This is a genomic window from Mesorhizobium sp. M1428 (genome assembly GCF_040317515.1).
Classification (GTDB): Bacteria; Pseudomonadota; Alphaproteobacteria; order Rhizobiales; family Rhizobiaceae; genus Mesorhizobium.
This window is the reverse complement of the sequence record NZ_JAMYKT010000009.1, coordinates 170,233-226,758: the sequence shown is the minus strand read 5'-3', so window position 1 is coordinate 226,758 and position 56,526 is coordinate 170,233. Positions and strand designations below refer to the sequence as shown.

Genomic DNA, 56,526 nt, shown 5'->3' with positions numbered 1-56,526 from the left:
TGAGCACGCCGAGCGTTCCGCCGAAAACTTGGCGCCAGCAAGGTAAGGGTAAACGCAGGGTTGTCGGGGTGTGGAAAGGGCCGCCCGATAAACCGGCCCGATCAGCCGGCGCTGGTGCGGGCCAGGCCGTCCTTGGCCGGCTGGTAGGTCGGATTGAGGTGCACGGCCTCGCGGTAGGATTTCGCGGCCCTGACCTTGTCGCCGCGCCGCTCGTAGATCAGCGCCTGGTTGGACCACGCCTCGGCGTTCTTGCCGTCGAGCTTGATGGCCATATTGAAGTCGGCGAAGGCATTGTCCTCGTCGTTCATGGCAAGGTAGGAGAGGCCGCGTCCGTTGTAAGGCTCGGAGGCGTCCGGCGCCAGCGAAATGGCAGTCGAGAAGTCCTCGATAGCAAAGGCGTGCTGGCCCTGACTCTGGTAGATCAGGCCGCGATTGTGATAGGCGCGCGCGTCGGTCGTGTCGAGCTGAATGGCCTTCTGGAAATCGTTGAAGGCTTCCTGGACCCGGCCCGCCCTGCGGTAGAGATTGCCGCGGCCGATATAGGCGGCGTCATAATTGGAATTGATCTGGATCGAGCGGTTGTAGTCGGCCAGCGCGCTTGCCTGGTCACCGAGGAAGCGCTGGATGAGCGCCCGGTTCGAATAGGCCTGGTAGAAATTCGGATTGAGCTGGATGGCGGTGTCGAAGTCCTTCAGCGCCGCCTGGTACTGGCCGCCGCGGCCATAGGCCGAGCCGCGCACATTGTAGGCTTCCGGATCCTGAGGGTTGCGCTGGATCACCGCCGACAGCGAGGAGATGTTCTCGCTCGAGGCTTGCGCCTTGTCGATGTTGTTGAACTCGCCGGTCGGAACGCTCTGGCAGCCGGCAAGCGCCATCCCGGAAAGCAGGGCTGCCGTCAGGGCGAGGCCGCGCCACGCGGTTCTGCGCTCTACGGTGATTGCGTCCATATCTGCCCTGTCCTTACTGCGCCGTCTGGTCCGTTCCCCCTCCGAACCGGCATCTCTCCCAACCGGTCCTCTCGGACCGGGTCGAACTCACAACAAAAAGGTGGCGGCGATTCCGCATCGCGCCACCTTGGATATCCTTGGAAAAGGACGAAAAATTGACGTCAGAACCGCGGCGGACGCGGAGCACCGGCACCGGCAGCACCGGCCGCGACCGGACGTGGCGTCATCGGCAGCAGGCCTTCGCGCTGGGCGCGCTTGCGGGCCAGCTTGCGGGCGCGCCGCACGGCTTCCGCCTTTTCACGGGCGCGCTTCTCGGACGGCTTCTCGTAATGTCCGCGCATCTTCATTTCGCGGAAGATGCCTTCGCGCTGCATCTTTTTCTTGAGCGCGCGAAGCGCCTGATCAACATTGTTGTCGCGGACGAGTACCTGCACGTGCAATCCTGTCTTTCGGTTTGAAATCAACAGGCAAGCGGCCATAGCCACAAGCCTCCGCGGCGCGTTACACCACGAATTGGGGCGGCTGATAGCAGAATCAAGGGGCGCTGTCCACAGCCGATTGAGAGGCGGTGCCGATCCCGAAACGAAAAACCCGCCTCGGCGGCGGGTCTTCGGTGTGAATCAGCACCATACAGAAATTAGTAGCATAGCTGCCGGCACAAAGCAAGAACAAAATTCGCCTTGGGCCAGATAGGCGCCGCTACACCGTAGCCAGGTGGAGCTGCTCGAAACCCTCGAAGAACTCGCCGTAGTCGCAGGTTATCTCCTCGCCGGCGGCGATGTCGCGGGTCGCGGTGGCCCCGCCATATTGCGAAAAGTCGGTGTTCGGCTCGTCGGCGTGGTTCATGAAGCGGCCATTGTCGACCTCATAGACCATGAAGCCCGGCCGATCCGGACTGGGATAGGCATATCTGTCGAGCAATTCCTTGAGGTGCGGCGGCGCCGTCTCGTATCTTTCCACCGGGATCAGCCGGTCAAAGTCCGGATCGAGACGCCAGATCTGCGCGCCTTTGCGGACCGGCTCGGCGGCGAACACGCCGACGCCTTCGATTGCGCTTGCAGCGATATAGGTTCTGATCAGCAGCATGTTTCCAATCCGTCTTTGAGGAGAAGACGAAATCGTCAAATCGCCGGAAAAAGCAAGACCGGTTTTTCTGACGTTGGCTTGCGCGCCGATGCGCCAACCGCGAAACGCTTCACGTCCGGGTGATCGAGACGCCGCCATCGGCGAACAGTGCCGTGCCGGTGGTGAAGCTCGATGCATCGGAAGCCAGGTAAAGCGCCGAGCGGGCGATCTCCTCAGGCTCGGCGACGCGCTTCAAGGCATGCAGGTTTTCGACGAAGGCTCGCGATTCAGGTGTCTTGAACGTTGCCGAGGGCGTGTCGGTGCCGCCCGGCAGCAGCGCGTTGACTCGAATGCCCTTGGCGCCAAATTCGGCCGCCAGCACCTGCGTCAATCCGATCAGTCCGGCCTTGCTCGCCGCGTAGCTGGTCATGCCGGGCATGCCGACCGTGTAGCCGACGAAGGTGGAGGTGAAGATAAGCGAGCCGCCGCCGCGATCGATCATCGCCGGCACTTGGTATTTCGCGCCGAGAAAGGCGCTGGTCAGATTGGTATCGAGCGTCTCGCGCCAGCCCTCCAGCGACAGCTCCGAAACCGGCCCCATCCTACCGACCGAGCCGGCATTGTTGAAGGCGATGTCGAGCCCGCCGAATTTCCCGACCGCCAGGTCGACGAGGGCTTTGGCGTAGGCTTCGTCGCGTACGTCACCGGGAAGAGCGATGGCGGTGCCGTCGGCGTCTTCGATTTCGGCAACCAGTGCATCGAGCTCCGCCTGGCGGCGGGCTGCGACGACCACCTTGGCGCCTTCCTCCGCAAACACCTTGGCCGTGGCGCGGCCGATGCCGGAGCTGGCGCCGGTGACGATGGCAACTTTGTTTGCAAGTGCGGGCATTTTTTTGCATCCTTTTTTCGCGCCGGCCCTTGCCGGCAATCGGGATGCTTGGTCGCAAATCGGGACGGTGCGAACCACCCGATACCTGCGAGGTGCTTCGGATGTGGTTTGATCGCCCATCACGTCGCATGCCTCTTTTTCACCACGGCGCAAAACGGCAAGCGCCGTCGCAAACAGTGCAAGGCTGGCAGTGCGGTTTCGCTAGTGATACAGCTCGCGCGCCGGGGTTGGCTGATCTGCCCGGCCGCCATTTGCGAGGCCTGCAACGTTGAAGAAATACTCGGTATTCGCCATCGCCCGCGAGGCCATGCGCGGTCATAGAGGCTGGGAGGAACAGTGGTCCTCGCCGGAGCCGAAAAAGGAGTATGACGTCGTCATCGTCGGCGCCGGCGGCCACGGCCTGGCCACCGCCTATTATCTCGCCACGGTGCACGGCATCAGCAATGTCGCGGTTTTGGAAAAAGGCTGGCTCGGCGGCGGCAATACCGGCCGCAACACCACCATCATCCGCTCGAACTATCTCTACGACGAGAGCGCCGGCATCTACGACCATGCGCTGAAGCTGTGGGACGGGCTCAGCCAGGAGCTCAACTACAACGTCATGTATTCGCCGCGCGGCGTCATGATGCTCGCCCACAACATCCACGACATCCAGGTGCTGAAGCGGCACGTCCACGCCAACCGGCTGAACGGCATCGACAATGAATGGCTGACGCCGGAGCAGGCCAAGGAATTCTGCCCGCCGCTCAACATTTCGCGCGATGCTCGCTACCCGGTGATGGGTGCTGCCCTGCAGCGCCGCGGCGGCACGGCGCGCCACGATGCCGTCGCCTGGGGCTATGCGCGCGGCGCTTCGGCGCGTGGCGTCCACATCATCCAGAATTGCGAGGTCACGGGTGTCAAGCGGGCGCCGAACGGCGCGGTCACCGGCGTCGAGACGACGCGCGGCTTCATCGGCGCCAAGAAGGTCGGCGTGGTCGCCGCCGGGCACTCCTCGGTGATCATGAACATGGCCGGCGTGCGCATGCCGCTGGAAAGCTATCCGTTGCAGGCACTGGTGTCGGAGCCGGTCAAGCCAGTGGTGCCCTGCGTGGTGATGTCGAACACCGTGCATGCCTATATCTCGCAGTCCGACAAGGGCGAGCTGGTCATCGGCGCCGGCACCGACCAGTATGTCTCCTATTCGCAGACCGGTGGGTTGCACATATTGCAGCATACGCTCGACGCCATATGCGAGATGTTCCCGATCTTCACGCGCATGAAGATGCTGCGTTCGTGGGGCGGCATCGTCGACGTGACGCCGGACCGTTCGCCAATCCTGGCCAAGACGCCGGTGCCCGGCCTCTATGTCAATTGCGGCTGGGGTACGGGCGGCTTCAAGGCGACGCCGGGTTCGGGCCATGTCTTTGCCCATACGATCGCCAGGGACGATCCGCACCCGATCAACGCACCTTTCACCATAGAGCGCTTCCGCACCGGCCGGCTGATCGATGAGGCGGCGGCGGCAGCGGTGGCGCACTGAGCACCGCAATGACGCGCAAGACTCACACCTTGCTTTTCGGATTGGCCCTCGTTGGGGTCACGGTGCTGTTCGCGCTGTTGGTGCTTCGGGAGATTTTGGTTCGAATTGGATACGAGGCAAATGCGGTCGATCCTGTGATGGGGGCAATGTTTGCAGTGATCGGACTACGTACCTTTGGCTGCGTGGTTGCGTTTAGCCTACCGAAATTCTTCGCGGACATGTTTCTGAACGACACCTATCCAAGGCCTAGGTTCTTTGGGCCGCGAAAGCAGGTGGGCGTCGATCGAGCCAGAGAGAAATTGCGGTCAGTAGGGCTACTCCTCGAAGACGGTCCTGACGAAAAAAATGTTGTGACAAAACGTGGCAAGGATGACGCCTTTCCGCATGGTGAGTCAATTAAAACCAAGAAAGTCGATTGATGCTTCTCATCCGCTGCCCCTATTGCGAGGAAGAGCGTCCGGAGCTCGAATTCCGCAACGCCGGCGAGGCGCATATTGCGCGTTCCCCGAACATCGCCGGCGAGAGTGACGACGACTTCGAAAAGTTCTTTTTCATCCGCTCCAATCCCAAGGGGATCATCTATGAGCGCTGGCGGCACATGCATGGCTGTGCGCGGTTCTTCAATGCCGTGCGCGACACCGTCAGCGACAGGTTCCTGATGACCTACAAGGCCGGTGAGCCGAAGCCCACGAAGCTGCCGGGAGCCGCCAAATGAGCGCCACGTTCCGCATTGCCGGCGCCGGGCGGCTCAAACAGGCAAAGATAGCCGGCTTCAGCTTCGACGGCCGCCCCTATACCGGCATCGAGGGCGACACGCTGGCCTCGGCGCTGCTTGCCAATGGCGTCCATCTCGTCGGCCGCTCGTTCAAGTACCACCGGCCGCGCGGCTTCCTGTCGGCCGGCGCCGAAGAGCCGAATGCGCTGGTCGAGATCAAGCGCGACGCGGCACGCAGGACGCCGAACGTCCGCGCCACCGTACAGGAGCTCTATGACGGGCTGACCGCACAGTCGCAGAACCGCTGGCCGTCGCTGGCCTTCGACATCGGTGCGGTCAGCAGCATTGCCTCGCCGATGCTTTCGGCCGGCTTCTACTACAAGACCTTCATGTGGCCGAAGGCGGCGTGGAAAAACCTCTACGAGCCCAAGATCCGGGCCGCCGCCGGTCTCGGCGTCGCCCCCGACCAGCCGGACCCCGACCACTATTCGGCGCGCTTCGCCCATTGCGAGGTGCTGGTGCTTGGCGGCGGTGCCGCGGGCATCGCCGCGGCATTGGCTGCGGCCGAGACCGGCGCGCGCGTCATCCTTGCCGACGAGCAGGTGAAATTCGGCGGCAGCCTGTGCTTCGAGAGCGGCGCGAAGATTGAAGGCCAGGACGGCTTTTCCTGGGCGCAATCCGCCGTCGCCAAGTTGAGCGCGATGGACAATGTCCGCGTGCTGCCGCGCACCACGGCCTTCGGCTATTACGCGCAGAATTTCGTCGGGCTGGTCGAGCGCGTCAGCGACCATCTGCAGAGCCCCGACCGCGACCTGCCGCGCGAGCGGCTGTGGCAGGTTCGCGCCAAACGCTTGGTGCTGGCGACCGGCGCCATCGAGCGCCACATGGTGTTTGCCGACAACGACCGCCCCGGCATCATGCTGGCGTCGGCGGCGCGCACCTATCTCAACCATTACGGCGTCGCCGTCGGCAGGAATGTTGGCGTCTATACGGCAAACGATTCCGCCTATGCGGCGGCGATCGACCTGAAGAAGGCCGGCATCAACGTGGCGGCGATCGTCGATCTGCGCGACAACCCGGCCGGGCCGGTGATCGACGAGGCGAGGGCGCTCGGCATAGAGGTCAATTTCGGCCGCGCCGTGATCCGCGCCGGCGGCAAGCTGCGGGTGTCGTCGATGACCGTGCAGCCGAAGAATGGCGGCGGCGAACGCACCATGCCGGTTGACGCGATCTTGATGTCGGCCGGCTGGACACCGTCGGTGCATCTGTTCTCGCAATCGCGCGGCAAGGTCGCCTTCAATGACGAGACCAAGCGCTTCGTGCCCGGAATTTATGCGCAGGACTGCGTCTCGGTCGGCGCCTGCAACGGCACCGACGGGCTGTCGGCGACGATCGACGAGGCCTATGCTGCGGGCACCAAGGCGGCCAAGGACGCCGGCAGCAAGCCGGCCAGGGGCACCAAGCCGAAGGTCGATGCCGGCGAGAGCTGGTCGCGCGGCATGCTGGGTGCGGCGCCCGGCGCCGGGGCGGATACGACGGTAAAGGCGTTCGTCGATTTCCAGAACGACGTCACCGCCAAGGACATTCGCCAGGCGGTGCATGAAGGCATGCGCTCGATCGAGCACGTCAAGCGCTTCACCACCAACGGCATGGCGACCGATCAGGGCAAGACCTCCAACATGCACGGCCTGGCGATTGCCGCCGAGACGCTGGGCAAGCCGATCCCGCAGGTCGGGCTGACGACGTTCCGCGCGCCGTATACGCCGGTGACGTTCGGCTCGATCGTCGGGCACGCGCGGGGTCCCCTGTTCGACCCGACCCGCAAGACGGCGATCCATCCCTGGGCAGAGCGTCAAGGCGCGATGTTCGAGGATGTCGGCCAGTGGAAGCGCGCCTGGTATTTCCCGAAGCCAGGCGAGGACATACATGCGGCCGTCGACCGCGAATGCGTCACGGTGCGCAAGACGGCCGGCCTGTTTGACGCCTCGACGCTGGGCAAGATCGAGGTGGTCGGGCCGGATGCGGCCAAATTCATGGAACTGCTCTACACCAATCCATGGGAGAAGCTCGAGCCCGGCCGCTGCCGCTACGGCATCATGCTGCGCGAGGACGGCTTCATCTATGACGACGGTGTCGTCGGCAGGCTTGCACCCGACCGTTTCCATGTGACGACGACGACCGGCGGCGCGCCGCGCGTCATGAACCATATGGAAGACTATCTCCAGACCGAGTTCCCGCATCTCAACGTTTGGCTGACCTCGATCACCGAGCAGTGGGCGGTCATCGCCGTGCAGGGGCCCAAGTCTCGCGACATCATCGCGCCGCTGGTCGAGGGCATCGACATGTCGGATGAGGCGCTGCCGCATATGTCGGTGCGCGAAGGCCAGATCTGCGGCGTCCCGACCAGGCTGTTTCGCATGTCGTTCAGCGGCGAGCGCGGCTTCGAGGTCAACGTGCCGGCCGATTACGGCGAGGCGGTCTGGGAAGCGCTATGGGCCGAGGGCCAGAAACACGGCGCCTGTGCCTACGGCACCGAGTCGATGCATGTGCTGCGCGCCGAAAAGGGCTACATCATCGTCGGCCAGGATACCGACGGCACGGTAACGCCGAACGACGCCGGGCTCGACTGGGCGGTCGGCAAGAAGAAGACCGACTTCGTCGGCATTCGCGGCATGGCGCGGCCGGACTTGGTCGCCAAGGGCCGCAAGCAGCTTGTCGGCCTGAAGACCAGGGATCCCAAGGTGGTGCTGGAGGAGGGCGCGCAGATCGTCGCTGACCCGAAGCAGGCAATCCCGATGAAGATGGTCGGCCATGTCACCTCAAGCTATTGGTCGCAAAATTGCGGCCGCTCGATCGCGCTGGGGCTGGTCGCCGGCGGCCGCGATCGCATGGGCGAGACGCTCTATGTGCCGATGCCGAACGGGGTGATCGAGGTGGAGGTCACCGGTATGGTGTTCTTCGACGAGAAGGGAGAGCGCCTCAATGGCTAAGGCCGCTTTGAAAACCGCCGCCGCCGGGCCGTCGGTCGAACGCCGTCCGGCTCTGGCCAGCCAGTCGCTTTCCGCCACCGGCGTCACACTTGCCGTACTACCGCCGGCCGAGCGCATATCGCTGCGCGCGCCGGACGCCTCGATCGCGGCACTTTCGAAAGCGCTCGGCGTCGTCCTGCCGCAAAGGCCGAAAACCTCGGCGGCAAAGGCCGGACGCACGGCCTTGTGGCTGGGGCCGGACGAATGGCTGGTCATCGACGAGAGCGGAAAAGATCCGCTCGCCGATTGCGCCAGCATTCCCGCGCTGCATTCGGCGGTCGGCATCTCGCACCGCAACGTCGCCATATCCGTTACCGGTCCGGCTGCCGCGGCGACGGTCAATGCCGGCTGCCCGCAGGATTTGTCGCTCGACGCCTTTCCGGTCGGGGCGGCGTCGCGTACCATTCTCGGCAAGGTCGAAATCGTGCTGCTGCGCACCGCGGCCGACACGTTCCGCGTCGAATGCTGGCGTTCCTTTTCCGATTATGTCTTTACGTTTCTGTCGGAGGCAGCGCGCGACGCGGCAGCATAGGCATGTTCGCCGCGCCCGACCGTTCTGCGACAGCGAGCCGAGGGAGAATGCAAATGCCGTCGAACTCCGCGCCGAAGTCGCCGGCCAAGACGCCGGCTGTGCGCTCTTTCGAAAACGAGCAGCGCACTGAGACGGATATTGAAGAGGAACTCGAGGAAGGCCTCGAGGATACATTCCCGGCCAGCGATCCGGTGTCGATCACCGGAACGGCCATTCCCGGCGCACCGGCAAGACCTGGCAAGCCCAAAAGCGTGGCAGGACAGAAGCGCAAGAGATAATTTCTATCGGCCCGGCGGGGCCGGTTCGGTTGGCGAGGGCAACCCTTCAGGTTTGCGCGGTTTTGCGTTCCAGCGTCGATGATTGGCGAAAGCCCGAACGAGGGCGATCTCCCCCGCAAGGGGGGAGATTGGCAGTTTCGCCGATGGCTCGAAGTCCTCAGAAGCTGCTTGGCACGATCCACGGGTCGATGCCGATGCCGAGCCTCGGGCCTTTGCTGCCGGCCTTGTGGGTCGCGGCATCCGCCTTTTCAAGCGATCCGGTCGGCGCGCAATCGAGCTTCACATCGGTCTTGGTGTCGACGCAGGCCCCTTCTTGCTTGGCTGGCTGACTGCTGCCGGCAAATGCGGCGCCAGAGAGCGCCAGCAGGGCGGCGAGCGTGAGGATTGCCTTCTTCATGGTCAGTCTCCGGTTCCAGTTATTCGACTTGTACATGTACGGTATTGCGTACAGATACGGCTATGACTTACGGAGGTTCAAGCAAAATCGTACATGTACAGAGAAGTTGAGCGCAGGAATTGCCGAACGCTCGGTGCCGGAGCGCGGATCGTTCGGAGAAGATCCTACAGATCGGGAGAAGGGCCGCTCTTCAGCAATTGACCGGCGGCGTGAGCGGCGCGATCTGGTGCGCGGCGATGGCTTCAAGCATGATGTCGCCGATCCGTGTGATGAACGTCGTCTGGTCGCCGAACGGGTAGAACGGGAAGGTGATCAACAACGAGATGGCGCCGTGGCCAACTGCCCACAGCATGGTGGCGATGGCGCGTGGATCGCCTCTGAGCCTGCCCGCGGCAACGCAGGCTTCGACCCTCTCGATCAGCACTTTCATCGCCGGGTTGCCGCTCTCCATTTCGGCGAAGGTCTTGCCGGCTGGCGGCCTGACTTTTTCGGTCATGAAGACGGTGCGGTACTCGTTGGGATTTTCCAGCCCGAAGGCGGCGTATTCGACCAGCACGGCCTTGAGCGCCTCGATCGGGTCGTCGGCCGTATGATTTGCGATGCGCCTGGCCAAGGTCTCGAACGCGTCCTCGGCTAAGGCGAACAGGATGTCCTGCTTGTCGGCGAAATAGGAATAGACCGACATCGGCGCATAGCCGACGCGCTTGGCGAGCTTACGGATGGTGAGGCCGTCATAGCCTTCTTCCTGGACAAGCTTGTGCGCGGCATCGACAAGTTCGGAACGCAGTTCGGCCTTTTGTTTTTCGCGGCGCTCCTGGACGCTTAGCTGCAACTTTCTACTGCCTTATGACTGATGGCTGGATGCAGCATATATACGCTGTACGGCGTCGGGCAAGGGTGGCACGAAGCAGAAGCTTGACTGTCACAAAACGATATAGCCCGGCAACATTGCGCTGCAGGTCAGTCGTCACATGAAGTACGTCGCGGCCGAAGCCAAATAGATTTGGCACAGATAGATTTGGGCTTCTCTGCCTGACGAACAGTCAAACCGCTTCCGGCTGGCGTTCGATCAGCGTCAGCGTCAGCCAGCGCGCAGTCAGCGCCGGTTTTTTCGAGCCCTCGATCTCGATCGTCACGTCGTGGGCAGTCTGCACCCAGCCCGACGGCCTGACCTTGACGTCGGCCAGCACGAAGCGGGTGCGGATGCGCGAGCCGGTCTTCACCGGCGCCAGGAAGCGCAGCGAATCGAAGCCGTGATTGACGCCCATCTTGCTGTTTTCGAGCGGCGGCATGGTTTCGAAGGTCATCGCCGACAACAGCGAAAGCGACAGGAAGCCGTGCGCGATGGTGCCACCGAACGGCGTCTCGCGGCTGGCGCGTTCCGGATCGCAATGGATGAACTGATGGTCGTCGGTGGCATCGGCGAACTGGTCGATCATGCGCTGGGTGACGACACGCCATGGCGACACGCCGACTTCCTTGCCGACGTTGGCCAGAAGCACATCGAGACTGATAGGTTCCACGCTGATGTCCTCCATCTTCACCCCCGGGCATTTCACTCGCCGGACGGCGTGCGTCTCATTCTTTGAACAATGTCAGCCCGTGTTGCACCGACTGCCCGCCATCGATCGGCAGGATGGCGCCGGTGACATAGCTGCCGGCACGGCTGCACAAATAGAGCGTTGCGCCGGCAATGTCATCCGGTGCGCCGATGCGGCCGATCGGAACGTGGTTGCCGACATGTCTTGCCTGGTCCTCGGTGCCAGTGGCGAAGGCCGTCATCCGGCTCTGGAAAGGGCCAGGCGCAAAGGCGTTGACGGTGATGCGGCGGGCGGCGAACTCGATCGCCAGGATGCGCGTCAGGTGGTGAACCGCAGCTTTCGAGGCCGAGTAGGAGTAGGCGTCTTCGGCCAAAGGCTGCGTGCCCATCACCGATCCGAGGTTGATCACCCGGGCCGGGTCGGCATCGCTGGCGGCGGCCTCGAGCAGAGGCAGCAATTCGCGCGTCAGGTGGAAGACCGCGGTGACGTTGACGCCGAACACCTTGGCCCAGGCATGGTAGGGAAAACTTTCCAGCGGCGCGCCCCAGGAGATGCCGGCATTGTTGACCAGGATATGCAGCCGCTCGGTCCTCACCCTGACCTCGGCAACGAGCGCCGCGATGCCGGCCTCGCTGGAGACGTCGGCGGCGAAACCCTCAGCCCGGCCGGAGGCGCCAAGCCCGTTCAGTTCGCCGGCAACCCTGACGCAATCCTCGCCCTTGCGCGAGGCAATCATCACCGAGGCGCCGGCCCTGACCAGCGCGGTCGCCGCCATGCGGCCGATGCCAGTCGCGGCGCCGGTGACCAGCGCCGTCTTGCCGGCGACTGAGAACAGCTCGTCCAGATAGCTCATCGAATTCCTCCGCGCAGTTCACCGCGCTTTTGACTGGTGGTTCAAAGAAGCGGCTTCACGTAGACAAGGCTAGCCGAACTACGATCATCCTTGCCACGGCTAAAGTACCCGGACTGGGGCGATGGCACGGTTTGCGGCTGAATTGGTTAGGCGCCAGCGGCAAGGCGGTCATTCGGCCGTGACATGGGTCGGATGAATGATGCGGCCATCCCCGTTAGCGAGCACCTTGGTAAGCTGTTCATTTCGCGTGTGAACCAGTCGTCATTACTCCTCCGCCCAAGCCGCCGGCGGGTCTTGAGGAGTTGGGAGGTGGCCGAGCAGTGGGGCGAGACTGACGTTCGTATTCGTGGACGTGGACTATGCTTTCAAGGCGAAAGTTATGGGTAAGAAACAACGCACGGTCCTGCTGGCAGCGGTCTTTGCGTCTGTCTTTGGCATTTTTTTGCTGATCCTGATCCTGCAGATGGTCAGTTTTTTGGTTGACTAGGCACGGCCAGCAGCGTCCCTTTCCGAAGTGCTGCGCTACCGCAGGCTTTCCAGTTCGCGGATGCGTTTGGCGCCGTCGGCCTCGAGCTGCCTTGTGACGGCGCCGATCAGCGTTTCGGCAACGACGAAAAGTGCGGCGGATGAGTCCCAGGCCGAAGGCACGGCGGTGCGCCCGGCAATGACGTGGCGGGCGAAGCGGGCGATCGGCGACAGCCACTGGTCGGTAAACAGCACGATCTGCACGCCGCGCTGGTTGGCGGTCTCGGCGAAACGGATCAGGCTGTCCTGGTAGCGCCTGATGTCGAAGATCACCAGCACGTCGCGCTTGCCCATGTCGATCAGACGGTCACGCCAGACGCTTTCCTGGCCGGCGAGATGGAACACGTTGGGCTGGATGATAGCAAGGTGGGCGGCCATGTAGCGCGCCAGCGGGTCGGTGAAGCGGCCGCCGATCAGGAATGTCTTGCCGCGCCGGTCGGCCAGCTTAGCGACGATATCGGCAAGCTGCTTGTCCGAAAGGTGCCGGAAGGTCTCGCGCATATTGTCGAGCGTCGCCTCCAGCATCGGCGAAACGGCGCTGCTGCCCTGCGAGGAGGGATTGAGCGTGCGCGAGGCCGGCGACTGCAATTGCGCCGCCAACTCGTCTTGCAGCGTCGACTGGAATTCCGGATAGTTCTGGAAGCCGAGCCGGGCGACGAAACGCAGGATCGTCGGCGACGATACGCCGGCCGTGGCCGAGAATTCGGCGACCGTCTTCAGCCCGATCAGCGGATAGCTGGCGATCAGCGTTTGCGCTGCGCGTCGCTCGCCGGCCGGCATGGTGCCGATGCGGTCGGAGATCAGTTCGGCAATGCTCGAAACCATGTTTTTCCCCACCCTGGCCGGGCCGTTACCGCGTTATCGAAATCGCGTTTGACAAAGCCGACCAAACTGTATGAAATCATCCGCAGGGACGCAATGAGGGAAAATACGTAACATACGATACAGCGCTCCCCGGGGACAGCAGACAATGGAGACAGCACGGCCCGCCAGCCTTGCATCGCCTGAGACCGTAAGGGTGACGAACCCCGGCGGATCAAGCCCTTTCGTGCTGACCTGCGACCACGCCTCAAATTTCCTGCCGCCTGAATTCGGAACGCTCGGACTTGCCGCCGAGGAGCTTTCCCGCCACATCGCTTGGGATCCCGGCGCCTTGCCGGTAGCGCGCCGCATGGCCGAGGTGCTCGATGCGACGCTGGTCGAGACCTGCATCTCGCGGCTCGTCATCGACTGCAACCGGCCGCTCGACGCGCCGGACCTGATAGTGACGGTCAGCGCCAGCGAAAAAACCGTGATCCCGGCAAACCAGGGGCTTTCCGCCGACGAGCGGCAGGCGCGCATTGCGCTGGCTTGGCGGCCGTTCCACGACCGGATCGCGACGATCATCGACGAGCGTCTGGCGGCCGGGCGGGAGACGCGGCTGGTATCCGTCCATTCCTTCACGCCGGTGTACAAGGGCAAGAGCCGGCCCTGGCACATCGGCATCATCCATGACGAGGACCGCCGGCTGGCGGCGCCGCTGATCGCGGCGCTCCAGCAGCTTGCGGGCATCGCCGTCGGCGTCAATGAACCCTATTCGCCGGCCGACCGCGTCTATTTCACACTGGAACGCCATGCCCGCTCGCGCGGGCTGCCCTGCGCAATGATTGAAATCCGCAACGACGAGATCGCCGGCGCAGCCGGGCAGCGGAAATGGGCGGATCTGCTCACGGGTATTTTTCTCAATCTGGAGCCCGAGGCGGCCAAGGGTCCCAGACCAAGCGCAGTCGGAAAGTCAGTTCAATCGGCCAGCTAAGAAACCAACAGGGGACTAAAAAATGGCAGCACCGGGCTACACTGAAGTTGACAAGGCAGAGGACGTAAAGGTCCTCCACAACATGGGCTACGCCCAGGAACTGGAGCGGCGCCTCAGTCGCTTTTCGAATTTCGCGGTTTCCTTCTCGATCATCTGCATCCTGTCCGGCGGCATCAACTCGCTGGCGCAGGCAACCTCCGGCTCCGGCGGCATCGGTATCGGCATTGGCTGGCTGGTCGGCTGTTTCGTTTCGCTGACCTTCGCTGTAGCGATGTCGCAGATCAGCTCGGCCTACCCGACCGCCGGCGGCCTCTATCATTGGGGCTCGATCCTCGGCAATCGCGGCACCGGCTGGGTGACGGCCTGGCTCAACCTGCTCGGCCTGATCACCGTGCTCGGCGCCATCAATGTCGGCACCTGGACGTTTTTCCTTGGCGCCTTCGGACCGGCGCTCGGCATCGAGGGTACGCTGACCAACCAGATGATCTTCCTGGTCGTCATCACCGGCGCCCAGGCACTGATCAACCATCTCGGCATCAAGCTGACCGCCAAGCTGACCGACTTCTCGGGCTACCTCATCTTCTTCGGCTCGATCCTCATCGCGGTCGTCTGCCTGATCTCGGCCGAAACCTGGGATTTCAGCCGGCTGTTCACCTTCCACAATTATTCCGGCGATGCCGGCGCCGGTGTCTGGCCGTCGGTATCCAATGCCTGGGTGTTCGCACTTGGCCTGCTGCTGCCGATCTACACGATCACCGGCTACGACGCGTCGGCGCATACTTCCGAGGAAACCATCAAGGCGGCGAGCTCCGTGCCCCGCGCCATGGTCATGTCGGTGATCTGGTCGGCCGTCTTCGGCTATCTCTTCCTCGCAGCCTTCGTGCTGATGATCCCGAATATGGACGATGCGGCCAAGCAGGGCTGGAACGTGTTCTTCTGGGCCTTCGACCAGCGCGTCAGCCCCGGCATCAAGGAGTTCGTCTACCTCGTCGTCTTCCTGGCACAGCTGCTTTGCGGCCTCGCCACCGTCACCTCCGCCTCGCGTATGATCTTCGCCTTCTCGCGTGACGGCGGCCTGCCGGGTTCCTCGGCGCTGGCCAAGGTCAGCCCGACCTACCGCACGCCGGTGGCGGCGATCTGGACGGCGTCGATCCTGTCCGTCCTGTTCGTCTGGGGCTCGACGCTGGTTTCAGTCGCAGGCACCTCGGCCTACACCATCGTCGTGTCGTGCACCGTCATCTTCCTGTTCCTCTCCTTCACCGTGCCGATCGTGCTCGGCATGCTGGCCTGGGGAACGCCGAAATGGGACAAGATGGGACCGTGGAACATGGGGCGCGCCATCTTCATGCTGTTCGGCGTGCTTTCGATCCTGTCGATGCTCCTGATCTTCGTCATCGGCATCCAGCCGCCGAACGACTGGGCGCTCTACATCACCGTCGGTTTCTTCATCCTGACGGCGATCGTTTGGTTTGCCTTCGAGCGCAACCGCTTCCAGGGCCCGCCGCTCGGCGACATCATCGCGGCGCGCCAGGCAGCGATCAAGGCTGCGGAACAGGCCGTCGGCGAGACCGGCCACTGAGGCAAGTCCTCCAACTATGGCCGGCGCTTTGCCGGCCATAGCTTCCCACATCTTCAAAGTGGCTTTTTACAAGCCCGAAACGACAAGCGCTGGAGTACCAAAGGAATGGCCGGAAATTTCTCGTTCGACCAGTTGAAGCAAGCGGTCTCCAGCGGCGAGGTCGACACGGTGCTGGCCTGCATCGTCGACATGCAGGGGCGGCTCGCGGGAAAGCGGTTCCTGGCCCGCTATTTCGTCGATTCCGCGCATGACGAGACGCATGGCTGCAACTATCTCTTGGCCGCCGACATCGATATGGAACCGGTGCCGGGCTACAAGGCGGCGAGCTGGTCGAAGGGTTATGGCGATTTCGTCATGAAGCCGGACCTTGCGACGCTGCGGCGCGTTCCGTGGCTGGAGAAGACGGCGCTGGTGATTTGCGACGTGCTCGACCACCATACCCATGACGACCTGGCGCATTCGCCGCGCGCCATGCTGAAGAAGCAGGTCAAGCGGCTGCAGGATCGCGGCTATATCGGCTATTTCGCTTCCGAGCTCGAATTCTATCTGTTCAGCGAAACCTACGATTCCGCCCGCAAGAAGCACTGGCAGGGCCTCGAGACGGCATCGCCCTACATCGGCGACTACCAGATCGGCATCACCACCAAGGAAGAAGGCGTCATGCGCCGGCTGCGCAACGAGATGGAGGCGGCCGGCATCCCGATCGAGAATTCGAAGGGCGAGTGGGGTCCCGGCCAGGAGGAGATCAATGTCCGCTATGCCGAGGCGCTCGACATGGCCGACCGCCACGTCATCCTGAAGAACGGCGCCAAGGAAATCGCCGAGTCCGAAGGCAAGGCGATCTCGTTCATGGCCAAGTACAATTACGGGCTCGCCGGCAATTCCAGCCACATCCATAATTCGCTGTGGAGCGCCGACGGCAAGACGCCATTATTCTACGACAAAAATGCCGAGTGGACGCTGTCGACACTCGGCCAGCAATGGGCGGCCGGCCAGCTCAAATATGCCAAGGAATTCACCTGGTTCCTGGCGCCCTACGTCAACTCCTACAAGCGCTTCCAGGCCGGCACCTTTGCGCCGACCAAGATCATGTGGAGCGAGGACAACCGTACCGCCGGTTTCCGTCTTTGCGGCGAGGGCACCAAGGGCATCCGTATGGAATGCCGCATCGGCGGCGCCGATTTGAACCCCTATCTGGCTTTCGCCGCGCTGATCGCGGCCGGGCTTGCCGGCATCGATGAAAAGCTTGAACTGCAGAAGCCCTTCGTCGGTGATGCCTACCAGGCCTCGCAGCTGCCTGAAATTCCAAAGACATTGCGCGACGCCACCGCGACGCTGGCGGAATCGAAAATGCTGAGGCAGGCGCTCGGTGACGATGTGCTGGAACATTACGTCCACACGGCACACTGGGAACAGTTCGAGTACGACCGCCGGATTACGGACTGGGAACTGCACAGGGGGTTCGAGCGGTATTGACGGCGTTGCACTTTACGCAATATTGTTGCGGTTATCGCACCGCAACACCCTGGAGGCAGCGTTGCCCAAAGGTAGAGCCCATGTCGACAAGGCGTGGTTCATGAGTCGAATGAACGAGCGCAAGCTCACGGTACGCAGCATGGCCGGCCGCATGAACATACACTACAGCGCCTTGTCGCGGACACTGAACGGCGAGCGGCGCATGCAGGTCGACGAGATACGCAAGATAGCTGAAATTCTCGACCGGCAGGAAAGCGAGATATTGGTGCACCTCGGAAGTTCCAGTGATGCGACGAGGCCACCGGAGCCTGATCGCCGGTCTGGTTTCAAGGAGGGGCAAGTGGATTCCGTGGACGACATGAACGGCAACAAGGAAGAGTACATCGTGCCGCCTCGGGGTGCCGATCCGTTGTTTGGATGCATGGCCGGGACGCTCACTCTGCTTCCGGATGTCGACTATACCGCGCCCGCCGATCCGGATTGGGGCAATGTCTATGACGAGTGAGGGGGTTCTGCTCGACACATGCTTCATGCTGTGGCTGTCAACGGAGCAGCCGGTCACGAGGACTGCGGTCGAGAAGGTGACCAGCGCACGCAAAAATGGCAGCGTGATCGCCGTTTCCGTGATGTCCGCCTGGGAAATCGGCGTGCTTGTAGCCAAGGGCCGGTTGCCATTCATCAAGTCGCCGCTCGCATGGTTCGAACGGTTCGTGCAGACCGGGGCAGCGAGCGTCGAGGGGATCGACAGTGAGCTTTTGGTCGAGTCTTCGTTCCTGCCCGGCGTCGTTCACAATGATCCGACGGATCGGATCATCATAGCCACGGCGCGTTCGAAAAACCTCGAGATCATCACCCGCGATCGCGCAATCCTTGCCTATGGCGCGGCCGGCTATGTCAAAACAATTCCTTGTTGATTTGGAGACCTCTTTGGAAACCGTGAAAATAAAATCCCCCGTCGACGGTTCGATCTATGCCGAACGGCCTCTGGCGACGGATCAGGCGATCGGTGCCGCGGTCGAACGTGCCAAGGCGGCGCAGGAGAAGTGGGCGCAGACGCCAGTCGTCGAGCGCGGCAAGTACATGCTTGCCATGCTGGAAGCGCTGGTCGCCATGACCGACGAGATCGTGCCGGAGATCGCCTGGCAGATGGGCAGGCCGGTGCGCTATGGCGGCGAGTTCGGCGGCGTCAGGGAACGCGTCAGCTACATGGTCGAGATCGCCGAGGCGGCACTGAAGCCGGTCATGGCTTCCAACCCGAAGGACGGCTTTCGTCGTTATGTGAAGAAGGTGCCACTCGGCGTGGTCATGGTGATCGCACCGTGGAACTATCCCTATCTCACTGCCGTCAACACCATCGTGCCGGCGCTGATGGCGGGCAGCGCCGTCATCCTCAAGCACGCGGCGCAGACATTGTTGGTCGGCGAACGGTTTCAGCAGGCGTTCGATGAGGTCGGCCTGCCCAAGGGGCTGTTCCAGAACCTCGTCATGAACCACGCGCAGACCGAAAGGCTGCTCGGCTCCGGCAAGATCGACCATGTCAACTTCACCGGCTCGGTCGCCGGCGGCCGCGCCATCGAAAAGGCGGCGGCGGGCACCTTCATGACGCTTGGCCTCGAACTCGGCGGCAAGGATCCCGCCTATGTGCTGCCCGACGCCAAGATGGACCATGCCGTTGCCAATCTGGTCGACGGCGCCTTCTTCAATTCCGGCCAGTGCTGCTGCGGCATCGAGCGCGTCTATGTCCACGAGAAGGTCTACGACGAATTCGTCGAAGGCTTCATTGCCGAGACCAGGAACTACGTCGTCGGCAATCCACTCGACCAGGCGACCACCATGGGGCCGATGGCGCAGGCGCGCTTCGCCGACCTGATCCGCGAGCAGAAGGCCGAGGCGCTGCGCAAAGGCGCCAGGGCGCATATCAATATGAAGGTGGCCAACGACAGGCAAGGTTCGCCCTATCTGGCGCCGGAAGTGCTGACCCAGGTCGACCACCAGATGAGCGTCATGCGCGAGGAAAGCTTTGGCCCGATCGTCGGCATCATGAAGGTGCGCAACGACGAGGAAGCGATCGCGCTGATGAACGACAGCCCCTATGGGCTGACGGCCTCGATCTGGACGCGCGACACCGACCATGCGGCGGCGATCGGCGATCGCGTCGAGACCGGCACCGTGTTCATGAACCGCTGCGACTATCTCGACCCGGCGCTGGTCTGGACCGGCGTCAAGGACACCGGCAAGGGCGCGGCACTGTCGGCCACCGGCTACGACAATCTGACCAGGCCGAAATCATACCATCTGCGCGAAGCCATCTGATTTTCTGAAAGACAACAAATGACAAAACTCGTTTCCAAATGGAATTACCCGACGACCGTCCGCTTCGGCGCGGGGCGCATCAAGGAATTGCCGGAGGTGCTGGCGGCGACCGGCATCAAGCGGCCGCTGTTCGTCACCGATCCGGGACTGGCCAAGCTGCCGGTGGTGGCCTCGACGCTGAAGATCCTCGACGACGCCAAGGTGCCGTATGGCGTGTTTTCCGAGGTCAAGCCGAACCCGGTGGATTCCAACCTGACCGCCGGCATTGCCGTGTTCAAGAAGGGCAAGCATGACGGCGTCATCGCCTTTGGCGGCGGCTCGGCGCTCGACCTCGGCAAGCTGATCGCCTTCCAGGCCGGGCAGACACGTCCGGTCTGGGATTTCGAGGATGTCGGCGACTGGTGGACGCGCGCCGATGCCGATGCGATCGCGCCGATCATCGCCGTGCCGACCACGGCCGGCACCGGTTCGGAAGTCGGCCGCGCCGGTGTCATCACCAATGAAGCGACCCACACCAAGAAGGTCATCTTCCATCCGAAGCTTTTGCCGGCAATCGTCATTGCCGATCCGGAGCTGTCGGTCGGCATGCCCGGCTTCATCACAGCCGGCACCGGCATGGATGCGCTTGCCCATTGCCTCGAAGCCTATTGCGCGCCGGGCTATCACCCGATGGCCGACGGCATCGCGGTGGAAGGCATAAGGCTGGTCTTCGAAAACCTGCCGAAAGCCTATGCCAACGGCAAGGATCTGGTCGCCCGCGCCAACATGATGAGCGCCGCTGCCATGGGAGCGGCCGCCTTCCAGAAAGGGCTTGGCGCCATTCATTCGCTGTCGCATCCGATCGGCGCGCTCTACGACACCCACCACGGCATGACCAACGCCGTGTTCATGCCCTACGTGCTGGCCTTCAACCGCGAGGCGATCGAGCCACGTATAGCCCGGCTCGCCGCCTATTGCGGAATCAAGGGCGGCTTCGACGGCTTTGCCAAGGCGATCGTCAAGCTGCGCAAGGAGCTCAAGGTTCCGCACGCACTACCCGGCCTGATCAAGGGGCTCGACATGGACAAGAAGCGCAAGGGCCTGATCGCCGACATGGCGGTGGTCGACCCGACCGCCGGCGGCAACCCGGTCAAGCTGACCAAGAAGGCGGCGCTGACGCTGCTCGAAAACGCCATCGCCGGCGCCGTCTGAGGCATCGGAAATCGACTTGGGAAAAGAGGCGAAGAAAGGGGGAAGGATGAAAGGCAAGGCCGAAACTAGTTAGCCGGAAAAATAACGGCGCAGCGATTGCTACAGCCGGTTAAAAAGAGTTTACTTTTTCGTACTGCGGGGCGCCGGTTTCACAAAGCTTTCATCTGGCTGTCACACGAAAACGATACCGCATCGCAGGCGTCCAACGGCGTCAGTTCAACGGAGAGAACACATGTTCAAATTCACGGGAAAACTGCTTTCCCTTTCGGCCGTCGCCCTGATGGCGACCTCTGCCATCTCGTCGGCCCAGTCCATGGATGAACTGGTCGCCGCAGCCAAGGCAGAAGGCCAGCTCACCACCATCGCGCTGCCGCATGACTGGTGCGGCTACGGCGCGGTCATCGACGGCTTCAAGGCGAAATATCCGGAAATCACCATCAACGAACTCAACCCCGATGCCGGCTCAGGCGACGAGGTCGAGGCGATCAAGGCCAACAAGGACAACAAGGGCCCGCAGGCGCCCGACGTCATCGACGTCGGCCTGAGCTTCGGTCCGACCGCAAAGAAGGATGGCCTGATCCAGGCTTATAAAGTATCAACCTGGGACTCGATCCCGGACAGCGCCAAGGATGCCGAAGGCTTTTGGACCGGCGACTATTACGGCGTGCTTTCGTTCCTGGTGAACAAGGACCTGGTCAAGGAAGCGCCGGCCGACTGGGCCGACTTGCTGAAGCCGGAGTTCGCCAATACCGTGGCGCTCGCCGGTGACCCGCGCGCTTCGAACCAGGCCATCCAGGCCGTCTATGCCGCCGGCCTTTCCGGCGGTGCGGCTGCCGGCGAAGCTGCCGGCACGGCTGGTCTCGACTTCTTCAAGAAGCTCAACGCCGCCGGCAATTTCGTGCCGGTCATTGGCAAGCCCGCGACGCTTGCCCAAGGCCAGACGCCAATCCTGGTGACCTGGGATTACAACGCGCTTGCCGGCCGCGACACGCTGAAAGGCAATCCGCCGGTCGACGTCGTCGTGCCGAAGACCGGCGTCGTCGCCGGCGTCTATGTCCAGGCGATCAGCGCCTACGCGCCGCACCCGAATGCTGCCAAGCTATGGCTGGAATATCTCTATTCCGACGAAGGCCAGATCGGCTGGCTGAAGGGTTATTGCCACCCGATCCGCTTCAACGACCTTGCCAAGAACGGCAAGCTCCCGGCTGACGTGATGGCCAAGCTGCCGCCGGCCGAGTCCTATGCAGCCGCGGTGTTCCCGACGCTCGACGAGCAGGGCAAGGCCAAGGAAGCCATCACAAAGAACTGGGACGCCGTCGTCGGCGCCAACGTCAAGTAAGACTTGAGATCAGCCGGGCGGCTTAGATCGCCGCCCGGCATACCTCCAGGACGGTAGCCGGCGCATGACCGATATCTCGTTGTCCGATCACGCTGTTGCCGGGAAGACCGCGCCTCCCGCCGACGCCCGCAGCATGAGGCTGCCGACGCAATGGCTTGGCGTTGCGCCTTTCTTCATCTTCGCCATCATGTTCCTGATCCTGCCGACGCTCTATCTGATGCTGGGCGCATTCCGGAACGATGCCGGCGAATTCACTTTCGAAAACATAGCGGCCTTGGCGCAGCCGTCGATCGTTGCCGCCTACTGGATCTCAATCAAGGTCAGCCTCGCCTCGTCGCTGATCGGTGCGTTCGCCGGGCTTGCCATTGCCGTTGCCATCGTGCGCGGCGGGCTGCCGGAGTGGATACGCTCGGCGACACTGACCTTCTCCGGCGTGGCCTCCAATTTTGCCGGCGTGCCGCTGGCCTTCGCCTTTCTCGCGACGCTCGGCCGGCTCGGGCTCGCCACGGTGCTGCTCAACGTCTTGGTCGGCTTCAACATTTATGCCCATGGTTTCAACATCCTGTCGTTCTGGGGCCTGACGCTGACCTATGTCTATTTCCAGATCCCGCTGATGGTGGTGATCATCGTGCCGGCGATCGACGGGCTGAAGAAGGAATGGGGCGAAGCGGCGGCAACGCTTGGCGCGACCCAGGCGCAGTTCTGGCGCATGGTCGTCATTCCGGTGATCTGGCCAAGCTTCCTCGGCACCGTCATCCTCTTATTCGCCAACGCCTTCGGTGCCATCGCCACCGCTTACGCTCTGACCGGCTCCTCGCTTAACATCGTCCCTATCCTGCTCTACGCGCAGATCCGCGGTGACGTGCTGCACAATGCCCATCTCGGCTACGCCATCGCCTTCGGCATGATCGTCATCACCGGGTTGGCCAATGTCTTCTACATCTGGTTCCGGACGCGCTCTGAGAGGTGGCTCAAATGAAGTCCGGCAGATTCTGGGCCTGGGTCGTCTTCGCGCTGGGCGCGGCCTATTTCTTCATTCCGCTGATCGCGACCGTGGAATTCTCCATGCGCATGCGGCGCGGCGCCTATTCCTTCGATGCCTATCAGGTCGTGCTCGGCGATCCCCGCTTCCAGGCGACCTTCATCTATTCGGTGGTCGCCGCCATCTTCACCATCGTCCTTGGCGTGCTGGTGGTGGTGCCGGCGGCGTACTGGATTCGTCTGCGGCTGCCGCAGCTAAGGCCCGTCGTCGAGTTCATCACGCTGCTGCCGCTGGTCATCCCGGCAATCGTTATCGTCTTCGGCTACATCAGAATGTACGGGTCTAACTCACCGCTGCCGTTCCTGGCCAGCGAGACAGGAGCCAATGCCTTGCTGGTCATCGGTTATGCGACACTGGCGCTGCCCTATATGTATCGCGCCGTCGACACCGGGCTTCGCACGATCGATGTGCGGACACTAACCGAGGCGGCGCAGATCCTCGGCGCCGGCTGGGGCACGATCATCACCCGGGTCATCCTGCCCAACGTGCTGATCGCGGTGCTGTCGGGCGCCTTCCTGACCTTCGCCATCGTCATCGGTGAATTTACCATGGCCAGCCTGCTGAACCGGCCTGCCTTCGGACCCTATCTGCAGAACGTTGGCGCCAACCGCGCCTACGAGCCGGCGGCGCTTGCCATCATCGCCTTCGCCATCACCTGGGGCTGCATGTCGCTGATCCAGATCCTGTCGCGCTTCGCGCCGCGATCGGCGAACCGTCCGAACTGACCCGAAGGAAAAAGCCATGACCGAGCCATTCCTCTCAATCCAGCATGTGCGAAAATCCTTCGGCGCCGCCACGGTGGTGCAGGATTTCAACCTCGACGTCGAGCCGGGCGAATTCGTCTCCTTCCTCGGCCCGTCGGGCTGCGGCAAGACGACGGTGCTGCGCATGGTCGCCGGTTTCGAGGAGCCGTCCGCCGGCAAGATCGTCGTGGCCGGCAAGGACATCACCCGGCTCAAGCCCAATCAGCGCAATGTCGGCATGGTGTTCCAGGCCTATGCGTTGTTTCCGAACCTCACGGTGGCGCAGAATATCGGCTTCGGGCTGAAGGTCGCCGGTATGCCGAAGGCCGATGCCGACAGGCGCGTTGCCGAAATGCTCGACATCATCAAGCTGCCGCAGATGGGCGACCGCTATCCCTACCAGCTCTCCGGAGGCCAGCAGCAGCGCATCGCGCTGGCGCGGGCGATTGCGCCCAAGCCGAAGCTGCTGCTGCTCGACGAGCCGCTGTCGGCGCTCGACGCCAAGGTGCGCGTATCACTGCGCGAGGAAATCCGCTCGATCCAGAAGAAGCTCGGCATTACCACCATCTTCGTCACCCACGACCAGGAAGAGGCGCTGTCGATCTCCGACCGCATTGCTGTCATGCATGGCGGCAAGGCCGAGCAAGTCGGCACGCCGTTCGAGATCTACAACCGGCCGGCATCCAAATTCGTCGCCAATTTCGTCGGCACGCTGAACGTGCTCGAAGGCACAGTCACCGACGCGGCATCAGGCAAGGTGCGCGTCAATTCGCAAGAGGTCTCGCTCAAGGGCAAGCTCAACGGCTCGAAATCCGGCGACACGTTGTCGCTGGCGCTGCGGCCCGAGGCGATCTCGCTCGGCCGACACCCCGGCCGCGATTCCAGCCTTTCGGGTGAAATCGCGGAGGTGCATTTCCTCGGCTCGGTCATCCGGGTGCGCGTCGGCATCGGCGGCAGCACGGTCTCGCTCGACACGTTCAACAGTCCGGCCACGCCGCCGCCAGCCGTCGGCGAAAAGGCCGAGATTTCGTTCTCGTCGGGCGACATGCTCGTGCTGCATTAGGGAATAGTGAATAGTGAATAGTAAGAGGGCACTTTACGCGCCGAAATTACCCTGCAAGCAAGCATTCACCATTCACCATTCACCATTCACCATTCACCAGCAGCCAAGGCCGTGGCCGTTTTTGCAGTGCCAATCGCCCGGCTTCACCGCTACGATAGGGCATGGCGCTTTTTGAACTCACCCTTGTCCTGCTTCTCATCGCGGTCGCCCTGACCGCGCTGTCGCGGCGTCTGCAGATTCCCTATCCGTCATTGCTGGCGCTGGCCGGCGCCGGCATCGCCTTCCTGCCGTTTGCACCGACCATCGAGATTGACCCGGAGCTGGCGCTCGCTCTGTTCATCGCGCCGGTTCTGCTCGATGCGGCCTATGACACGTCGCTGCGCGATCTCAACCGCTACAAGGTTTCGCTCATCCTGCTGGCGCTTGGCGCCGTCATCTTTACCACGGTGACGGTCGCGCTGGTCGGCTGGACGATGGCAGGCCTGCCCATCGCCGCCGCCATAGCAATTGGCGCGATCGTGGCGCCGCCCGATGCCGTGGCAGCGGCGGCCGTGCTCGGACAGTTCAAGGTGCCGCACCGCATCACCGCCATCCTGGAAGGCGAGAGCCTGCTCAACGACGCCACCGCGCTGTTGATCTACAGGATGTCGGTTTCCGCAGCCGCCGGCTCCATCCTGTTGAGCAGTGCCGTACCAATGATCCTGCTGTCGACGGTCGGCAGCCTTGCCGCAGGCTATGTGCTCGGCCGGTTGTCTCTCGCGATACTCGGCCGCATCGACGACCCGGCGAGCGGCACAGTGGTCCAATTCGCCTCAACCTTCGGCGTCTGGATCCTGGCCGACAGGATAGGGCTTTCCGCCATCATCACGATCGTCGTCTATGCCATGACGATCGCACGTACGTCGCCGCGCCGCATGCCGGCAAGGAATCGTGTCAGCTCCTACTCGGTCTGGGAGACGGCAGTGTTCGTGCTCAATGTTCTGGCCTTCGTTCTGATGGGCCTGCAAGCGCGATCGATCGTGGGCCGACTTGCCGAGCAAGGCCAAAGCGAGGCATTCGTCTTTGCCCTGGCTGTACTGGCCGTCGTCATCGTATCGCGGCTCGTCTGGGTGCTGGGCTGCGGCGCGATCCTCAGAGGGCTGGCACGTCTGGGCGACGAAGACAGGCGGAAGGACGCACCGACATTCCGCGGCGGCGTGCTCATCGGCTGGTGCGGCATGCGCGGCCTGGTGACGCTTGCGGCGGCCTTTGCCTTGCCGGCCGACTTTCCGGGCCGCGATCCGATCGTGCTCGCTGCTTTCACGGTCGTGCTCGGCACATTGGTGCTGCAAGGCGTCAGCCTGAAACCGTTGCTGCTTCTGCTCAATCTCGACCTCGACCGGACGGTCGACCGGGAAGTGGCGCAGGCGCGCGTCGTCATCATGCAGGCGGCGCTGGACGTGCTCAGCGGCAAGACATCGAGCGCGGCAGGGGCGGTGCGAGAGCAATATGCCGCCCAGCGCGCCATCGCCGAAAACCCGGAGGATGCCCAGGCGGCGACCGAGTATGACAGATTACGTCTTTATGCCATCAAGAGCCAGCGCGATGCGCTGGAGCGCTTGCGCAGCGACGGAACGATCGGCGACGAGGCCTACCACCGCCTCGAGGAAGAGATCGACTGGTCGGAACTGGCAGCATCCCCGCCCGGTCGGTTCCAGCCGCTAACCACTTAGCATCTGGCCCAAGCTGCCTCTGTCCGGCTGCACATTGCAACCAATCCAGCGAACGGCTACTGCCAGCAAGAAATTGAGCCGGATAAGCAATGAAGCTGGTCAGCTATAACATCCAGTACGGCTTCGGCAGCGACGGCCGCTACGATCTGGCGCGTTGCGCCAAGATCGTGGCCGGCGCCGACATCATCGCCTTGCAGGAAGTGGAACGGCACTGGCGGCGCAGCAACGAGGACGACCAGCCGGAACTTCTTTCGCAATTGCTGCCCGACTATCATTGGGTCTATGGCCCGGCCTTCGACATGGATGCCAGCCAACGGCGTGACGGCCGCATCATCAACCGGCGGCGGCAATTCGGCACCATGGTTCTGTCGAAGCTGCCGATCGTCTGGTCACGGCTTCATACGCTGCCGCTCAGGCGCGCGCTTCGTCCGCTCAACACCCGCAACGCCGCACTCGAATGCATGATCCGCACCCCCGCCGGCCCGGTGCGGTTCTTTTCGCTGCATCTGGCGCATGTGGCCGCCGAGGAGCGGCTGGAGCAGATCGACTATTTGCTCGCCGAGCATCGCCGCGCGCCGTCCGAGGGCGGGCCATGGAGCGGCGACGACGACGAGCCGGCGCGCAACTGGAGCAATGGCGAACAGGAGCCGGAAAACCCCTTGCCGGCGATCTGGATGGGCGACTTCAACATGGAGCCGGGCAGCGCAGAATACCGCCGCATCGTCGGCAGCACGCCCTATCATCGCGGTGCCGCCTATCTCGACGGTTTTGTCGACGCAGCCGCCGTCGCCAGCGAACCGACGTCGGACTTTCATACCCATGTGAAGACCATCGACGGCAGGATCGCAAAGCGCCGGCTTGACCATTGCTTCGTCGGCGGCATGTTTGCCGGGCGCGTGCGCTCGATCAGCGCCGATATCGGCCAAATCGCCTCCGACCATTTTCCCCTCTGGGTCGATATCGACCTGGAGACGCCGATCGTCATCGGGACGGGCGGCGGATGAATCGCCAATGAGCCTGTTTGTCTTTTTCGCGGTGCTCGCCGCCGCTTCCATGCATGCGATCTGGAACGCGCTGGTCAAGGTCCATCTCGACCGTTTCCTGTCGATCACGCTGATGACGCTCGGCATGGGTGCCGCGGCGCTGGTGACGTTGCCCTTTGTCGAGGTGCCGAAGCCGGAAGTATGGCCGTACATCCTCGCCTCGGTTGTCTTCCACATGGGCTACAGGACGTTCCTGATCGGCGCCTACAAGGCCGGCGATTTCGCCCAGACCTATCCGCTGGCGCGCGGCACTGCGCCATTGCTGGCCGCTTTGGGGGGCGTTGTGGTGGTTGCCGAGATGCCGGCGCCGCTCGCCATTCTCGGCATCCTCTTGTTGTCGGCGGGCACGCTGGTGCTGTCGTTTCGCGGCGGCGCGCATCTGGAGAAATTGAACCTGCGCGCCGTTGGTTTCGCGCTGGGCACATCGATCTTCATCGCCAGCTATACGCTGTCGGACGGCAGCGGCGCGCGGCTGGCCGCCACCGCGTCGAGTTATGCGGCCTGGCTGTTCGTCTGCGATGCGCTGTGGGCGCTGGTGCTGTGCGTCGTCTTTCGCGGCCCACAGGCGCTGCCGGTGCTGGCGCGCGACTGGAAGGCAGGAATCTATACCGGCGTGCTCAGCGGCGGCGCCTACTGGATCGTGATGTGGGCGATGACCAAGGCGCCGATCGCCTCGGTGGCGTCGCTGCGCGAAACATCGATCCTGTTCGCCATGATGATCTCGGTGTTCGCGCTCGGCGAGAAGATGACGGCATGGCGAGGTGCCGCGGTGCTTAGCATCGTCGCCGGCGTCGTTGCACTGAGAATGGGATAGTCAGGCGATCTCCAGGTCAAAAACCATCAGCCCGTCGGTGCCGCCTTCGAGCGCCGCGACCAGTCTTGCGCCGGCCCGCTGATGCGCTTCATGCTCGAGATAGCCGTCGCGTGCCGCGGCATCGCGAAAGTCGATGGTGAAGCCGTGCGTGAAGCCGCGGGCGAAGGGTTCCGGGCTGGTATTGGCGCTGAATTCGACCTTGCCCATGCCGTCGATCACCGTCCGCAACGCTTCGAGATCGGCGTGGATTGCCGCGCGCTCGGCGTCGGCAACATCGTTGCGGAATCTGACGAAAACACAGTGTCTGATCATTCCTTGTCCCTCATGCCGCTCGGTTGGTGGAAAACACTGCCGGCGGCAGCGGCTCGCGGCCAAGGATCAGATCGGCGCCTTTTTCGCCGACCATGATCGTCGGCGCATTGGTGTTGGAGGAGGGGATGCGCGGCATTACCGAGGCGTCGCAGACGCGCAGACCCTCGATACCGCGCAGCCTGAGATCGGGCGTCACCACGCTCATCGCATCGTGGCCCATGCGGCAAGTGCCGACCGGGTGGTGGTCGGTCTTGGAACTGCGGCAGGCGTAGTCGAACAACTCGTCGCCGCTCTGCAGGTCAGGTCCCGGCAGTACCTCGCGCAGCACATAGGGCCGCAGCGCTTTCTGCCGCATGATCTCGCGCGCCAGCCTCAGCCCCTTGATCGACATGTCGCGGTCATAGGGATCGGACCAATAGTTCGGATCGATCAGCGGGTGGTCGGCCGGGTCGGCACTGTTCAGCCGCACCGTGCCGCGCGAGCGCGGGCGCAGGAAGGCCGAGTTCAATGTCACGCCCGGATTGTTCAGCTTCTCGACGCCGGCCTCGATGCCGGAGCCGAGGCCGAGATGCAGCTGGATATCGGGAGAGGCGGCGGTCGGATCGGCGTACCAGAAGCCGCCGGTCTCGAACAGGCTGGAGGCAACCGGGCCTTTCTTCAGGAGCAGATATTGCAGGCCGGCCCACGCCGTCCAATGCAGCTTGGCATAGTTGTCGTAGGTGTGGTCGCCGGTGCATTCGGCGATGACGAACAGATCGAGATGATCCTGCAGGTTGGAGCCGACGCCAGGCAAATCATGCACCGGTGTCACGCCGATCGCCTTCAAATGGTCGGCCGGGCCGATGCCCGACTGCATCAAAAGCTTCGGCGAGCCGATGGCGCCGGACGAGACGATGACCTCGCGTTCGGCGCGCAGGATCGTTGGCTGGCCGCCCGGCCTGTCGACGATCTCGACGCCGACGGCGCGGCCCTTGTCGACGACGATGCGCGTCACCAGAACGCTGGTCCTGATAGTGAGATTCTTGCGCTCGCGGATCGGCCGGAGATAGGCGACCGAGGCGGAGGAGCGCTTCGCGTCCTTCTGCGTCAGCTGATAGTAACCGACGCCCTCCTGGGCCGCCCCGTTGAAGTCGGGATTGAAGGGAATGCCCATCTCTTGTCCCGCGCGAAAATAGGCCTCGCAGATCGGCAGCGGCGCGATCGGGTTCGACACGCCGAGCGGGCCCTGGTCGCCGTGAAAATCGTTGGCGTAGCGCTGGTTGTTCTCGGCGCGTTTGAAATAGGGCAGCACGTCGCGATAGCCCCAGCCGGCAAGGCCTTCCTCTTTCTCCCAGGCGTCGTAGTCGCGGGCGTTGCCGCGCGTGTAGATCTGGGCGTTGATCGAAGAGCCGCCACCGATCACCTTGGCCTGCGTGTATCGGAAGACGCGGTCGTTCATGTGCTTTTGCGGCACCGTCGACCAGCCCCAGGCGGCGATGCCCTTGGTCATCTTGGCAAAACCGGCCGGCATGTGGATCAGCGGATGCCAGTCCTTGCCGCCGGCTTCGAGCAGCAGTACCTGATGCGACGGATCTTCGCTCAGCCGGTTGGCGAGTACGCAGCCGGCCGGGCCGGCGCCGACGATTATGTAGTCGGTCATGGGATGTAGTCGATCATGGCGTCACCTGTTCATAGCCTCGGCACCGACAGCGCGCCGTCGACATTGATGACCGAGCCGGTCGAAAAGCCGAGCTTGCCGCCGGCGAGTGCTGCCACGGCGGCACCGATATCTTCGCTCTCGCCCCAGCGCATTGCCGGCACCAGCCCGCCGTCGATCAGCCCGTCATATTTGGCGGTGACACCGGCTGTCATGTCGGTGCGGATGATGCCCGGGCGCACCTCGAACACGGCTATGTTTTCGCTGGCAAGCCGCAGCGCCAGGTTCTTCACCCACATCGAAAGCCCGGCCTTGGAGATGCAGTAATCGGCACGTTCCGGCGAGGCCATGGCGGCGCTGACCGAGGTGATGGTGATGATCGATCTCGCACCATCGCTCGGCAGGCCGAGCATCGCTTTGGCAACGGCCTGGCTGAGGAATACGGTGCCGCGCAGATTGATGCCGAGCACCCGGTCGAAATTTTCCGGCTTGAGCTCGAGCAGGTCGCCGCGCAGGACGGCGCCGATGCCGGCATTGTTGACCAGGCAGTCGATGCGGCCGAAGGCATTCAATGCAGCATCGATAAGTGCCGCATGGCCGTCGAGGTCGGCGATGTCGCCGCTGACATAGGCGAATTTCGCGCCGCGCCCGGTGATGTCGGCGGCGAGCCCGTCGGCGGCTTCGTCGGTAAGGTCTGCGACGAGGATGTCGAAGCCGGAATCTGCGAGCGCTTCGGCGCAGGCAAGGCCGATGCCGCGCGCGCCGCCGGTGACGATCGCTGCCGGGCGGCTCATGTTGCAAGCTCCGTCTTGCGGATATGATCGGCGACGCGCAGCGCCTGTGCGGCGATCGACAGCGCCGGATTGACGGCGGCCGAATTCGGCAGGAAGCCGGCATCGACGACGAACAAATTACTGTGGTCGAAGGAGCGGCAGAACGGATCGAGCGGCGAGGTCGCTGGATCGTTGCCCATCTTCACCGTGCCGCATTGGTGCGAGGGCGTGCGCTTGTCGAACGGCCGCGACAGAATGATCGGATAGCCGCAGGCGCGGAAATTCTCGCGCATCACCTTGGTCAGTCCGTCGAGCGACTGCATGTTGGAGCGCCGCCACTGCATGACGATGTCCTTGCCGTCGACCATGATGCGGCTCTCGGGATCGGGCAGGTCCTCGCACATCAGGTACCAGTCGACGGCGTGGCCGGCCATGAAATCGAGCGCGAATTTGGGCGCGCGCCTGACATTGGCCTTGAGGATGTTGCCGTCGATCTTGCCGAGGAGCTGGACATTGCCGAGCGGCTTGCCACCCTTACCGTCGGACAGATAATAGTCGTTCAGCATCAGCGTCTTCTGGTAGACGGATTTGTTCGGGCGGCGCGGATCGATCGCCAGCATGGCGCTCGAATTGTGGTTCATGAAGTTGCGGCCGACCTGGTCGGAGCGGTTGGCCAGGCCTTTGCCACCGCCTTTGCCCTTAGGGGTGGGCGAGCGCAGCAGGATGGCGGCGGAATTGACCGCGCCGGCCGAAATGATGACCAGCTTCGGCGCGACTTTCTTCAGCGTACCATTCTGGCGATAGTAAACGGCGGCGATCGTCCGGGTATCCGGCGATGCCTCGAGATGTTCGACATGGGCGCCGGTCTCGAGCTTGAAGTTCTGGTCGGCAAGGGCGGCGGCCAGCGGTCCCGTTTGCGCGTCGACCTTACCGGCCCCGGTGTTGGGAAACGCATCCCACGGCGTGCTGCCGTCTTTCAGCCAGGCTTCGATGTCGACGCCGAGCGGCAGCGATGCCGGGTGCAGGCCCAGGCTCCTGAGCTCGGCGCGCGCACGCGCGATCGGCGGCTCGTCGGGGACCGGCCCGAAAGGGTAGGGCATCGAGTGGAACGGCTCGGTCGGGTCTTCGCCCAGTGCACCGCGCACGCGGAAAAGCTGCTCGGCCCGGGAATACCAGGGCTCGAATTCCTCATAGGAAAACGGCCAGGCCGGTGAGACGCCGCCATAGTGCTCCATCTCCGAAAAGTCTTGCCTGCGGTAGCGGATCAGCACCGCGCCGTAGAATTTCGAATTGCCGCCGACATAGTAGTAATTGCCCGGGTTGAAAGGCGCTCCCCCTGCCTCGAGCCACATCTCCTTCGGCCGGTAGTGGCCATCGACGAAGATCGCGCGGGTGTCGCGTGTGTGCGGCGTTGCCGGCAGTGGTTCGCCGCGCTCCAGCATCAGGATCGAGGCGCCGCTGCCGGCTAGGCCGGAGGCGATCGTGGCGCCGCCAATGCCGGAGCCGATGATGACGATGTCGGGATTTGTCATGGCCGTCAGCCGATGCGTTTCTCGGTCGCCGGATCGAAGAACACCGCCTTGGTCAGATTGAAGGCGAGCGGCGTGACCGTGCCGGGCTGGATTTTGGCATCGGCGCGCAGCCGCGCCACCACCGCCTTGCCGCCGAGATTGGTGACCGCGAACGTATCCGAGCCGGCCGGCTCGATGACCTCGATGTGACAGTCGGCGCGGGCGATGTTCGAGGCGTTGCGTTCGGCCCCTTCGGGATCGGTCAGTGCTTCCGGGCGGACGCCGAAGATGATCGGTTTTCCCTGGAATGCCGAAAGACCGGCCGGTGCATTGCCCAGCGGCAGCGAGATCGGCTGGCGCGCCTCGCGCTCCATGACGACGGAGATGCCGCTGCCGTTGCTGCCGATCGTCGCCGGGATCAGGTTCATCGCCGGCGAGCCCATGAAGTCGGCAACAAACAGGTTGACCGGATTGTTATAGATTTCGGCCGGCGTACCGAACTGCTGCACCTCGCCGTCGCGCATCACCGCGATCTTGGTGGCCAGCGTCATCGCCTCGATCTGGTCGTGGGTGACGTAGACGATGGTGGTGCCGGTGGTGGCGTGCAGGCGCTTGATCTCGATGCGCATGTCGACGCGCAGCTTGGCATCGAGATTGGACAAAGGCTCGTCGAACAGGAACAGCTTCGGATCGCGCACCAGCGCCCGGCCCATGGCGACGCGCTGGCGCTGGCCGCCGGAAAGCTGGCTTGGCTTGCGCTTCAGCAAATGGCCGATCTGCAGGACTTTCGCCACCTTGTCGATGGCCTTCTGGCGCTCGCCGGCCGGCACGCCGCGCATCTCCATGCCGAAGGCGATATTGCCGGCCACCGTCATATTCGGATAGAGCGCGTAGCTCTGGAAGACCATGGCGATGTCGCGCTTGGAGGGGTGGAGATCGTTGATCGTGCGTCCGTCGACGCGGATTTCGCCTTCGGTGATGGTTTCCAGGCCGGCAATGGTGTTGAGCAGCGTGGACTTGCCGCAACCGGAAGGCCCGACCAGCACGAGGAAGCCGCCCTTTTCCAGGTCGAGGTCGATGCCTTTCAGGATCTCGACCGCTCCGAAACGCTTCTTCAGCCCGTCAATTTCCAGAAAAGCCATGCGATTATCCTTTGACGGCGCCGGCCATCAGGCCGCGCACGAAATAGCGGCCGGCGAGCACATAGACGAGGAGCGTCGGCAGCGCGGCGATCATCGCCGCCGCCATGTTGACGTTGTATTCGACGACGCCGGTCGAGGTGTTGACGACGTTGTTCAGCGCCACCGTCATCGGCATCACATCGCCTGAGCCGGCATAGGCGGAGGCAAACAGGAAGTCGTTCCAGATGTTGGTAAACTGGTAGATCACCGTCACCACGATGATCGGTAGCGAATTGGGCATCATGATGCGCCGGAAGATCTGGAAGAAGCTGGCGCCGTCGATCTGGGCCGCCTTTACCAACTCGTTCGGAAACGCTTCGTAATAATTGCGAAAGAACAGGGTGGTGAAGCCGATGCCGTAGACGACGTGAACGAACACCAGGTTCACCGTCGGATTGCCGAAGCCGAAGGTGAGGCCGGTCGCGTTCTGCAGCTTGACGCCGAACCGGCCGAGGCTGCCGAGGATCGTTGCCATGGGCAGGAGGACGGACTGGAACGGGATGAAGCAGGCAAAAAGCATCAGCCCGAACACAAGAGTCGCCCCGCGGAAGCGCCACTTCGTCAGCACATAGCCGTTGAGTGCACCGAGCAGGGTCGAGATGATGACGGCCGGAACCACCATCTTGATCGAGTTCCAGAAATAGCCCTTCATGCCGACGCAGGTGAGACCCGAGCAAACTTCGCTCCACGCCCTTATCCAGGGTGCGAAGGTCGGTGCCTGCGGCAGCGCCAGCATGTTGCCGTTCTGGATTTCGTCCATGGTCTTGAACGAGGTCACCAGCATGACGAACAGCGGCATCAGGTAGAACAGCGCGAACAGCGCCAGCAGCCCGTAAATGACGATACGGTTGACCGTCCTGGCGCTGATACCGCCAGTGTTCTGGCGAGCAGGAGTGGCTATGGCGCTCATCGCGGCTTCTCCCGAAGCTCGGAATAGAGATAGGGAACGATGATCGCGGTGATGGTCATCAGCATGATCACGGCGCTGGCCGAGCCGACGGCCATTTCGTTGCGCTTGAAGGTGTACTCATACATGAAATTGGACGGCAGCCAGGCTGAACCGCCCGGCCCGCCGCTGGTCAGCGCGACGACCAGATCGTAGGATTTGATGGCGAGGTGCGCGAGCACGATCAAGGCCGACAGGAAGATCGGCCGCAGCAGCGGGATGACGATGCGACGGTAGAGCTGGAAGGTGGTGGCGCCGTCGATCTGCGCCGCCTTCAGGATCTCGCCGTCAATGCCGCGCAGGCCGGCCAGGAACATCGCCATGATGAAGCCCGATGCCTGCCAGACGCCGGCGATGACCACCGTGTAGATGACGAAATCCTTGTTCTTGATCCAGTCGAAATGGAAGCTCGTCCAGCCCCATTGGTGCAGCGTCTGCTCGAGGCCGAGGCCGGGGTCGAGAAACCATTTCCAGGCAACGCCGGTGACGATGAAGGACAGCGCCATCGGGTAGAGATAGATCGGCCGCAGCACACCTTCGCCGCGGATCTTCTGGTCGAGCAGGATCGCCAGCAACAGGCCGAGCGCCAGGCAGATGGAAATGTAGAGGAAGCCGAAAATCCCCATATTGGTGATCGATGTGTACCAGGAGGACGGCGGATCGCTTTCGAAGGTCCAGCGCCATAGCCGCTGATAGGCGCGTGGCCCGGTGATGGCGTAGGAGGGAAAGGTCTTGGAGTTGGTGAAGGACAGATAGATCGTCCACAGGATGAAGCCGTAGACGAAGACGACGGTGGCGGCGAAGCTTGGCGCCAGCACGAGCTTCGGCAGCGCGTCCTGAAGGCGTGAGCGCACCGTGGCGCCCGGACGGGCATCGTGCTCCGGCGTCAGCGTGATACTGGTTTCAGCAACTGTGCTCATCTGTCCATTCCGTATCGCGGGTCCGGAATTCTGCTGTCGCGGCCTCTGCGGCACGAAAGCGTGCCGGTCGGCGCAACCGCAAACCCCACCGCAGAGGACTCTCCCCGGCTTGCGCCGGGGAGATCATTCACATCGACGGGCGCTTACTTGGCGTCTTCGATCGCGCTGACCAGTTGGGTCACGGCCTCGTCCGAGGTCTTGATCTGGCCGTGGACGAATTTCGAGACGACATCCTTGTAGGCGTTGGCAACCGCCGGAGGCGCGCCATAGCCCTGCGCCAGCGAACCGAACAGCGTGCCGCCTTCATTGGCGGCCTTCAGGTCGGCCATGCCCTTCTTGCCGCAAGCGTCGAAATCGGTGTCCGGCACGTCGGTGCGGGCCGGAACAGAGCCCTTGACGACGTTGAAGGCCGACTGGAAGCTCTTCGACAGCGTGGCGGTGGCCAGGGCGATCTGGGCGGCCTTGCGGTCCTCCGGAACGTTGAACATGCCGAACATGTCGGAGTTGTAGACGACGCTGCCGTCGGTGCCCGGGAAGCGGTAGCACAGGAAGTCGGTGCCCGGGACCTTCTTGGCGGCGTTGAATTCGCCCTTGGCCCAGTCACCCATCACCTGCACCAGCGCATCGCCCTTGATGACCATGGCGGTGGCGAGGTTCCAGTCCCGGCCCGAGAAGTTCGGGTCGACATAGGTGACGAGCTTGGCGAGGTTGTCGAACGACTTCTTCATCGTATCGGACTTCAGCGACTCCTCGTCGAGGTCGTTGAAGGCCTTCTTGTAGAACTCGGGCCCGCCGGTCGACAGCACGACCGAGTCGAACATGGTGGCTTCCTGCCAGTTCTGGCCGCCCAGCGCCAGCGGGATGACGCCCGCCGCCTTGGCCTTGTCGAGCAGCGCGATGAAGTCGTCGAAGGTCTTGGGCTCGGTGCCGCCGATCTTGTCCATCACCGCCTTGTTGATCCACAGCCAGTTGACCGAGTGGACGTTGACAGGGGCCGCGACCCACTTGCCGTCATAGACTGCAAATTTCTGCAAGGCCGTTGGAACGGACTTGTCCCAGCCTTCCTTCTTCGCCGTCTCGGTCAGGTCGCCCATGACGCCGGCGGCGGCATAGTCGAGCACGGTGTAGCCGAGCATCTGCGAGGCGGTCGGGTAGTTGCCCGCTGCCACCATCGCCTTCAGCGCGGTCATGGCGGCGTCGCCGCCGCCGCCGGCCACCGGCACGTCCTTCCAGGCAAAGCCTTCCTTGGCCAGATCCTGCTTGAGCACGTTCAGCGCGGCAGCTTCGCCGCCCGACGTCCACCAATGCAGCATCTGGACTTCCTTGACGTCCTCGGCATGGGCCGCGAACGCAACGCCCGATGCGAGAGCCGTCCCGATTAGCAGTTTGCGCAACATGTACTTCCTCCCTTGTTGAACTTACACGACCGGCGGATGCCCACCGGGTTCTTCCCAACTCAGCCGACCCACCATCCGGTGCGCTGGCCGCGATGAAACTGGATTGTCTTTTCTTCTGTATAATCCTCGACGGCGCGCTTGCCGAGTTCGCGTCCGAGACCGGACTGCTTGTAGCCGCCGAAAGGCAGTTCGGGGTAACCCTCCATGAACGTGTTCACCCAAACGGTTCCCGAACGAACATTCCGCGCCACCGACATGCAGGTATCAATACTGGCGCTCCACACGCCCGCCGACAGACCATAGGGCGTGTTGTTGGCGATGTGCAACGCCCTTTCAATCGATCCAAAAGTCAGCACCGAGAGCACCGGACCGAACACTTCCTCGCGCGCAATGGCCATGTCTTCGGTGACGTCGCCAACGATGGTCGGATCAAGATACTGGCCGCCGCTCGAAGCAAGCTGCTTGCCGCCGCAATAGATCCGGCTGCCGTCGTTTTCCGCGGCCGTCACGTAGCCGGTGACCTTGGCCACATGGTCGGCGGAGATCATCGCGCCGACCTTGGTGCGGTCGTCGAGCGGGTCGCCAACAATCACCTTGGCGGTGAGTGCTTTGACGGCGCCGAGGAACTCGTCGGCGATCGCCTCATGAACGATCAGCCGGCTGCCGGCATTGCAGCACTCGCCGGCATTGAAGAAGCCACCGAATACCGCCGCGTCGGCGGCCGCCTCAAGGTCGGCATCGGGAAAGACGATCTGGCCGTTCTTGCCGCCGAGCTCCATCGAGACTTTCTTCAGCGAGTTGGCGGCAGACGCCATGGTCATCCTGCCGACGCGGGTGGAGCCGGTGAACGACACCATCTCGACCAGCGGATGGCTGACCATCGGTGCGCCGACATCAGCGCCCAACCCGGCAAGGATGTTGACGACGCCGTCCGGCAGGCCGGCCTGCATCAGGATCTCGCCGAGTACGAAAGTCGAGGCCGAGGTCATCTCGCTCGGCTTGACCACCGCCGTGCAGCCGGCGGCGAGCGCGAAGGGCAGTTTCTGGCTGACGATAAGGAACGGAAAATTCCATGGCGTGATGATCGAGACGACGCCGATCGGTTCGCGCAGCACGACACCGAGCATGGCGTCGCCGAGATTGGCGTAGCTTTCGCCGTGAAGCGTGCGGGCGAGTGCGGCGGCATAGCGCCAGATATCGACGGCGCCGCCGATCTCGCCGCGCGCCTGGGCAATCGGCTTGCCGGATTCCAGTGCGTCGAGCCGGGCAATCTCGTCCAGCCGCGCCTCGATCAGGTCAGCCGCCTTGAGCAGGATCGTGGCGCGTTCGGCTGCCTTCATGCGCGGCCACGGGCCGGTCTCGAAGGCCTTGTGCGCGGCCTGTACTGCCGCCTCTACATCCGCCGCGCCGGCCTGTGCATAGCGCGAGACGGTGAAGCCGTGGCCGGGGCTGCTGCGCTCCAGTGTGCGGCCGTCCTGGGCATCGACGAACTTGCCGGCGATCAGCAGCCGATAGCTTTTCGGCGCTGCGGCTGCCTCGGCGGGCATGGCGATGTTGAGAGGCGCGTTCATGTGAGTTTCAGGTTCCTAAGATCTTGAGAACGCCGGTTTCTGCTTGGCTTTGAAAGCCTTGATGCCGGCCCTGAGATCGCTTGTCAGCGCGATGAAGCCGCTGGCCAGCGCTTCGGTCGCGGCAGCACTCTCTTCGCCCTCGGCGATGGCAATCATCAGCTTGGCGGCTTCGGTCGCGAGCGGCCCGCGCTCGGCGATCTTGCCGGCCCAGGCCTTGGCTTCGGCGAACGCCTTGCCGGTCTCGACCACCCGGTCGACAATCCCCAGAGCAAGAGCCTCGGCCGCCAGAAACACCTCGCCGCCGAGCGCCATCCGCCGCACCGCCTGCGCACCGAAGCGGCGCACGGCGCGCTGTGTGCCGGACCAGCCGGGAACGACACCGATCGAGGTCTCGGGGAAACCCAGCTTCACCTGTGTTTCCGCCACGCGAAAGTCGCAAGCCGCCGCCAGTTCCAGCCCACCGCCCAGCGCATGGCCGGCAAGAATGGCGATCGTCGGCTGCGGCAGCCGCGCCAGCCGATCAAAGACGCGGTGGCCGTAGCGAACCCATTGCACCTGGAAATCGGCGGCGCTCATTTCCGCCCACGCCTCGACGTCGCCGCCGGCGCAAAAGCCCTTGCCTTCGCCACAGACCAGCACGACGCGGACGCTGTCCGCCGCCTCGGCTTCGTCGAGTGCTGCTTCCAGCGCCCGCAGCATTGGGACGTCGAGGGCGTTGAATTTCTCCGGCCGGCGCAGCGTGACAAGGCCGATGGCGCCGTCGGTGTCAAAGGTGACGAGGGGCTCAGCCATGGGCGCCTCCAAGCGAGGCGCCACCGTTGAGCGACAGGCCGATCGGCCGGTCCCGGTAGAGCGCATCCGGCGTCACTTTGAGATCGTTGGCTACGGCGAGCGGGATCTCGGCCTGCGCCAGCACATCGCGCTCGAGGTCGATGCCCGGCGCCAGCTCGGTCACCATCAGCCCTGCTGGCGTCAGCTTCATCACGCAGCGCTCGGTGACATAAGTGATGTCCTGTCCCTGCGCGACGGCACGCTTGCCCGAGAAGGAGATATGCTCGACCTCGCCGACGACTTTCTTGACCTTGCCCTCCTGGTCGATGCGGATGCCGCCATCAGCAAGCGACAGCTTGGCGCCGGCATTGAAGAAACCGGAAAAGACGATCTTCTTCGCCCGCGCGGTGATGTCGACGAAGCCGCCGGCGCCGGCTGTGACGTGGGGCCGCGCTGAGAGCCTGGACACATTGACAGAGCCGTGGCGGTCGATCTGCAGGAAGGACAGCAGCGAGGCGTCGAAGCCGCCAGCCTGGAAATAGATGAACTGGTGCGGCGAGGGCATGAAGGCGTCGGCGTTCGACGAGCAGCCGAACTTGAAGTCGAGCAGCGGCACGCCGCCGACCGCGCCCTGTTCGATGACCCAGGTGACCTTGCCGTGCTGACCTTCCTCGAGCAGGATGCGCGGCACATTGGCCGAGATGCCGAAGCCGATATTGACCGCCATGCCGTCGGCAAGCTCCATGGCGACGCGGCGCGCAATGACCTTCTGGACGTTCATCTCGGCGTTGCGGAAACTCGACAGCGGCCGGAAGATCTCGCCGGAGATGGCCGGATCGTAAGGCGTCAGCGTCGTCTGCAACTGGTCGGGCGCCACGACGATATGGTCGACCAGCACGCCGGGCACGCGCACGTCGTGCGGCTTCAGCGTGCCGTTCTCGACGACGCGCTTGACCTGCGCGATGACGATGCCGCCATTGTTGCGGGCGGCCAGCGCCTGTTCGAGGCCGCCGAGATAGGCACCCTCATGCTCATAGGTAAGGTTGCCGCGCTCGTCCGCGGTGGTGGCGCGGATGATCGCGACCTGCGGCACGATCGAGCGGAAATAGAGCCATTCCTCGCCGTCGAACTGCTGCACCGAAACGATCGGCTCGCTGGCGGCCGCGTTCATGGCGCAACCCTGATGGCGCGGGTCGGCAAAGGTATCGAGCCCGACCTTGGTCAGCACGCCGGGACGCTTGGCGGCGGCCTCGCGATGCATGTCGAACAGGATGCCGGACGGCACGTTGTAGGCGGCGACCGAATTGTCGCCGATCATCTTCCAGATCTGCGGTGGCTCGGAAGATGACGGGCCGGAGGGATACGAACCGCACAAAGTGCGCTTCAACAGGCCGGGCTTGGCTAAGTGATCGATGCCCTTGATGCCGTACATGTCACCAGCGGCGATCGGGTGCAGCGTCGTTATGTCCCTGGGATGGCCTTCGGCATCGAAGCGCTCGCCGATGGCGGCCAGCACCGCGTCCGGACAGCCGAGGCCGCTCGACGATGACACGGAAACGACCATGCCATCCCTGATCAGGCCGGCAGCCTCAGCCGCTGAAACGAGCTTGCTCACGCGGCGCTCCCGAGCTTCGGGTCGATGGTAACGGCGTTGCCGGACCTGGCCGATTGCAATGCCGCCTCGGCTGCGGTCAGTGACCAGACGCCGTCCTCGCCGGTGGCGGAAGGCTGGCCGTCGCCACGGATCGCCGCGTGGAATTGGCGCAGCGAACGGGCATAGAGGTCCTCGCGGTCGAAGCTCAATTCCTCCTCGCCCTTTGCCGTTCGAAGCAACACCGAGCCAAGCGGCTTCTGCGTCATCACATCCTTGCCGATCAGCGAGCCTTCGCTGCCATGCACCTCGAAGCCGGTGCCGGCGAATTTTGTCGTGAAGCCCTCATGCGACTGGGCAATCACCCCCGATCCGAAGCGCCAGAGACACATGGCGCCGTCTTCCAGCTCGCCGGCCGCCATGCCGGCCGATTGCGTGAAGGCCGAGATCTCGACCGGATCGTCGCCGAGGACGAAGCGCAGCGTATCGGCATCGTGGACGGTGATGTCGAGCACCACGCCGCCGCCGGCGTCCGGCCTGGTGATGCGCCAGCCCTGCAGGTTTTCCGGCAGATAGACGGAGTGGAAGACGCGCGCAGCGATCGGCCTGCCGATGCGGCCGGCAGCGATCGCTTCGCGCATCGCGCGGTGCGAGCCCGCATTGCGCAGATGGTGATTGGTGCCGAGCACGACGCCGGCGGCCCTGGCCGCGGCGACCATCTCGCGGGCGTCGGCGCTGGTCAGCGCCAGCGGCTTTTCGCACAGCACATGCTTTCCCGCCTCGATGGCGGCGAGTGCCTGTTCGAGATGCAATTCGTTGGTGGTCGAGATGTAGACGGCGTCGATATCGGAGCCGAGCAATTCATCAAGCGTCGCGACCGCCGCCGGAATGCGGTTTTCGCAGGCATAGGCGGTGGCGCGCTCCGGGCTGGAGCTCATCACCGCGGCGATCTCGCCGTCCTTCTGCGCGCGGATGGCGCCGATCATGAACTGTCTTGCGATCGTGCTGGCGCCGATCAGCCCCCAACTGACGGTCATGCCGCGTCCCCCATTCCTGCGCAGCCATGCTCCTTGCGATCGGGGCCGCAGCTTTCCCTGACCACCAGGTTGACGGCACCGATATGATCCTCGGCGCGCGTGGTGCGCGACTGGATCATCTTCAGCACGACGTGGGCGGCGCGCTCGCCGAGTCCGGCGGTGTTCACCGCGACACTGGTGAGCGCCGGCATGTAGTGCTCGGCCTCGGCCACGTCGTCGAAGCCGACGACGGCAAAGTCCGCGCCTGGCTCCAGGCCGCGCTTGCGCAGCGCCAGCAAGACGCCGAAGGCGACCGCATCGTTGAAGCAAAGAGCCGCGGTCGGCGGCGCGGCCATGGCAAGCGCGGTTTCCAGGCAGGCAATGCCGCCCTTGCGGCTGGTTTCGCCCTCGAAGACCAGCCTGTCGGCTGGCGCGATGCCGAGCGCTTCACAGGCCTCGCGAAAGCCGCCCAGCCGCTCGTGATAGACGACAAGATCGGATGAGCCGCCGAAGAAGGCCACCCGGCGATGGCCCTTGCCGATCAGATGGGCGGTGGCGAGATAGGCGCCGCGATGATTGTCGGGCGTGATCACCGGGATGCGGCTTTCGGGAAGCCGGCGCATGACGAAGACGACCGGAACGCCTGCGGTCTCAAGGCGACGGAACGCGCCGGGCGTGGTGCCGCGCGCTGGCGACACGACGAGCCCGGCGACACCCTGCTCCATCAGCGATTTCAAAACCTCTTCCTGGCGCACCGGGTTTTCAGCGGTATTGGCGATGAAAGGCACGACGCCGGCCGACTGGAAGACGCGCTCCATGCCGACCGCCAGTTCGGCGAAAAACGGATTGGTGAGATCGTTGATGACCATGCCGATGACGTTGGAATGGGCCTTGCGCAGATTGGCAGCGCCGCGGTTGTAGACATAGCCGACATCCTCGATCGCCTTGCGCACCTTGAGCGCGGTTTCGGGCCGGATCAGCCCGCTGCCTTGCAGCACCAGCGATACAGTCGATTTGGACACGCCCGCCTCACGGGCGATGTCGAGTATCGTTGCCTTGGCCCGGCTGGCCATCCAGATCTGTCCTCCCGATGGTTTCTTATGCGATTTATTGGAACGATCTAATCCCTGCGGCGCATTTGAGTCAATCGGGTTTTTGCGAACCCGGGAAAAATGCGGCTCAGCGGGCGCAATCCTTCGGCAAGTGAGGCTGTCACCTGCTGCGATGCAGCAAATTGAGCTGCACGAAGGCAGGGTGGCAAAGTATCTTGATTTATTGGAACGTTCCATTTATTAGGCGTTGGGAAGGGAGAGAGCCATGGACATCACCTTGCCCGGGGAAGGCGGCGGCCGTGTCCGCTACCGGCTTGTCGGCCAGCCGGTGCAGCCCGTGGCCGGCGCGCGGTTTTCGCGTATCGCCTACGCCGCCGCCCATGTCGTTGCCGATCCCCTCGCCATGACCGATCCGTGGTCGAGGCCGGCGGTCGACTGGGACAGGACAATGGCGTTTCGCCGTCACCTTTGGCGGCTCGGCTTCCGTGTCGCCGAGGCGATGGACACCTCTCAGCGCGGCATGGGTTTCGATTGGGCAAACGCCAGGGAATTGATCCGCCGCTCCATTATCGAGGCGCGGAGCGTCGAGGGCGCCGATCTTGCATCGGGCGCCGGCACCGACCATCTGGCGCCGGGGGCCGCCAGCACGCTCGACGATGTAATCGCGGCCTATGAAGAGCAACTCGGCTTCATCGAAGGGCTTGGCGGCAAGGCGATCATGATGGCCAGCCGGGCGCTGGCGGCGATCGCCAAAGGCCCCGACGATTATGTCAGCGTCTACGACCGCATCCTGTCCCAGGCCTCCGGCAAGGTCATCCTGCACTGGCTGGGCGACATGTTCGACCCGGCGCTGAAAGGCTACTGGGGCAGCAGTGATTTCGAAACCGCCCTCGAGACGGTGGTCGCGATCATCGAACGCCATGCCGGCAAGGTCGAGGGCATAAAGATATCGTTGCTCGATGCCGGCAAGGAGATTGCCCTCAGGGACCGCCTGCCCGAGGGCGTGGTGATGTTCACCGGCGACGACTTCAACTACCCCGAGCTGATCGCCGGCGACGGCGACAGACATTCGCATGCGCTGCTCGGCATTTTCGATGCCATCGCGCCGGTCGCCAATGCGGCGCTGGCAAAGCTGGCCGACGACGACCGCGCCGGCTATGACACGCTGATGGCCCCGACAGTGCCGCTGTCGCGCAAGATCTTCGAGGCGCCGACCGAATACTACAAGGCCGGCATCGTCTTCATGGCATGGCTGAACGGCCATCAGGAGCATTTTTCGATGATCGGCGGCATGCAATCGGCGCGCGGCATCCGTCACTATGCCGATGTCTTTCGCCTTGCCGACCAGGCAGGATTGCTGGCCGAGCCGGAGCTTGCCATTGCCAGAATGACAAGCCTCTGCGCGGTAGCGGGCGTCTGATCGCAAACGCTGCGGCGTCCGATCCAAGCCCAGGTTCGGTAGCTTTGCGATTTGCCTTGTCTGGGCAAATCTGTATGCGGTATGCGTCCAACAGAGAAGCCGATCCGGCGCTCGGCCGGCCAACCGGCAAAGCTGCCGTTCCGCATTGGGGTAAGCTGATGACCTTCGACCTTCAGGGCAAGCGCGTTTTCGTGGCCGGACATCGCGGCATGGTCGGCTCGGCAATCCTGCGCAGATTGGCCGACGAGGATTGCGAGGTCCTGACCGCCTCGCGCGCCGAGCTCGATCTTCTCGACCAAGCCGGCGTGCGCCGCTGGATGGCCGACCGCAAGCCGGATGCAGTGGTGATGGCGGCGGCCAAGGTCGGCGGTATCCTGGCCAACAACAGGCTTCCCGTCGATTTTCTGCAGGACAACCTCGTCATGCAGAACAATGTCATCGACAGCGCCTTCCGCAATGAGGTGCAGAAGCTGCTGTTTCTCGGTTCATCCTGCATCTATCCCAAATTCGCGGCGCAGCCGATCTCCGAAGACGCCTTGCTGACCGGGCCGCTCGAACCCACCAACGAATGGTATGCGATCGCCAAGATCGCCGGACTGAAACTGTGCCAAGCCTATCGGCGCCAGTACGGCGTCGACTACATCTCGGCGATGCCGACCAATCTCTACGGTCCGGGCGACAATTTCGACCTCAATTCAAGCCATGTCGTGCCCGCCCTGATGCGCAAGGCGCACGAGGCCAGGCGCGCCGGCCGCAAGAGCCTGGAGGTGTGGGGATCGGGCACGCCGATGCGCGAATTCCTGCATGTCGACGACGCCGCCGACGCGCTGGTCTGGCTGCTGAAGAATTATTCGGGCGACAGCCACATCAATGTCGGCTCTGGGGAAGACATCACGATTGCCGACCTTGCCCGCACCATCGTGTCGGTCGCCGGCGCCGATGCGACGATCACATTCGATGCGACGAAGCCGGACGGCACGCCGCGCAAGCTGATGGACGTATCGCGCCTGTTCGCCACCGGCTGGCGCCCACGCTATTCGCTGCGCAGCGGCTTGGAACAGACCTATGCCTGGTTTCTGGAGCACGTCGAGACCGGCGATCTGCGCCTCGGCGCGGCCTGAGGCTGGTATTGGCCGGGAACGTCAGTCGACGAAAAAATACCGACGGCCAATTGAGGATTATCTGGATGGTGGGCGTGACAGGGATTGAACCTGTGACCCCTGCAATGTCAATGCAGTGCTCTCCCGCTGAGCTACACGCCCATCCGAAGCCGCGCATACACCATTTTTGGTTCGGCACGTCAATAGCGGGAAAAGGGAAAGAATGGCTGGCTTGTCTCTTTGTTTTGACGCAATTCCGGACGGAAAACCGCCTCACACTTTTCCTGGAATTGCTCTAGTCGATCAAGACGCGACAAAAAGCGCGTCAGGCGGCCTGCAGCATCTTTTCGACTTCGTTGACGAGGTCGCGCAGGTGGAACGGCTTCGATAGCACCTTGGCATCTTTCGGCGCCTTGGAATCAGGGTTCAGCGCGACGGCGGCGAAGCCGGTGATGAACATCACCTTGAGGTCGGGATCGATCTCGGTGGCGCGGCGGGCGAGCTCGATGCCATCCATCTCGGGCATGACGATGTCGGTCAAAAGCAGCGAAAAAGGTTCCTCGCGCAGCCGCTCATAGGCACTGGCGCCATTGTCGAAATCGCTGACCTGATAACCGGCGCGCTCCAGCGCCTTGACGAGGAACCGGCGCATGTCGTCGTCGTCTTCCGCCAGCAGAATGCGTGCCATCTTGTCCCGTCCGAATCACCCAACCGACAATGCCGTGCGGCAAGCCCGTTAACCATGCTGTATATGAGGAGGTGACGGTAAACATCAAGTGAACGTTGGCGGCACAATCCTGATTTGGCTGGCACTTCGGCGGCTGGACATGCGGGCGGCGAGGTGGCACTTTCCTATCATGATGCATTGGTATTTCCGGGTTCCTTCAAATTGAAAACGGCAGCCGAGGATTTTTCGGTCGTTCCACCCTTCGAAATCCGATCGGGCGCAGAACAGCGCGTTCCCTTCCTCTTCAACTCGCCGCATAGCGGCCGCTACTATCCGGACCGGTTCATGGCGATGGCCAAGCTGGACCGCAACGCCATCCGCCGCTCCGAGGACTGCTATGTCGAGGAATTGTTCGGCGGTGCCGTCGCGCTCGGGGCGCCGATGCTGGCGGCAAACTTCCCGCGCGCCTATCTCGACGTCAACCGGGAGCCGTGGGAACTCGACCCGCGCATGTTCGCCGAACCGGTGCCGTCATTCTGCAACATCCGCTCGGCGCGGGTGGCCGGCGGGCTAGGCACCGTGCCCAAGCTGGTCGGCGAGGGGCTCGACATCTATTCCGGCCGCTTGCCGCTGGCGGAAGCCGTGGCGCGCATCGAAGCGGTCTACAAGCCCTATCACGAGACGCTGAAACGGCTTTTGACCAGAACCCATGCGCGCTTCGGCTACGCCGTGCTGATTGATTGCCACTCGATGCCGGCAAGCATAAGGGTCGGCGACAGCGGATTGCGTCCGGATTTCATCGTCGGCGATCGGTTCGGCATTTCCGCCGCGGCGGCGTTGACCGAGACGGCGATCGGCCTGCTCACCGGCATGGGCTACAGCGTCGCCCACAACAAGCCCTATGCCGGAGGCTTCATTACCGAGCACTATGGCCGCCCGGTGCGCCATCTGCATGCGTTGCAGATCGAGGTCAATCGCGGGCTCTACATGAATGAGCGGACGTTCCAGAAATCGGCCGGTTTCGATGCGCTGGCCGACGATCTGGCGCGGTTTTCGGCCGAGCTGATGGCAATGCCGGATCATCATTTCGTCGATCTGCCGTTGGCTGCCGAATAGCGCCGGAATCGCGGCATTCGCCGCTCATGCGGCAGCGTAAAAAAAGACCGCATCGTTTGCACGACACGGTCGAAGTCTAGGGAGGAAACGCCCAAGGAGGGCATGGACAGGAACCCCTGTCCGAGAACAAACGTATTGTGCGCTGCACAAATGTCAAGGCGCGTTCCGGCTTTTTTAATTCACTGTGAAGTGGAAATTGCATTTCCGTGATGACTGCGTTGCATTTGAGCAACAGTTGGCATCGTGTGAAAGGCTCTGAACGCCCTTGTTTCGGCATAAAAACCCTTGTTTCGGCATAAAACCGTAGGCAAACGGGCATCTCAGACATGCTGGAGCGGGAGAATCAGTTGGACGTCAGCATCGAGTTCATACGGCGCATCGCGCGGGCCGCTGCAGCCGAGACCTTGCCGCGCTTCCGCAATCAGGGCGCGGTCGCCAACAAGGAGCACGGCAGCTTCGACCCGGTCACCGAAGCCGACCGTGAGGCCGAGCGCGCCATCCGGGCGCTCATCAACGCGCAATACCCCGATCACGGAATTCTCGGCGAGGAACATGGCAGTGAAAACATCTCCAGCCGGCATGTCTGGGTGATCGATCCGATCGATGGCACACGCGCCTTTATTTCCGGCCTGCCGGTATGGGGCACGCTGGTCGGACTGACGGTCGACGGCGATGCCGTCGCCGGCATGATGTCGCAGCCCTTCACCGGCGAACTGTTCTACGCCAATGCCTCCGGCTCGCATTATGAAGGTCCGGGTGGCCCGCGAAAACTCACGACGCGCAAGACGACGAATCTCGCCGAGGCGACGCTGTTCACCACCACGCCGGCGCTGTTCAAGGGCGACGCGCGTCTGCGCTATGACCTGTTCGAGAAACAGGTCCAGCTCGCCCGCTACGGCACCGACTGCTACGCCTTCGCCATGGTGGCGGCGGGCAGCGTCGATATCGTCGCCGATCCCGGGTTGAAGCCCTACGACATCGTCGCACTGATCCCGATCATCGAGAAGGCGGGCGGCGTTGTCACCACCTTCGAAGGCGGGCCGGCGGAAAACGGCGGCGACATCCTGGCGGCGGCGACACCGGAGCTGCACGCAGCAGCAATGGCGGCGCTGCGCGGCTGAGATTGGGCATTGCTGCCCAGGCGAGATCGTTGCCATACCTCCTGACAGGATGATGTCAGGCGGCATGCGCTATGAAACGCTGTCAGCCGGGGAGGACCATAGATGCCGACGCAGCCAGCAGCCAGCCATTCCGATGCTCCGGCGGAGGGGCGGAGCGATTTCGATTTCTTCTTCGGGCGCTGGACCGTCGGCCATCGAAGATTGCAGAAGCGGCTGCAGGGCGACAGCAACTGGGATGTGTTTGGCGGCACGTGCGACGTGCGGCCGATCCTTGGCGGCCTCGGCAATGTCGACGACAATTGGATTGAATTGCCCGACGGGCCCTATCGCGCCGCCACCCTGCGGACCTTCGACCCGGCGGCGAGGCAATGGTCGATCTGGTGGATCGACGGCCGCAATCCGTCGACCATCGATGTTCCGATGCGCGGCACTTTCGTGTCGGGCGTCGGCACGTTCCTGTGCGAAGACGTGTTCGACGGCCGGCCGATCCAGGTCCGCTTCCTGTGGTCGCGGATCACGGACAGGTCGGCACGCTGGGAGCAGGCCTTTTCGCCGGACGGCGGCAAGACATGGGAGACCAACTGGATCATGGATTTCGCCCGCATGAGCTGAAGCCGGACAAGGTATGTGGCTCAGACGTCACCGGTTCCGGGGATGAAGGCGTCAAATGCGGCAAGCAGCTGCTCGCGATAGAGGTCGGCTTCCTGGAGGATCTCATGGCGGGCGCCGTCGATCATCAGCAACGAGCCGACACGCAGACGTCTGGCATAGGTTTCGACTGCCCTGGTTGAGACGACCTGATCGGCGCCGGCGGCGATCATCAGCAAGGGAACCTGGATCTTGGCCATGAAATCCGGGTCGCTGATGATCAAGGACGCCTCCGCGGCCGCCTTCAGCCAGCGGATCGTCGGCCCGCCGAGCGCAAGCTGCGGATAGGTTTCGTAGATCAGCGTGTTGCGCCGATAGCGCGCCGGGTCGCTGGTCAGCTTGTTTATGGCGAAAGGCACTGTTTCCTTCGGCCGCGGACCCCATGCGGCATAGAGCCGGCCAAGGCCGAGCAGACAGAACAGCGAACAGATGCGGCGAACGGTTTTTATCGAAACCGGCAGGTCGGGCACGGTGAAGAACGGCGCGATCAGCACCATGCGGCGCACGCGGTTCGCCATTGAGGGCGCAGCGAGCAGCGCAATCACCGCCCCGGCCGAATGGGCCAATATGTAGTAGGGTCCCCGGCAATCGGGCAGGACGATCTCCTCGAAGAACTGCTCCAGATCGCCGGTATAGTCGAAGAAGCTCCTGACGTAGCCGCGCTGGCGGTCGCCGATCAGCCGGTCGGAAGCGCCCTGGCCGCGCCAGTCGAGGGTTGCCACGCCGAAGCCCCGGTCGGCAAGGTTGCGAATGGTCTCGAAATACTTCTCGATGCACTCGTTGCGGCCGGTCAGGACGACCACGGTGCCCTTCATCGGACGGCTAACCGCGGCAAACAGCCCATAGCGGATCTTGCTGCCGTCGCGCGTGGTGAAGAAGCCGCCGGCTGCGTTTTCCGGCAGGGGATTGCCTGGAGTTTCATGGAAGAGGGGGGTCTGGTGGAAGAGATCGGTCATACGGTGTTTGGTTTGGGGTCGATGCTGGCATGGGCGCAAGTCAGGCATAAACGCCCATGCGCCAAAAGCAAAGGAATTCGGGACGCCGGGGAATTCGGGACGCCGGGGAGGTCGACCCAAGGCAGCAAACAAGTAAGGCCGGAAGCAGCCTTGGGCATGCTCCCGGCCTCTGTCGACCCGGGAGGAAGGGACGTTACACCCGGTTCGGCCTCGTCGCGTCGCTTAATTCCGGCGACCTGTTCCTGATCTCGAGAACAGTTTTACTGCCGTCTGGCTGAACGCTCGCCGAAGCCGCGGTTCATCTGCCGTTCATCGGCATCGGAACGTGGTCCGGGACCGATGCGGTTCGGATGTGCGAAAATCTTGAAATGCCTTCGCCGGCTTCCCAAATTTATCGTGCGGCCGCCAATGTCGGGGCCGCTGGCCCATCCGGAACGCCTTCACGGGTTTCGCACCGGCCATACGCAAACCTTGTTGCTCAACAGGAGAACACACCATGCGTCACGTTGATTTTTCCCCGCTCTACCGTTCGACCGTCGGTTTTGACCGGCTGTTCACGATGCTCGATTCGCTTGCGCAGCCGGAAGGCCAGACCTATCCGCCCTACAACATCGAGCGTACGGGCGAGGATGCCTACCGCATCTCGATGGCTGTGGCCGGCTTCTCGGAAGATGAGATTTCGATCGAAGCCCACCGCAATGTGCTGACCGTCAAGGGTGAGCGCAAGGAGGAAGGCAATGGCGAAGGTTCCGAACTGCTCTATCGCGGTATCGCCAGCCGAGCCTTCGAGCGCCGCTTCCAGCTTGCCGATCACGTCGAGGTCATCGGCGCCGCGCTGAAGAACGGCCTGCTCTTCGTCGACCTCAAGCGCAACATCCCCGAAGAGCTGAAGCCGCGCAAGATCGCGATCACCTCGGCTCCGGCCAAGGCCAAGCAGATCGAGGCCAAGACCGCCGCCTAAGTCAGGCAGCTAACTCCCCCCGGGACGCCACCTCCTCGGGGAAAAGGGGCGGTGCAGCAATGCACTGCCCTTTTTTGCTGGCGGGTAAGGCTTGCTATCCGGCGAGCAGGTAGCCGAAACGGTCGACCTCGTCGGCCGTGGTCGCGAAGCTGGTGACGAAGCGATAGAGCGCTTCGTCCTCGCCGATATGGCCGTCGTAGCCGAGCGGTCTGTGCCAGTCGTAGAAAGCCGCGCCTGCCGCCTGCACTCTTTCGGCCTCGGCCTTTTTCATGACCGCGAAGACCTCGTTCGCCTGCGGCAGCCAGGCCAGCCGCGCTGAAGGGGAATCCTCGATCGCCGCGGCAAGCCGTGCCGCCATGGCATTGGCCTGCCGTGCCGCGTCGAGCCATAGCCCACCTCTGAAATAAGCATCGAATTGCGCGGCGATGAAGCGCGATTTCGAGAAGAGCTGGGCGGCGCGCTTGCGCAAAAAGGCCAATTCCTTGGCTCGGTCGAGGTCGAACAGCACGATCGCCTCGGCGCACCAGCAGCCATTCTTGGTGCCGCCGAAGGAGAGGATGTCGACGCCGTGCTTCCAGGTCATCTCCGCCGGCGTTGTTTCCAGAGCGACGAGCGCATTGGCAAAGCGAGCCCCGTCCATGTGTAGCGGCAGCCCGTGTTGCTTTGCGATCGCCGAAATCCTGGCGATTTCGTTGAGTGTGTAGACGGTGCCGACCTCGGTCGACTGGGTGATCGAAACGGCCATCGGCCGCCCGGAATGGACGTTTTCGGGTGCGAAACGGTCCACCGCCCGTTCCAGATTGCCGGCATCGATCTTGCCGAGTGCGCCGTCGACTGTATAAAGCCGCGAACCGCCGGTGAAATATTCCGGCGCACCGCATTCGTCCTCGATGACATGCGATTCGCGATGGCAGAAGGAAATGCCGCCTGGCTTGTTGTAAGCGGTCAGCGACAGCGAATTGGCAGCGGTACCGGTGGCCACGAAAAACACCGCGACCTCACGTTCGAAGATTTCATTGAAGCGCTGGTTAACTGCCGTGTCGAGGGCACCGTCGCCATAGGCCGTGGAGAAGCCGTCGGCATGGGCCGACAGGCCGGCAGCGATACGGGGATGGGCGCCTGCCCAATTGTCGGAAGCGAAAATCATGCGTCTGCCTATGCTGGGGAAATCAGTGCGAGCTTGGCCGCTTTCGCATGCCCGCTGCAAGGGGCAGATACCGAAAATCCGCTAAAGCCAGCGAAAGGCATGAGCGTACATACAGCGACTGAAGCTTACGCTGTCGCGGCGTTCCGCGCAATTTTCTGTCGCCAAAGCCTCAAGAATTTTGTGAATCGGTCTTGTATGCGCCGCAGATTTCTGTCATAAAAATTTAGGACAGTAGTGCTGTCTTATTTTGTCGCACAAAACTGGCCGCATTGGCATATGATTGGCCTCTGCGGCCGTTGCTGCGAGCGACAGCTAGACAGCCTGGCTCCAGCCTGTACGAATACCATATGCGAACGATGCGGAAAGCCGCACGGTCGGCAAGAATTTCGCAAGACGTGCCGCAAGAGTGAAAGGGGAGCCACGCGCTTCCCGACGGAAACCAGCGCCCGAAGGGGACGGAACGGAGGACAGGACGATGACGGATATGACGCCATCTGCGACGAAGGCCGCGCAGACGAAAGCGGCAGCCGTCAAAAATCCGTCCCTGACCAATATTGGGCGAACCAGCACCGGCTATGCCGCGCACGGCCTCTACGATCCGCGCAACGAGCATGATGCCTGCGGCGTCGGCTTCATCGTCAACATGAAGGGCGTAAAGTCGCACCAGATCGTCGAGGACGGCCTTGCCGTTCTCGAAAACCTGACGCATCGCGGCGCCGTCGGCGCCGATCCGCTGATGGGCGACGGCGCCGGCGTGCTGGTGCAACTGCCGGACCGCTTCTTCCGCGAGGAGATGGCCAAGCAAGGGGTCGAACTGCCGAAGCCTGGCCACTATGCCGTCGGCCACGTGTTCATGCCGCGCGACCCGGAGCTGCAGGCGCATATCGAAGGCATCATCGCCGAGGTGGCGCAACTCGAGGGCCAGCCGCTGCTCGGCTTTCGCGACGTGCCGGTCGATAATTCGTCGCTCTCAAAGGCGCCTGACATCGCCGCTTCCGAGCCAGTGCACCGGCAGGTGTTCCTGGGCCGCGGCGCCGAGATCGAGAATGACGACGATTACGAGCGGCGGCTCTACATCCTGCGCAAGGTCATTTCCGGCCGTATCCACGAAGAGACCAAAGGCGTCGACAACGGCTTCTATGTCGTCTCGATGTCGTCGCGGACCATCGTCTACAAAGGCATGTTCCTGGCCTATCAGGTCGGCGCTTACTACAAGGACCTCACCGACCCGCGTTTCGAGACGGCGCTGATCCTGGTCCACCAGCGCTTCTCGACCAATACGTTCCCGTCGTGGAAGCTGGCGCATCCCTACCGCATGGTCGCCCATAATGGCGAGATCAACACGCTGCGCGGCAACGTCAACTGGATGGCGGCACGGCAGGCCTCGGTCGATTCCGAACTGTTCGGCAACGACATCTCGAAGCTGTGGCCGATCTCCTATGAGGGGCAGTCGGACACCGCCTGCTTCGACAATGCGCTCGAATTCCTGACGCAGGGCGGCTATTCGCTCGCCCACGCCATGATGATGCTGATCCCGGAAGCCTGGGCCGGCAACAAGCTGATGGGGCAGGACCGCAAGGCCTTCTACGAGTATCACGCAGCGCTGATGGAGCCGTGGGACGGGCCGGCGGCGGTTGCCTTCACCGACGGCCGCCAGATCGGCGCCACGCTCGACCGCAATGGGCTGCGGCCGGCGCGCTACATCGTCACCGATGACGACCGCGTCATCATGGCTTCGGAAGCCGGCGTGCTGCCGGTGCCGGAGGAAAGGATCGTCAAGAAGTGGCGGCTGCAGCCCGGCCGCATGCTGCTGATCGACCTGGACAAGGGCCGCATCGTTTCCGACGAGGAGATCAAGTCGGAGATCGCGACCAGGCACCCCTACAAGAGCTGGCTCGCCAACACCCAGCTCATCCTCGAGGATCTGAACCCGGTCGAGCCGCGCGCCCTGCGCAGGGATGTCTCACTGCTCGACCGCCAGCAGGCGTTTGGTTACACCCAGGAAGACACCAAGCTGTTGATGTCGCCGATGGCGACCACCGGCCAGGAAGCGGTCGGCTCGATGGGTACCGACACGCCGATTTCGGCAATGTCGGACAGATCGAAGCTGCTCTACACCTATTTCAAGCAGAATTTTGCGCAGGTCACCAATCCGCCGATTGACCCGATCCGCGAGGAGCTGGTGATGAGCCTGGTGTCCTTCATCGGGCCGCGGCCCAATATCTTCGATCTTGTCGGCAATTCGCGCCGCAAGCGGCTCGAAGTGCGCCAGCCGATCCTGACCAATGGCGATCTGGAGAAGCTGCGCTCCGTCGGCCACACCGAAGACCGTTTCGACACCAAGACTATCGACATCACTTACGGTTCGAATGAAGGCGCGGCCGGCATGCAGGGCGCCATCGACCGGCTGTGCGAGCGCGCCGAGGCGGCGGTCGCCGGCGGCTACAACATCATCATCCTGTCGGACCGTCAGCTCGGCCCGGACCGCATCGCCATTCCGGCGCTGCTGGCGACTGCGGCCGTGCACCATCATTTGATCCGCAAGGGATTGCGCACCTCGGTTGGGCTCGTCGTCGAATCCGGCGAGCCGCGCGAGGTGCATCATTTCTGCTGTCTCGCCGGCTACGGCGCCGAGGCGATCAATCCCTATCTCGCTTTCGACACGCTGCTCGACATGCACAAGCGTGGCGAATTGCCGGCGGAGGTCGATGCCTACGAGGTCGTCTCCCGCTACATCAAGTCGATCGGCAAGGGCATCCTGAAGGTGATGTCCAAGATGGGCATCTCCACCTACCAGTCCTATTGCGGTGCGCAGATCTTTGATGCCATCGGGCTGAAGTCGGACTTCGTGCAGAAGTACTTCACCGGCACGGCGACGCTGATCGAAGGCGTCGGGCTGGACGAGATTGCCGCCGAAACGGTCAGCCGCCACACCGACGGCTTCGGCAACGACCCGGTGCTGCGCAACAGCCTCGAGGTCGGCGGCGAATACATGTTCCGCATGCGCGGCGAGGCCCACATCTGGTCGCCCGACGCAGTGGCGACCTTGCAGCACGCCGTGCGCCAAGGCTCGTGGGAAACGTTCAAGGACTATTCCGCCCAAATCGACAGCGACACGGCACAGGCGCAGACCATTCGCGGCCTGTTCAAGATCAAGCTGGCGCAAGAGACCGGGCGCAAGAAGGTCAAGCTCGACGAGGTGATGCCGGCGGCCGATATCGTCAAGCGCTTCTCGACCGGGGCGATGTCCTTCGGCTCGATCTCAAGGGAAGCGCACACGACGCTGGCGCGCGCCATGAACGCCATCGGCGGCAAGTCGAACACCGGCGAGGGCGGCGAAGAGGCCGATCGCTATCTGCCACTGCCGGGCGGCGGCAAGAACCCCGAACGCTCGGCAATCAAGCAGGTCGCCTCGGGACGCTTTGGCGTCACGGCGGAATATCTGGTCAATTCCGACATGATGCAGATCAAGGTCGCGCAGGGGGCGAAGCCCGGCGAGGGCGGCCAGCTGCCGGGCCACAAGGTCGACGCGACCATAGCCAAGGTCAGGCACTCGACGCCGGGCGTCGGCCTGATCTCGCCGCCGCCGCATCACGACATCTATTCGATCGAGGATCTGGCGCAGCTCATCTACGATCTGAAGAACGTCAATCCCGCGGCCGACGTGTCGGTCAAGCTGGTCTCGGAAGTCGGCGTCGGCACGGTTGCGGCCGGCGTCGCCAAGGCGCGTGCCGACCACATCACCATATCAGGCTATGACGGCGGCACCGGCGCTTCGCCGCTGACCTCGCTCAAGCATGCCGGCAGCCCGTGGGAAATGGGCCTTGCCGAGACGCACCAGACGCTGGTGCTCAACGGCCTCAGGTCACGCGTCGCGCTGCAGGTCGATGGCGGCCTGCGCACCGGACGTGACGTCATCATCGGCGCACTGCTCGGCGCCGACGAGTTCGGCTTCTCGACCGCGCCGTTGATCGCGGCCGGCTGCATTATGATGCGCAAGTGCCATCTCAACACCTGCCCGGTCGGCGTCGCGACGCAGGACCCGGTGCTGCGCAAGCGCTTCAAGGGCACGCCCGAGCACGTCATCAACTTCTTCTTCTATGTGGCGGAAGAGGTGCGGGCGCTGCTTGCCGAGATGGGCTGCACCCATCTCGACCAGATCATCGGCGACACCGACCTTCTGGAAAAGCGCGAGCTGATCCAGCACTGGAAAGCGCGCGGGCTCGACTTCAGCAAGATGTTCTACAAGCCCGATGCCCCGCACGAGGCGGTGCACTGGACCGAGCGGCAGAAGCATCCGATCGACGACG

53 protein-coding genes and 1 tRNA gene (1 of these 54 only partly in view) are annotated in these 56,526 nt (G+C 63.3%); 28 read left to right on the top strand and 26 right to left on the bottom strand.

The genetic code is table 11. The features are described 5' to 3' along the window. Positions 1-101: 101 nt before the first annotated feature. The 4 genes from NKG60_RS15650 to NKG60_RS15635 all read right to left on the bottom strand — a co-directional run bounded on the left by NKG60_RS15650 (position 102) and on the right by NKG60_RS15635 (position 2,901). Positions 102-947, bottom strand: a complete 846-nt coding sequence (locus tag NKG60_RS15650) for a tetratricopeptide repeat protein (protein ID WP_352665583.1) — start codon at positions 945-947, stop codon at positions 102-104. Between the two features lie 161 nt (positions 948-1,108). After that, complete coding sequence (rpsU, locus tag NKG60_RS15645) at positions 1,109-1,381, bottom strand: 30S ribosomal protein S21 (protein ID WP_023675331.1); 273 nt, start codon at positions 1,379-1,381, stop codon at positions 1,109-1,111. Positions 1,382-1,646: 265 nt separating this feature from the next. After that, entirely contained in the window at positions 1,647-2,033 is a 387-nt protein-coding gene (locus NKG60_RS15640) for an SET domain-containing protein (RefSeq protein WP_352867227.1), read from the bottom strand. 109 nt (positions 2,034-2,142) lie between these two features. Next, on the bottom strand, positions 2,143-2,901 hold the full coding sequence (locus NKG60_RS15635; protein ID WP_352867224.1) for an SDR family oxidoreductase: 759 nt from the start codon (positions 2,899-2,901) through the stop codon (positions 2,143-2,145). A gap of 268 nt (positions 2,902-3,169) precedes the next feature. Here NKG60_RS15635 and NKG60_RS15630 point away from each other — a divergent pair, with 268 nt between their 5' ends. Genes NKG60_RS15630 through NKG60_RS15605 form a run of 6 tightly spaced genes read left to right on the top strand, consistent with a single transcriptional unit; the run spans position 3,170 to position 8,977 of the window. Next, the gene (locus NKG60_RS15630) at positions 3,170-4,423 is read left to right on the top strand and encodes a sarcosine oxidase subunit beta (RefSeq protein WP_352867221.1); all 1,254 of its coding nucleotides are present in this window, start codon (positions 3,170-3,172) and stop codon (positions 4,421-4,423) included. Between the two features lie 8 nt (positions 4,424-4,431). Continuing rightward, positions 4,432-4,842 (top strand): hypothetical protein, encoded by a 411-nt coding sequence (locus tag NKG60_RS15625; RefSeq protein WP_352867218.1) that lies wholly within the window; start codon positions 4,432-4,434, stop codon positions 4,840-4,842. After that, positions 4,842-5,138, top strand: a complete 297-nt coding sequence (locus NKG60_RS15620; RefSeq protein ID WP_292519105.1) for a sarcosine oxidase subunit delta — start codon at positions 4,842-4,844, stop codon at positions 5,136-5,138. The genes NKG60_RS15625 and NKG60_RS15620 overlap by 1 nt, the downstream gene beginning before the upstream one ends. Continuing rightward, positions 5,135-8,128 carry a sarcosine oxidase subunit alpha gene (locus tag NKG60_RS15615; protein WP_352975113.1) on the top strand — a complete coding sequence of 998 codons (2,994 nt, stop codon included), beginning with the start codon at positions 5,135-5,137 and terminating at the stop codon, positions 8,126-8,128. Before NKG60_RS15620 ends, NKG60_RS15615 begins: the two co-directional genes overlap by 4 nt. After that, complete coding sequence (locus NKG60_RS15610) at positions 8,121-8,699, top strand: sarcosine oxidase subunit gamma (RefSeq protein ID WP_352665576.1); 579 nt, start codon at positions 8,121-8,123, stop codon at positions 8,697-8,699. The genes NKG60_RS15615 and NKG60_RS15610 overlap by 8 nt, the downstream gene beginning before the upstream one ends. Positions 8,700-8,752: 53 nt before the next feature. Further along, a complete protein-coding gene (locus NKG60_RS15605; protein WP_352665575.1) occupies positions 8,753-8,977 on the top strand; it encodes a hypothetical protein in 225 nt (74 codons plus the stop codon). A 157-nt stretch (positions 8,978-9,134) separates the two neighbouring features. Here NKG60_RS15605 and NKG60_RS15600 read toward each other — a convergent pair whose 3' ends face one another. The 4 genes from NKG60_RS15600 to NKG60_RS15585 form a co-directional block, all read right to left on the bottom strand. After that, on the bottom strand, positions 9,135-9,374 hold the full coding sequence (locus tag NKG60_RS15600) for a DUF680 domain-containing protein (RefSeq protein WP_352665573.1): 240 nt from the start codon (positions 9,372-9,374) through the stop codon (positions 9,135-9,137). A 190-nt stretch (positions 9,375-9,564) separates the two neighbouring features. Further along, positions 9,565-10,206: a TetR/AcrR family transcriptional regulator gene (locus NKG60_RS15595; RefSeq protein ID WP_352867214.1), complete on the bottom strand. Its 642-nt coding sequence runs from the start codon at positions 10,204-10,206 to the stop codon at positions 9,565-9,567. 211 nt (positions 10,207-10,417) lie between these two features. Continuing rightward, positions 10,418-10,912: a MaoC family dehydratase gene (locus NKG60_RS15590; RefSeq protein WP_031211357.1), complete on the bottom strand. Its 495-nt coding sequence runs from the start codon at positions 10,910-10,912 to the stop codon at positions 10,418-10,420. A gap of 40 nt (positions 10,913-10,952) precedes the next feature. Next, positions 10,953-11,768: an SDR family oxidoreductase gene (locus tag NKG60_RS15585; RefSeq protein WP_352665571.1), complete on the bottom strand. Its 816-nt coding sequence runs from the start codon at positions 11,766-11,768 to the stop codon at positions 10,953-10,955. Between the two features lie 346 nt (positions 11,769-12,114). Between NKG60_RS15585 and NKG60_RS15580 the strand changes: the two genes are divergently transcribed. After that, positions 12,115-12,255, top strand: a complete 141-nt coding sequence (locus tag NKG60_RS15580) for a hypothetical protein (protein WP_352665570.1) — start codon at positions 12,115-12,117, stop codon at positions 12,253-12,255. A gap of 35 nt (positions 12,256-12,290) precedes the next feature. Here NKG60_RS15580 and NKG60_RS15575 read toward each other — a convergent pair whose 3' ends face one another. Continuing rightward, entirely contained in the window at positions 12,291-13,118 is an 828-nt protein-coding gene (locus NKG60_RS15575; protein ID WP_352665568.1) for a MurR/RpiR family transcriptional regulator, read from the bottom strand. Between the two features lie 145 nt (positions 13,119-13,263). Between NKG60_RS15575 and NKG60_RS15570 the strand changes: the two genes are divergently transcribed. The 14 genes from NKG60_RS15570 (at position 13,264) to NKG60_RS15505 (ending at position 28,403) form a co-directional block, all read left to right on the top strand. After that, a complete protein-coding gene (locus NKG60_RS15570) occupies positions 13,264-14,088 on the top strand; it encodes an N-formylglutamate amidohydrolase (protein ID WP_352665566.1) in 825 nt (274 codons plus the stop codon). A gap of 22 nt (positions 14,089-14,110) precedes the next feature. Continuing rightward, on the top strand, positions 14,111-15,667 hold the full coding sequence (locus NKG60_RS15565; protein ID WP_352665564.1) for an amino acid permease: 1,557 nt from the start codon (positions 14,111-14,113) through the stop codon (positions 15,665-15,667). A 105-nt stretch (positions 15,668-15,772) separates the two neighbouring features. Then, positions 15,773-17,143, top strand: coding sequence for a glutamine synthetase family protein (locus tag NKG60_RS15560; protein ID WP_352665563.1), 1,371 nt, complete (start codon positions 15,773-15,775; stop codon positions 17,141-17,143). Between the two features lie 100 nt (positions 17,144-17,243). Continuing rightward, positions 17,244-17,648 (top strand): helix-turn-helix domain-containing protein, encoded by a 405-nt coding sequence (locus NKG60_RS15555; protein WP_352665561.1) that lies wholly within the window; start codon positions 17,244-17,246, stop codon positions 17,646-17,648. Beyond that, positions 17,632-18,057 (top strand): type II toxin-antitoxin system VapC family toxin, encoded by a 426-nt coding sequence (locus NKG60_RS15550; RefSeq protein ID WP_352665560.1) that lies wholly within the window; start codon positions 17,632-17,634, stop codon positions 18,055-18,057. The genes NKG60_RS15555 and NKG60_RS15550 overlap by 17 nt, the downstream gene beginning before the upstream one ends. Next, positions 18,035-19,456, top strand: a complete 1,422-nt coding sequence (locus tag NKG60_RS15545) for an aldehyde dehydrogenase family protein (protein WP_352665559.1) — start codon at positions 18,035-18,037, stop codon at positions 19,454-19,456. The genes NKG60_RS15550 and NKG60_RS15545 overlap by 23 nt, the downstream gene beginning before the upstream one ends. A gap of 18 nt (positions 19,457-19,474) precedes the next feature. After that, entirely contained in the window at positions 19,475-20,647 is a 1,173-nt protein-coding gene (locus NKG60_RS15540) for an iron-containing alcohol dehydrogenase (RefSeq protein ID WP_023719041.1), read from the top strand. Between the two features lie 232 nt (positions 20,648-20,879). Beyond that, a complete protein-coding gene (locus tag NKG60_RS15535; protein WP_352588184.1) occupies positions 20,880-21,986 on the top strand; it encodes an ABC transporter substrate-binding protein in 1,107 nt (368 codons plus the stop codon). A gap of 64 nt (positions 21,987-22,050) precedes the next feature. Further along, positions 22,051-22,965 (top strand): ABC transporter permease, encoded by a 915-nt coding sequence (locus NKG60_RS15530; RefSeq protein ID WP_352665555.1) that lies wholly within the window; start codon positions 22,051-22,053, stop codon positions 22,963-22,965. Beyond that, entirely contained in the window at positions 22,962-23,753 is a 792-nt protein-coding gene (locus NKG60_RS15525; RefSeq protein ID WP_352867206.1) for an ABC transporter permease, read from the top strand. The genes NKG60_RS15530 and NKG60_RS15525 overlap by 4 nt, the downstream gene beginning before the upstream one ends. Before the next feature lie 16 nt (positions 23,754-23,769). Next, positions 23,770-24,834: an ABC transporter ATP-binding protein gene (locus NKG60_RS15520; protein ID WP_352665553.1), complete on the top strand. Its 1,065-nt coding sequence runs from the start codon at positions 23,770-23,772 to the stop codon at positions 24,832-24,834. Between the two features lie 161 nt (positions 24,835-24,995). After that, positions 24,996-26,546 carry a cation:proton antiporter gene (locus NKG60_RS15515; protein ID WP_352975111.1) on the top strand — a complete coding sequence of 517 codons (1,551 nt, stop codon included), beginning with the start codon at positions 24,996-24,998 and terminating at the stop codon, positions 26,544-26,546. A gap of 89 nt (positions 26,547-26,635) precedes the next feature. Next, on the top strand, positions 26,636-27,550 hold the full coding sequence (locus NKG60_RS15510) for an endonuclease/exonuclease/phosphatase family protein (protein WP_352867201.1): 915 nt from the start codon (positions 26,636-26,638) through the stop codon (positions 27,548-27,550). A gap of 7 nt (positions 27,551-27,557) precedes the next feature. Continuing rightward, a complete protein-coding gene (locus NKG60_RS15505) occupies positions 27,558-28,403 on the top strand; it encodes an EamA family transporter (protein WP_023675361.1) in 846 nt (281 codons plus the stop codon). Here the strand turns inward: NKG60_RS15505 and NKG60_RS15500 are convergent, their stop codons facing one another. The 13 genes from NKG60_RS15500 to NKG60_RS15440 form a co-directional block, all read right to left on the bottom strand. Further along, positions 28,404-28,715 (bottom strand): Dabb family protein, encoded by a 312-nt coding sequence (locus tag NKG60_RS15500; protein ID WP_352867198.1) that lies wholly within the window; start codon positions 28,713-28,715, stop codon positions 28,404-28,406. It abuts the gene before it with no gap. 10 nt (positions 28,716-28,725) lie between these two features. Next, complete coding sequence (locus NKG60_RS15495; protein ID WP_352975110.1) at positions 28,726-30,354, bottom strand: GMC family oxidoreductase; 1,629 nt, start codon at positions 30,352-30,354, stop codon at positions 28,726-28,728. A gap of 29 nt (positions 30,355-30,383) precedes the next feature. Continuing rightward, entirely contained in the window at positions 30,384-31,145 is a 762-nt protein-coding gene (locus tag NKG60_RS15490; protein WP_352975109.1) for a 3-ketoacyl-ACP reductase, read from the bottom strand. Continuing rightward, on the bottom strand, positions 31,142-32,656 hold the full coding sequence (locus tag NKG60_RS15485) for a GMC oxidoreductase (protein ID WP_352975108.1): 1,515 nt from the start codon (positions 32,654-32,656) through the stop codon (positions 31,142-31,144). The genes NKG60_RS15490 and NKG60_RS15485 overlap by 4 nt, the downstream gene beginning before the upstream one ends. A gap of 5 nt (positions 32,657-32,661) precedes the next feature. Continuing rightward, complete coding sequence (locus NKG60_RS15480; protein ID WP_352975106.1) at positions 32,662-33,777, bottom strand: ABC transporter ATP-binding protein; 1,116 nt, start codon at positions 33,775-33,777, stop codon at positions 32,662-32,664. 4 nt (positions 33,778-33,781) lie between these two features. Then, positions 33,782-34,726 carry a carbohydrate ABC transporter permease gene (locus NKG60_RS15475; protein WP_352975105.1) on the bottom strand — a complete coding sequence of 315 codons (945 nt, stop codon included), beginning with the start codon at positions 34,724-34,726 and terminating at the stop codon, positions 33,782-33,784. Next, positions 34,723-35,682: a carbohydrate ABC transporter permease gene (locus NKG60_RS15470; protein WP_352665541.1), complete on the bottom strand. Its 960-nt coding sequence runs from the start codon at positions 35,680-35,682 to the stop codon at positions 34,723-34,725. The genes NKG60_RS15475 and NKG60_RS15470 overlap by 4 nt, the downstream gene beginning before the upstream one ends. Positions 35,683-35,825: 143 nt before the next feature. Beyond that, positions 35,826-37,079, bottom strand: coding sequence for an ABC transporter substrate-binding protein (locus tag NKG60_RS15465; protein ID WP_352665540.1), 1,254 nt, complete (start codon positions 37,077-37,079; stop codon positions 35,826-35,828). A 59-nt stretch (positions 37,080-37,138) separates the two neighbouring features. Further along, complete coding sequence (locus NKG60_RS15460; RefSeq protein WP_352665538.1) at positions 37,139-38,650, bottom strand: aldehyde dehydrogenase family protein; 1,512 nt, start codon at positions 38,648-38,650, stop codon at positions 37,139-37,141. A gap of 15 nt (positions 38,651-38,665) precedes the next feature. Continuing rightward, positions 38,666-39,442, bottom strand: coding sequence for an enoyl-CoA hydratase/isomerase family protein (locus NKG60_RS15455; protein WP_352867189.1), 777 nt, complete (start codon positions 39,440-39,442; stop codon positions 38,666-38,668). After that, positions 39,435-41,036, bottom strand: a complete 1,602-nt coding sequence (locus tag NKG60_RS15450) for an acyl CoA:acetate/3-ketoacid CoA transferase (protein WP_352867187.1) — start codon at positions 41,034-41,036, stop codon at positions 39,435-39,437. Before NKG60_RS15450 ends, NKG60_RS15455 begins: the two co-directional genes overlap by 8 nt. After that, the gene (locus NKG60_RS15445; RefSeq protein WP_352975103.1) at positions 41,033-42,049 is read right to left on the bottom strand and encodes a Gfo/Idh/MocA family protein; all 1,017 of its coding nucleotides are present in this window, start codon (positions 42,047-42,049) and stop codon (positions 41,033-41,035) included. The genes NKG60_RS15450 and NKG60_RS15445 overlap by 4 nt, the downstream gene beginning before the upstream one ends. Then, on the bottom strand, positions 42,046-43,101 hold the full coding sequence (locus NKG60_RS15440; protein ID WP_352975101.1) for a LacI family DNA-binding transcriptional regulator: 1,056 nt from the start codon (positions 43,099-43,101) through the stop codon (positions 42,046-42,048). The genes NKG60_RS15445 and NKG60_RS15440 overlap by 4 nt, the downstream gene beginning before the upstream one ends. Before the next feature lie 244 nt (positions 43,102-43,345). Here NKG60_RS15440 and NKG60_RS15435 point away from each other — a divergent pair, with 244 nt between their 5' ends. After that, positions 43,346-44,500, top strand: a complete 1,155-nt coding sequence (locus NKG60_RS15435; RefSeq protein WP_352975100.1) for a dihydrodipicolinate synthase family protein — start codon at positions 43,346-43,348, stop codon at positions 44,498-44,500. A gap of 158 nt (positions 44,501-44,658) precedes the next feature. After that, positions 44,659-45,621 carry a GDP-L-fucose synthase gene (gene fcl, locus NKG60_RS15430; protein ID WP_352665657.1) on the top strand — a complete coding sequence of 321 codons (963 nt, stop codon included), beginning with the start codon at positions 44,659-44,661 and terminating at the stop codon, positions 45,619-45,621. A gap of 66 nt (positions 45,622-45,687) precedes the next feature. Here fcl and NKG60_RS15425 read toward each other — a convergent pair. Beyond that, positions 45,688-45,762: transfer RNA gene (locus tag NKG60_RS15425), tRNA-Val, on the bottom strand. 163 nt (positions 45,763-45,925) lie between these two features. Continuing rightward, positions 45,926-46,288, bottom strand: a complete 363-nt coding sequence (gene cpdR, locus NKG60_RS15420; protein WP_006199474.1) for a cell cycle two-component system response regulator CpdR — start codon at positions 46,286-46,288, stop codon at positions 45,926-45,928. Positions 46,289-46,441: 153 nt separating this feature from the next. On the opposite strand from cpdR, the gene NKG60_RS15415 reads away from it, so the two are divergent. From NKG60_RS15415 to NKG60_RS15405, 3 genes are all read left to right on the top strand, one after another. After that, complete coding sequence (locus NKG60_RS15415) at positions 46,442-47,383, top strand: N-formylglutamate amidohydrolase (protein ID WP_352524634.1); 942 nt, start codon at positions 46,442-46,444, stop codon at positions 47,381-47,383. A 347-nt stretch (positions 47,384-47,730) separates the two neighbouring features. Then, positions 47,731-48,504, top strand: coding sequence for a histidinol-phosphatase (gene hisN, locus NKG60_RS15410; RefSeq protein ID WP_352975099.1), 774 nt, complete (start codon positions 47,731-47,733; stop codon positions 48,502-48,504). Positions 48,505-48,606: 102 nt separating this feature from the next. Continuing rightward, a complete protein-coding gene (locus NKG60_RS15405; protein WP_352975098.1) occupies positions 48,607-49,116 on the top strand; it encodes a DUF1579 domain-containing protein in 510 nt (169 codons plus the stop codon). A 20-nt stretch (positions 49,117-49,136) separates the two neighbouring features. On the opposite strand, the gene NKG60_RS15400 is transcribed toward NKG60_RS15405, so the two are convergent. Continuing rightward, positions 49,137-50,108 carry an alpha/beta fold hydrolase gene (locus NKG60_RS15400; protein ID WP_352975097.1) on the bottom strand — a complete coding sequence of 324 codons (972 nt, stop codon included), beginning with the start codon at positions 50,106-50,108 and terminating at the stop codon, positions 49,137-49,139. A 496-nt stretch (positions 50,109-50,604) separates the two neighbouring features. Between NKG60_RS15400 and NKG60_RS15395 the strand changes: the two genes are divergently transcribed. Then, entirely contained in the window at positions 50,605-51,069 is a 465-nt protein-coding gene (locus tag NKG60_RS15395; RefSeq protein ID WP_352524628.1) for an Hsp20 family protein, read from the top strand. A 94-nt stretch (positions 51,070-51,163) separates the two neighbouring features. On the opposite strand, the gene NKG60_RS15390 is transcribed toward NKG60_RS15395, so the two are convergent. Beyond that, complete coding sequence (locus NKG60_RS15390; protein ID WP_352975096.1) at positions 51,164-52,216, bottom strand: threonine aldolase family protein; 1,053 nt, start codon at positions 52,214-52,216, stop codon at positions 51,164-51,166. A 475-nt stretch (positions 52,217-52,691) separates the two neighbouring features. Here NKG60_RS15390 and gltB point away from each other — a divergent pair, with 475 nt between their 5' ends. Then, positions 52,692-56,526 carry the 5' portion of a glutamate synthase large subunit gene (gltB, locus tag NKG60_RS15385; RefSeq protein ID WP_352975095.1) on the top strand. The gene runs 896 nt beyond the window's last position, so 3,835 of the gene's 4,731 nt are visible here — the first part of the coding sequence; its start codon is at positions 52,692-52,694; the stop codon falls past the right edge of the window.

Bases quoted from the DNA above. Each gene is read 5' to 3' on its own strand.
- NKG60_RS15480 (WP_352975106.1), bottom strand. From the start codon at position 33,777: ATGGCTTTTCTGGAAATTGACGGGCTGAAGAAGCGTTTCGGAGCGGTC.
- NKG60_RS15535 (WP_352588184.1), top strand. From the start codon at position 20,880: ATGTTCAAATTCACGGGAAAACTGCTTTCCCTTTCGGCCGTCGCCCTG.
- NKG60_RS15530 (WP_352665555.1), top strand. From the start codon at position 22,051: ATGACCGATATCTCGTTGTCCGATCACGCTGTTGCCGGGAAGACCGCG.
- NKG60_RS15590 (WP_031211357.1), bottom strand. From the start codon at position 10,912: ATGGAGGACATCAGCGTGGAACCTATCAGTCTCGATGTGCTTCTGGCC.
- NKG60_RS15460 (WP_352665538.1), bottom strand. From the start codon at position 38,650: ATGAACGCGCCTCTCAACATCGCCATGCCCGCCGAGGCAGCCGCAGCG.
- NKG60_RS15540 (WP_023719041.1), top strand. From the start codon at position 19,475: ATGACAAAACTCGTTTCCAAATGGAATTACCCGACGACCGTCCGCTTC.
- fcl (WP_352665657.1), top strand. From the start codon at position 44,659: ATGACCTTCGACCTTCAGGGCAAGCGCGTTTTCGTGGCCGGACATCGC.
- NKG60_RS15560 (WP_352665563.1), top strand. From the start codon at position 15,773: ATGGCCGGAAATTTCTCGTTCGACCAGTTGAAGCAAGCGGTCTCCAGC.
- NKG60_RS15650 (WP_352665583.1), bottom strand. From the start codon at position 947: ATGGACGCAATCACCGTAGAGCGCAGAACCGCGTGGCGCGGCCTCGCC.
- NKG60_RS15555 (WP_352665561.1), top strand. From the start codon at position 17,244: ATGAGTCGAATGAACGAGCGCAAGCTCACGGTACGCAGCATGGCCGGC.
- NKG60_RS15435 (WP_352975100.1), top strand. From the start codon at position 43,346: ATGGACATCACCTTGCCCGGGGAAGGCGGCGGCCGTGTCCGCTACCGG.
- NKG60_RS15505 (WP_023675361.1), top strand. From the start codon at position 27,558: ATGAGCCTGTTTGTCTTTTTCGCGGTGCTCGCCGCCGCTTCCATGCAT.
- NKG60_RS15470 (WP_352665541.1), bottom strand. From the start codon at position 35,682: ATGAGCACAGTTGCTGAAACCAGTATCACGCTGACGCCGGAGCACGAT.
- NKG60_RS15565 (WP_352665564.1), top strand. From the start codon at position 14,111: ATGGCAGCACCGGGCTACACTGAAGTTGACAAGGCAGAGGACGTAAAG.
- NKG60_RS15405 (WP_352975098.1), top strand. From the start codon at position 48,607: ATGCCGACGCAGCCAGCAGCCAGCCATTCCGATGCTCCGGCGGAGGGG.
- NKG60_RS15395 (WP_352524628.1), top strand. From the start codon at position 50,605: ATGCGTCACGTTGATTTTTCCCCGCTCTACCGTTCGACCGTCGGTTTT.
- NKG60_RS15605 (WP_352665575.1), top strand. From the start codon at position 8,753: ATGCCGTCGAACTCCGCGCCGAAGTCGCCGGCCAAGACGCCGGCTGTG.
- NKG60_RS15525 (WP_352867206.1), top strand. From the start codon at position 22,962: ATGAAGTCCGGCAGATTCTGGGCCTGGGTCGTCTTCGCGCTGGGCGCG.
- NKG60_RS15495 (WP_352975110.1), bottom strand. From the start codon at position 30,354: ATGACCGACTACATAATCGTCGGCGCCGGCCCGGCCGGCTGCGTACTC.
- NKG60_RS15490 (WP_352975109.1), bottom strand. From the start codon at position 31,145: ATGAGCCGCCCGGCAGCGATCGTCACCGGCGGCGCGCGCGGCATCGGC.
- NKG60_RS15440 (WP_352975101.1), bottom strand. From the start codon at position 43,101: ATGGCCAGCCGGGCCAAGGCAACGATACTCGACATCGCCCGTGAGGCG.
- NKG60_RS15575 (WP_352665568.1), bottom strand. From the start codon at position 13,118: ATGGTTTCGAGCATTGCCGAACTGATCTCCGACCGCATCGGCACCATG.
- NKG60_RS15545 (WP_352665559.1), top strand. From the start codon at position 18,035: ATGTCAAAACAATTCCTTGTTGATTTGGAGACCTCTTTGGAAACCGTG.
- NKG60_RS15465 (WP_352665540.1), bottom strand. From the start codon at position 37,079: ATGTTGCGCAAACTGCTAATCGGGACGGCTCTCGCATCGGGCGTTGCG.
- NKG60_RS15550 (WP_352665560.1), top strand. From the start codon at position 17,632: ATGTCTATGACGAGTGAGGGGGTTCTGCTCGACACATGCTTCATGCTG.
- NKG60_RS15570 (WP_352665566.1), top strand. From the start codon at position 13,264: ATGGAGACAGCACGGCCCGCCAGCCTTGCATCGCCTGAGACCGTAAGG.
- NKG60_RS15640 (WP_352867227.1), bottom strand. From the start codon at position 2,033: ATGCTGCTGATCAGAACCTATATCGCTGCAAGCGCAATCGAAGGCGTC.
- NKG60_RS15445 (WP_352975103.1), bottom strand. From the start codon at position 42,049: ATGACCGTCAGTTGGGGGCTGATCGGCGCCAGCACGATCGCAAGACAG.
- NKG60_RS15585 (WP_352665571.1), bottom strand. From the start codon at position 11,768: ATGAGCTATCTGGACGAGCTGTTCTCAGTCGCCGGCAAGACGGCGCTG.
- NKG60_RS15475 (WP_352975105.1), bottom strand. From the start codon at position 34,726: ATGAGCGCCATAGCCACTCCTGCTCGCCAGAACACTGGCGGTATCAGC.
- NKG60_RS15400 (WP_352975097.1), bottom strand. From the start codon at position 50,108: ATGACCGATCTCTTCCACCAGACCCCCCTCTTCCATGAAACTCCAGGC.
- NKG60_RS15620 (WP_292519105.1), top strand. From the start codon at position 4,842: ATGCTTCTCATCCGCTGCCCCTATTGCGAGGAAGAGCGTCCGGAGCTC.
- NKG60_RS15635 (WP_352867224.1), bottom strand. From the start codon at position 2,901: ATGCCCGCACTTGCAAACAAAGTTGCCATCGTCACCGGCGCCAGCTCC.
- NKG60_RS15625 (WP_352867218.1), top strand. From the start codon at position 4,432: ATGACGCGCAAGACTCACACCTTGCTTTTCGGATTGGCCCTCGTTGGG.
- NKG60_RS15510 (WP_352867201.1), top strand. From the start codon at position 26,636: ATGAAGCTGGTCAGCTATAACATCCAGTACGGCTTCGGCAGCGACGGC.
- NKG60_RS15515 (WP_352975111.1), top strand. From the start codon at position 24,996: ATGGCGCTTTTTGAACTCACCCTTGTCCTGCTTCTCATCGCGGTCGCC.
- NKG60_RS15615 (WP_352975113.1), top strand. From the start codon at position 5,135: ATGAGCGCCACGTTCCGCATTGCCGGCGCCGGGCGGCTCAAACAGGCA.
- NKG60_RS15610 (WP_352665576.1), top strand. From the start codon at position 8,121: ATGGCTAAGGCCGCTTTGAAAACCGCCGCCGCCGGGCCGTCGGTCGAA.
- NKG60_RS15455 (WP_352867189.1), bottom strand. From the start codon at position 39,442: ATGGCTGAGCCCCTCGTCACCTTTGACACCGACGGCGCCATCGGCCTT.
- NKG60_RS15520 (WP_352665553.1), top strand. From the start codon at position 23,770: ATGACCGAGCCATTCCTCTCAATCCAGCATGTGCGAAAATCCTTCGGC.
- cpdR (WP_006199474.1), bottom strand. From the start codon at position 46,288: ATGGCACGCATTCTGCTGGCGGAAGACGACGACGACATGCGCCGGTTC.
- NKG60_RS15600 (WP_352665573.1), bottom strand. From the start codon at position 9,374: ATGAAGAAGGCAATCCTCACGCTCGCCGCCCTGCTGGCGCTCTCTGGC.
- NKG60_RS15485 (WP_352975108.1), bottom strand. From the start codon at position 32,656: ATGACAAATCCCGACATCGTCATCATCGGCTCCGGCATTGGCGGCGCC.
- NKG60_RS15390 (WP_352975096.1), bottom strand. From the start codon at position 52,216: ATGATTTTCGCTTCCGACAATTGGGCAGGCGCCCATCCCCGTATCGCT.
- NKG60_RS15500 (WP_352867198.1), bottom strand. From the start codon at position 28,715: ATGATCAGACACTGTGTTTTCGTCAGATTCCGCAACGATGTTGCCGAC.